General features: G+C 52.9%; 50 protein-coding genes and 1 tRNA gene (1 of these 51 only partly in view). 11 read left to right on the top strand and 40 right to left on the bottom strand.

The features are described from left to right. The 31 genes from LBO03_09735 to LBO03_09585 all read right to left on the bottom strand — a co-directional run. Positions 1-821 carry the 5' portion of a glycosyltransferase gene (locus LBO03_09735; protein ID MDR3349855.1) on the bottom strand. Its footprint begins 2,098 nt before the window's first position, so only the first 821 of its 2,919 coding nucleotides appear in the window; its start codon is at positions 819-821; the stop codon falls past the left edge of the window. A gap of 184 nt (positions 822-1,005) precedes the next feature. Then, positions 1,006-1,749 (bottom strand): ABC transporter ATP-binding protein, encoded by a 744-nt coding sequence (locus tag LBO03_09730; protein ID MDR3349854.1) that lies wholly within the window; start codon positions 1,747-1,749, stop codon positions 1,006-1,008. A 24-nt stretch (positions 1,750-1,773) separates the two neighbouring features. Further along, positions 1,774-2,550 (bottom strand): ABC transporter permease, encoded by a 777-nt coding sequence (locus LBO03_09725; protein MDR3349853.1) that lies wholly within the window; start codon positions 2,548-2,550, stop codon positions 1,774-1,776. A gap of 23 nt (positions 2,551-2,573) precedes the next feature. Continuing rightward, on the bottom strand, positions 2,574-3,596 hold the full coding sequence (gene gmd / locus LBO03_09720) for a GDP-mannose 4,6-dehydratase (GenBank protein MDR3349852.1): 1,023 nt from the start codon (positions 3,594-3,596) through the stop codon (positions 2,574-2,576). An 81-nt stretch (positions 3,597-3,677) separates the two neighbouring features. Continuing rightward, complete coding sequence (locus LBO03_09715) at positions 3,678-5,036, bottom strand: glycosyltransferase (GenBank protein ID MDR3349851.1); 1,359 nt, start codon at positions 5,034-5,036, stop codon at positions 3,678-3,680. Positions 5,037-5,256: 220 nt separating this feature from the next. Next, entirely contained in the window at positions 5,257-6,636 is a 1,380-nt protein-coding gene (locus LBO03_09710; GenBank protein MDR3349850.1) for a mannose-1-phosphate guanylyltransferase/mannose-6-phosphate isomerase, read from the bottom strand. A gap of 46 nt (positions 6,637-6,682) precedes the next feature. Further along, the gene (locus LBO03_09705; protein MDR3349849.1) at positions 6,683-7,312 is read right to left on the bottom strand and encodes a sugar transferase; all 630 of its coding nucleotides are present in this window, start codon (positions 7,310-7,312) and stop codon (positions 6,683-6,685) included. A gap of 423 nt (positions 7,313-7,735) precedes the next feature. Beyond that, positions 7,736-8,647 (bottom strand): bifunctional 5,10-methylenetetrahydrofolate dehydrogenase/5,10-methenyltetrahydrofolate cyclohydrolase, encoded by a 912-nt coding sequence (locus LBO03_09700; GenBank protein ID MDR3349848.1) that lies wholly within the window; start codon positions 8,645-8,647, stop codon positions 7,736-7,738. After that, positions 8,644-9,282 (bottom strand): cyclodeaminase/cyclohydrolase family protein, encoded by a 639-nt coding sequence (locus LBO03_09695; protein MDR3349847.1) that lies wholly within the window; start codon positions 9,280-9,282, stop codon positions 8,644-8,646. The genes LBO03_09700 and LBO03_09695 overlap by 4 nt, the downstream gene beginning before the upstream one ends. A gap of 677 nt (positions 9,283-9,959) precedes the next feature. Continuing rightward, positions 9,960-10,880, bottom strand: a complete 921-nt coding sequence (locus tag LBO03_09690; protein MDR3349846.1) for a carbon-nitrogen hydrolase family protein — start codon at positions 10,878-10,880, stop codon at positions 9,960-9,962. A 475-nt stretch (positions 10,881-11,355) separates the two neighbouring features. Further along, positions 11,356-11,763, bottom strand: coding sequence for a polymer-forming cytoskeletal protein (locus tag LBO03_09685; GenBank protein ID MDR3349845.1), 408 nt, complete (start codon positions 11,761-11,763; stop codon positions 11,356-11,358). Positions 11,764-11,956: 193 nt separating this feature from the next. After that, positions 11,957-12,712, bottom strand: coding sequence for a peptidoglycan DD-metalloendopeptidase family protein (locus tag LBO03_09680; protein ID MDR3349844.1), 756 nt, complete (start codon positions 12,710-12,712; stop codon positions 11,957-11,959). Between the two features lie 375 nt (positions 12,713-13,087). Next, the gene (locus LBO03_09675; GenBank protein MDR3349843.1) at positions 13,088-13,582 is read right to left on the bottom strand and encodes a DUF4446 family protein; all 495 of its coding nucleotides are present in this window, start codon (positions 13,580-13,582) and stop codon (positions 13,088-13,090) included. An 87-nt stretch (positions 13,583-13,669) separates the two neighbouring features. Further along, positions 13,670-14,725, bottom strand: coding sequence for a hypothetical protein (locus LBO03_09670; GenBank protein ID MDR3349842.1), 1,056 nt, complete (start codon positions 14,723-14,725; stop codon positions 13,670-13,672). Between the two features lie 267 nt (positions 14,726-14,992). Further along, complete coding sequence (locus tag LBO03_09665) at positions 14,993-15,679, bottom strand: DUF554 domain-containing protein (protein MDR3349841.1); 687 nt, start codon at positions 15,677-15,679, stop codon at positions 14,993-14,995. Positions 15,680-15,807: 128 nt separating this feature from the next. Then, positions 15,808-16,686, bottom strand: a complete 879-nt coding sequence (locus LBO03_09660) for a ParB/RepB/Spo0J family partition protein (protein MDR3349840.1) — start codon at positions 16,684-16,686, stop codon at positions 15,808-15,810. After that, positions 16,679-17,440 (bottom strand): ParA family protein, encoded by a 762-nt coding sequence (locus LBO03_09655; protein ID MDR3349839.1) that lies wholly within the window; start codon positions 17,438-17,440, stop codon positions 16,679-16,681. The genes LBO03_09660 and LBO03_09655 overlap by 8 nt, the downstream gene beginning before the upstream one ends. A gap of 126 nt (positions 17,441-17,566) precedes the next feature. After that, on the bottom strand, positions 17,567-18,490 hold the full coding sequence (locus tag LBO03_09650) for a ParB/RepB/Spo0J family partition protein (GenBank protein ID MDR3349838.1): 924 nt from the start codon (positions 18,488-18,490) through the stop codon (positions 17,567-17,569). A 123-nt stretch (positions 18,491-18,613) separates the two neighbouring features. Further along, positions 18,614-19,330 carry a 16S rRNA (guanine(527)-N(7))-methyltransferase RsmG gene (gene rsmG / locus LBO03_09645; GenBank protein MDR3349837.1) on the bottom strand — a complete coding sequence of 239 codons (717 nt, stop codon included), beginning with the start codon at positions 19,328-19,330 and terminating at the stop codon, positions 18,614-18,616. Beyond that, a complete protein-coding gene (mnmG, locus tag LBO03_09640) occupies positions 19,323-21,197 on the bottom strand; it encodes a tRNA uridine-5-carboxymethylaminomethyl(34) synthesis enzyme MnmG (GenBank protein ID MDR3349836.1) in 1,875 nt (624 codons plus the stop codon). The genes rsmG and mnmG overlap by 8 nt, the downstream gene beginning before the upstream one ends. 9 nt (positions 21,198-21,206) lie before the next feature. Continuing rightward, positions 21,207-22,589 (bottom strand): tRNA uridine-5-carboxymethylaminomethyl(34) synthesis GTPase MnmE, encoded by a 1,383-nt coding sequence (mnmE, locus tag LBO03_09635; protein MDR3349835.1) that lies wholly within the window; start codon positions 22,587-22,589, stop codon positions 21,207-21,209. Positions 22,590-22,684: 95 nt separating this feature from the next. Continuing rightward, a complete protein-coding gene (locus tag LBO03_09630; protein ID MDR3349834.1) occupies positions 22,685-23,317 on the bottom strand; it encodes a protein jag in 633 nt (210 codons plus the stop codon). Between the two features lie 7 nt (positions 23,318-23,324). Beyond that, the gene (locus LBO03_09625; protein MDR3349833.1) at positions 23,325-24,017 is read right to left on the bottom strand and encodes a YidC/Oxa1 family membrane protein insertase; all 693 of its coding nucleotides are present in this window, start codon (positions 24,015-24,017) and stop codon (positions 23,325-23,327) included. 42 nt (positions 24,018-24,059) lie between these two features. Next, positions 24,060-24,269 (bottom strand): membrane protein insertion efficiency factor YidD, encoded by a 210-nt coding sequence (gene yidD / locus LBO03_09620; protein ID MDR3349832.1) that lies wholly within the window; start codon positions 24,267-24,269, stop codon positions 24,060-24,062. Beyond that, positions 24,254-24,658, bottom strand: a complete 405-nt coding sequence (gene rnpA / locus LBO03_09615; protein MDR3349831.1) for a ribonuclease P protein component — start codon at positions 24,656-24,658, stop codon at positions 24,254-24,256. The genes yidD and rnpA overlap by 16 nt, the downstream gene beginning before the upstream one ends. A gap of 102 nt (positions 24,659-24,760) precedes the next feature. Continuing rightward, on the bottom strand, positions 24,761-24,895 hold the full coding sequence (gene rpmH / locus LBO03_09610; GenBank protein ID MDR3349830.1) for a 50S ribosomal protein L34: 135 nt from the start codon (positions 24,893-24,895) through the stop codon (positions 24,761-24,763). 326 nt (positions 24,896-25,221) lie between these two features. Continuing rightward, positions 25,222-26,703, bottom strand: coding sequence for an ABC-F type ribosomal protection protein (gene abc-f, locus LBO03_09605; GenBank protein MDR3349829.1), 1,482 nt, complete (start codon positions 26,701-26,703; stop codon positions 25,222-25,224). Between the two features lie 780 nt (positions 26,704-27,483). Further along, on the bottom strand, positions 27,484-30,438 hold the full coding sequence (locus LBO03_09600; GenBank protein MDR3349828.1) for a DEAD/DEAH box helicase family protein: 2,955 nt from the start codon (positions 30,436-30,438) through the stop codon (positions 27,484-27,486). Continuing rightward, positions 30,428-31,708: a hypothetical protein gene (locus LBO03_09595; protein ID MDR3349827.1), complete on the bottom strand. Its 1,281-nt coding sequence runs from the start codon at positions 31,706-31,708 to the stop codon at positions 30,428-30,430. Before LBO03_09595 ends, LBO03_09600 begins: the two co-directional genes overlap by 11 nt. Next, complete coding sequence (locus tag LBO03_09590; GenBank protein ID MDR3349826.1) at positions 31,708-33,534, bottom strand: type I restriction-modification system subunit M; 1,827 nt, start codon at positions 33,532-33,534, stop codon at positions 31,708-31,710. The genes LBO03_09595 and LBO03_09590 overlap by 1 nt, the downstream gene beginning before the upstream one ends. 19 nt (positions 33,535-33,553) lie before the next feature. Then, positions 33,554-33,772, bottom strand: a complete 219-nt coding sequence (locus LBO03_09585) for a helix-turn-helix domain-containing protein (protein MDR3349825.1) — start codon at positions 33,770-33,772, stop codon at positions 33,554-33,556. Between the two features lie 764 nt (positions 33,773-34,536). Between LBO03_09585 and LBO03_09580 the strand changes: the two genes are divergently transcribed. From LBO03_09580 to LBO03_09545, 8 genes are all read left to right on the top strand, one after another. After that, positions 34,537-34,791 (top strand): hypothetical protein, encoded by a 255-nt coding sequence (locus LBO03_09580; protein ID MDR3349824.1) that lies wholly within the window; start codon positions 34,537-34,539, stop codon positions 34,789-34,791. A gap of 364 nt (positions 34,792-35,155) precedes the next feature. Further along, the gene (dnaA, locus tag LBO03_09575) at positions 35,156-36,520 is read left to right on the top strand and encodes a chromosomal replication initiator protein DnaA (GenBank protein ID MDR3349823.1); all 1,365 of its coding nucleotides are present in this window, start codon (positions 35,156-35,158) and stop codon (positions 36,518-36,520) included. A gap of 277 nt (positions 36,521-36,797) precedes the next feature. After that, positions 36,798-37,919 carry a DNA polymerase III subunit beta gene (dnaN, locus tag LBO03_09570; protein ID MDR3349822.1) on the top strand — a complete coding sequence of 374 codons (1,122 nt, stop codon included), beginning with the start codon at positions 36,798-36,800 and terminating at the stop codon, positions 37,917-37,919. Positions 37,920-37,987: 68 nt separating this feature from the next. Further along, positions 37,988-39,109 (top strand): DNA replication/repair protein RecF, encoded by a 1,122-nt coding sequence (recF, locus tag LBO03_09565; GenBank protein ID MDR3349821.1) that lies wholly within the window; start codon positions 37,988-37,990, stop codon positions 39,107-39,109. A gap of 1 nt (position 39,110) precedes the next feature. Then, a complete protein-coding gene (locus tag LBO03_09560) occupies positions 39,111-39,443 on the top strand; it encodes a DUF721 domain-containing protein (protein MDR3349820.1) in 333 nt (110 codons plus the stop codon). Between the two features lie 25 nt (positions 39,444-39,468). Further along, a complete protein-coding gene (locus LBO03_09555) occupies positions 39,469-39,684 on the top strand; it encodes a DUF370 domain-containing protein (GenBank protein MDR3349819.1) in 216 nt (71 codons plus the stop codon). Between the two features lie 30 nt (positions 39,685-39,714). Next, a complete protein-coding gene (gene gyrB, locus LBO03_09550; GenBank protein MDR3349818.1) occupies positions 39,715-41,649 on the top strand; it encodes a DNA topoisomerase (ATP-hydrolyzing) subunit B in 1,935 nt (644 codons plus the stop codon). A gap of 56 nt (positions 41,650-41,705) precedes the next feature. Then, positions 41,706-42,161, top strand: a complete 456-nt coding sequence (locus LBO03_09545; GenBank protein ID MDR3349817.1) for a hypothetical protein — start codon at positions 41,706-41,708, stop codon at positions 42,159-42,161. Between the two features lie 105 nt (positions 42,162-42,266). Here the strand turns inward: LBO03_09545 and LBO03_09540 are convergent, their stop codons facing one another. Together LBO03_09540 and trkA are read right to left on the bottom strand one after the other, a co-directional pair. Then, positions 42,267-43,721: a TrkH family potassium uptake protein gene (locus tag LBO03_09540; protein ID MDR3349816.1), complete on the bottom strand. Its 1,455-nt coding sequence runs from the start codon at positions 43,719-43,721 to the stop codon at positions 42,267-42,269. An 18-nt stretch (positions 43,722-43,739) separates the two neighbouring features. Continuing rightward, positions 43,740-45,080 carry a Trk system potassium transporter TrkA gene (gene trkA / locus LBO03_09535; GenBank protein MDR3349815.1) on the bottom strand — a complete coding sequence of 447 codons (1,341 nt, stop codon included), beginning with the start codon at positions 45,078-45,080 and terminating at the stop codon, positions 43,740-43,742. A 180-nt stretch (positions 45,081-45,260) separates the two neighbouring features. On the opposite strand from trkA, the gene LBO03_09530 reads away from it, so the two are divergent. The 3 genes from LBO03_09530 (at position 45,261) to LBO03_09520 (ending at position 48,478) form a co-directional block, all read left to right on the top strand. Then, positions 45,261-45,980: a thiamine diphosphokinase gene (locus LBO03_09530; protein MDR3349814.1), complete on the top strand. Its 720-nt coding sequence runs from the start codon at positions 45,261-45,263 to the stop codon at positions 45,978-45,980. Between the two features lie 277 nt (positions 45,981-46,257). Continuing rightward, positions 46,258-47,145 (top strand): isocitrate lyase/PEP mutase family protein, encoded by an 888-nt coding sequence (locus tag LBO03_09525; GenBank protein ID MDR3349813.1) that lies wholly within the window; start codon positions 46,258-46,260, stop codon positions 47,143-47,145. A 175-nt stretch (positions 47,146-47,320) separates the two neighbouring features. Beyond that, positions 47,321-48,478, top strand: coding sequence for a 3-methylitaconate isomerase (locus tag LBO03_09520; protein ID MDR3349812.1), 1,158 nt, complete (start codon positions 47,321-47,323; stop codon positions 48,476-48,478). Between the two features lie 219 nt (positions 48,479-48,697). Here LBO03_09520 and LBO03_09515 read toward each other — a convergent pair whose 3' ends face one another. From LBO03_09515 to LBO03_09485, 7 genes are all read right to left on the bottom strand, one after another. Then, complete coding sequence (locus LBO03_09515) at positions 48,698-50,833, bottom strand: rod shape-determining protein (protein ID MDR3349811.1); 2,136 nt, start codon at positions 50,831-50,833, stop codon at positions 48,698-48,700. Positions 50,834-51,544: 711 nt separating this feature from the next. Then, positions 51,545-52,822, bottom strand: coding sequence for an AsmA-like C-terminal region-containing protein (locus LBO03_09510; GenBank protein MDR3349810.1), 1,278 nt, complete (start codon positions 52,820-52,822; stop codon positions 51,545-51,547). Positions 52,823-53,148: 326 nt separating this feature from the next. Beyond that, on the bottom strand, positions 53,149-54,090 hold the full coding sequence (dcm, locus tag LBO03_09505) for a DNA (cytosine-5-)-methyltransferase (protein ID MDR3349809.1): 942 nt from the start codon (positions 54,088-54,090) through the stop codon (positions 53,149-53,151). A gap of 368 nt (positions 54,091-54,458) precedes the next feature. Beyond that, entirely contained in the window at positions 54,459-55,457 is a 999-nt protein-coding gene (locus LBO03_09500; protein ID MDR3349808.1) for a site-specific DNA-methyltransferase, read from the bottom strand. 7 nt (positions 55,458-55,464) lie between these two features. Continuing rightward, the gene (locus LBO03_09495) at positions 55,465-56,178 is read right to left on the bottom strand and encodes an SfiI family type II restriction endonuclease (protein MDR3349807.1); all 714 of its coding nucleotides are present in this window, start codon (positions 56,176-56,178) and stop codon (positions 55,465-55,467) included. A gap of 102 nt (positions 56,179-56,280) precedes the next feature. Then, positions 56,281-56,370, bottom strand: a tRNA-Ser gene (locus LBO03_09490). 264 nt (positions 56,371-56,634) lie between these two features. Continuing rightward, positions 56,635-57,441, bottom strand: a complete 807-nt coding sequence (locus tag LBO03_09485; GenBank protein ID MDR3349806.1) for a conjugal transfer protein TraX — start codon at positions 57,439-57,441, stop codon at positions 56,635-56,637. Positions 57,442-57,671 lie beyond the last annotated feature (230 nt).

Genomic DNA, 57,671 nt, shown 5'->3' with positions numbered 1-57,671 from the left:
GCTTGATAGGCGGCGCCGTCGCGGCGCGCCGTTTCGCCGCCGTATATGAGCAGGTCGCAATAACGTGAGGCCCAGGCAAAATAACGCTGAAAAGGCAGCTTTAAATGCTCATCTGGATAAAAATGGCAGACCCCTTCTTTAAGCGCGACAAGGTCGTAAATGAGATATGCTATGCGCAAAGACGGCATATTTTCTTTTATCGCGGCAAACCCTTCTTCTTTGCCGCTGTGCAGCCAGCCGGCGGCAAAAACCACGTCGCCCGGCCCATAGGGATGCTTTATTTCGCCGCCCGGGCCTTTCGCGCCGTCCGCCGGCCTTTGCGCGGCGGCGCCCAAGCCGGCCGGCCGCGTTAATTTGCCCGCGCAAAAAAGGAAAAAGCGCAAAGGGATGTAACCGCCTTTGGCCAATAATCCGGCGAAAGGGCGCACCCTTTCCGGCAATGTTTCCAGCAAAAGCTTGACGCCCCTTACTATGCGCTCCCGCCTGCCCGGCCAGGCAAGGCTCGCCCCGGAAAGCGCGCCGGCATATTTTTCCAGCAGCATGTCCCGCGCGCTTTTGGCCTCTTTGGGCTTGGGCGAAACCGGCGCTTTATCCCTGCCCATTTTCGCAAGATAAGCGCGCGTTGCGCTGTCGGCGGAAAAAAGCCAGTTCAAATCTTCTTTTGCTATTTCCGTAAACCTGCCGTTGGCAAAAACGCTGAACCGGACGGCCGGATGCTCTTTTTTCAAGTTCTGCGCGATTTCCAGCTCCGCCCTTATGATGCCTACAATTTTGCCCTGCCATATCGCCAAACTGTTGGTCATGTCCATCCAAATTGCCATGCCGCCCTCCGTCCGCCGCTGACAAGCAAGCGGCCTTTAACTGTTCTCAGATTGAAACTCTCCTTAAGATTTGCGCGATAATGTGCCGTCCGGCGCGGCGCGAAACGCCGGAGGATCCGTGCGAGGCTTTAGGCAGGGCGGGATTTTGGCCGCAAAGACGGCAGGTTTTTAACTTGAAAGAGCATTACTTGTCCGCCTCCTGCCGCATAGACATTTCATACTGCCGCTTGACGCTTTCCGGCGCCCCTTCGGCGACAATCCCGCCGTCCCCGAGCCAGAAAGCGCAATCGCACAGGCTGCCTATTGCCGGCATAACATGGGAAACTATAACCAGCGTTTTCCCCGCGCGGCGCAATTCTTCTATCTTTGCCGCGCATTTTTCCTGAAAATTCATGTCGCCGACGCCCAACAGCTCGTCAATCAGCAGTATATCCGCGTCCACATGGATAGCCGCGGCAAACCCCAGCCGCGCGTACATGCCGGAGGAATAAGCGCGCACGGGGTTGTCGATAAACGCCCCCAGCTCCGCAAAATCGACAATGGCGGGCAGGCGCTCGCGTATCTCTTTCCCGGTAAGGCCAAAGATGGATGCGTTGATGTAAATGTTCTCCCGGCCGGACAGCTCCGGGTGAAAGCCCGCTCCCAACTCTATCAGGCTGGCGGCGGTGCCGTTTACTTTAACGGTGCCGCCGTCGGGGTACATCGTCCTGTTGATGATTTTCAACAGGGTGCTTTTGCCGCTGCCGTTTTTGCCGACAATCCAGGCGGCACTGCCTTTTTTGACTTTAATGCTGATATTTCGCAGCGCGAAAATTTCTTTGTATTCTTTGCCGCTCCAGCGCACTACGGCCTCTTTCAGCGTCTGCGGCCGGTCATGGCGCAGGCGGAACTTTTTGGATACGTTGACAAGCTCTATGGCGTTTTCCAAGCGCCACCCCCTGTTGCCCCTTATTTACATTATTTCCGTAAAGTTTCTCTGCAGCCTGCCAAAAAGGCAAAAGCCGAAAACAAAAACGCAAGCGGATGCCGCCGCCGGATAAACAAGCGTTTGCCAGTCGGGCGGGTTGCCGTAAAACAATATGTCGCGGTAGGCCAAAACAAGCCCGAACATGGGATTAAAAGACAAAACGGCGCGTATTGTTTCCGGGAGCAGGCTGGCCGGATACATGACGGGCGTCATAAAATAAAGGGCCATGGCCGCTATGCCGATGATTTGTTCCAAATCGCGGAAATAAACATTAACTGCGGACACGATAAAAGAAATGCCGCTGCAAAGGACCGCGTGTATAAGCAGAAGCGCCGGCAGCCACAAAATGTTCCCGGTCAGCGGCACGCCAAAAAAAGCGAGCGTCGGCAAAACGATCGTAAAACCAAAACAAAGGTTCAACAGGCCGCTCAGGGAAAAAGCGAGCGGCAGTATCTCCCTGGGGAAATATACCTTGTCAACCAGGCTGCTGTGGGCGAGAATAACGCCGCAGCCGCCGGTAAGCGTTCCGGTGAAATAGCCCCAGGGGAGAAGCGCCACAAAAAGAAACATAGCGTAATTATCTTCCCGGACGCGCAAAATATAGGGGGAAACTATCGTATAAACCGCCAGCTGCGCAAGCGGGTTGATGAAGGTCCACAAAAAACCCAAAAAGGAGCCCTTATATCTTGTGCGCAGTTCTTTGCGCACAAAACTCTTGACCATCTCTCTGAAACGCAGTATTTCCCTGATTCGCCCGATCATTTTGCCATATTTCCTTTTCTTTGTTAAACGCTGCGCGCGCCCTCTGTCGCCAGGTCATTTTTTACCATGCCTTCCACCAATTCGGCAAAAGTTACCCGCCGCGCCCAACCGAGCCTGCTTTCGGCTTTGGCGGGATTGCCGACGAGCGTGTCCACTTCCGCCGGCCTGAACAATTGCGGGTTGACTTTGACCCGCGTTTTGCCGTTTTGTCTGTCCACGCCTTTTTCCTCCTTGCCTTCGCCCTCCCAAGCTATGCAAATGCCGGCGAACGCAAAGGCCATTTCCGCAAATTCCCTTACCGTATGGGTTTCGTTGGTGGCTATGACGTAGTCGTCGGCCTCGCCTTGCTGAAGCATCAGCCACATGGCGCGCACATAGTCCCGGGCGTGCCCCCAGTCGCGTTTGGCGGAAAGATTGCCCAGTTCCACAAATTCCTGCCGCCCGCACTTAATACGGGCAACGGCTTTGGTAATCTTTCTTGTAACAAATTCTTCGCCCCGCCGCTCGCTTTCATGGTTGAACAATATCCCCGAGGCCGCGTACAGCCCAAAGCTTTCCCGGTAGTTTTTGGTTATCCAATGCCCGTAAAGTTTGGCCACGCCATAAGGGCTGCGCGGATAAAAAGGCGTGTGCTCCGTTTGGGGCGCTTCCTGTGCCAGCCCGAACATCTCGGATGTGGAAGCTTGGTAAAAGCGGGCCTTTGCCCCCGCGTTCCTGACCGCTTCCAACAAATTGGCGACGCCTATGGCGTCAATCTCCGCCGTGGTAATCGGCTGTTCCCAGCTCGTGCCGACAAAAGACTGGGCGGCGAGGTTGTATACCTCGTCCGGCCGCGCGACTTTTAAAACATTGAGCAGGGAAACGATATCTGTAACGTCCGCGTAGACAAACTTTACCTTGGCGTCAAGATGTCCTGCGTTGCCAAGCGCGGGGCTGCTCTTTCTCCTGACCGCGCCAAAGACTTCATAGCCTTTCTCCAATAAAAATTCCGCCAGATAGGAACCGTCTTGTCCCGTTATGCCTGTTATTAGCGCCGTCTTTCCCAAAAAATCACCTTCTTGTCAGGGCGTTTCCATAACGCCGTTTAAAGCCCGTATTTTGCCGCAAGGCTTGCCGCGCTTTGTTGCCTAACCTTGCCCCCTTTGCCTCTTTTGCCTCGCCCCGCCGGGACTTTCACCATAAGGCCTGCCGAAACCATAGCCGGCGGGGGCGCGGGAGGCGTATATTTCGGCGATTCTGTTGTTTATGGCCTTGGCCGCGCCCCCCCGGCTAAATTTGGCGGCAATGTGCGCGTAAGCGTTCTGCCTGATTCTGGCGCGGAAATTTTCGTTTTCATGCAGCTTTCTCATGTATGCCGCTGCCTGGCCTATATCAGGCTCGGCCCAGCGGTCGTTTTTTTTGTACGGCCAGATGTCCCTTCCCACCTTGACCAAAGAAAAATCCACCATACAAGCGACGTCGCTGTCCATAAACTCCGTATTGGCCGACCAGTTGGTAGCGACAACCGGCGTTTTGAGCAGCATGGCCTCGGCCATGACCAAGCCGAAGCCTTCCGACCGGTGCAGCGAAACAAACGCGTCCGAACATTTTATCAGGCTGTTGACCGCTATTTTGGGCAAGGTGCCGGCGATAATATAAACATTGCCATAACCTGCCAGCAGACTTTTTATCTGGGCAAGTTCCGTCGGCTGCGGATGGTTTATCTTGACAACAAGGCCCACGTCCCGCCGCTTACGCCCAAAAGCCTGTTTAAAGGCCGCTATGCCCCCCAGCGGATTTTTCCTGGCCGTAATGCTGAGGCTGTCAAACATCAGGAGAAAAAGCGTCTTGCCTTCCGGCAGGCCGAAATGCTTGCGGCCGTATTTGGCGTCGGTTTCCGGCGCCGGCAAATAATAAGGCATGGTAACGACCGGCAAAGCGGTCTTTTGGCGGATGCTTGCGCTGACAAATTCCGTCGGCGTCCATATCTCATCGAGGAGCCGGAAAGCCGGAAGCCATTCCGCAGGAAAGTCCGCCATTTCCCAAAGCCAGAACGCTATATTGTAGCGTTTGTGCCATTTATCCGCTCCCAGCTTTAAAAAAGCCAGCGGCAACTCATGCGGGTTAATATGCAGCAAATTGATATTGTGCTTTATTGCGTACTGCGCTTTGCCGTCCCATGAACAATCGCTGTTTTTGAGCGCGCCGGCCGGCCGGTAATGATGCGCCAGCGCAGGCCAGGCACATTCGGCCAGCGCCCCGGCCAGCAGCCGGCAGCTTTCGCCGAGGCCGGTCTCGCCTTTAATGTCGCCTATGAGATTCACTCCGTCGGGATAGGCCGCTCTGTCGAAAGGCTGAATCTTTACCTGCTCAAATTTCGCGTAAACGGAAAAAACCAGCCGCCTTTTCAGCGTCCTGAGCAAAGAGGCCGGAAAGGCCGCCCGCAAAAGCGGTTTTAGCGCTTGCGCAATATTGAGGATCCCTTTTTGCCAGGCAAACCCGCTCATTTTTGTCCCCTTACTTTTGTCCGCGATCTTTAGGTAACATATCATGATAAATGTTACTTGATAAAAAGGAAAATATCCGTTCAATTACTGCCTTTTTATTGCGCGCCGGAACAAGCGGCGCTTGTCCGAAAAAAAAAGAACGCGGAAACCCCCGCGTCTGCAGCTTGAATAAAAAAGGGAAGGTAACACTTTTTATAATCTGTTGCTTGCCGTTTGCGCTTTAGCGCCCATAATCGTCGTCAAATCTTACAATATCGTCTTCGCCGAGGTATTCGCCGCTTTGCACTTCCACGATCTCCAAAGGGATGAGGCCGGGATTGTGTATTCGGTGCTTGACGCCGCAAGGCACGAATATGCTCTGGTTTTTGTATACTGTCTGTTCCCGCTCGCCAATCAGCACCCTGGCCGCGCCGCCCGTCACTACCCAATGCTCGCTTCGGTGCCAGTGCATTTGCAGGCTGAGGCTTTCTCCCGGATGCACGACAATGGTTTTTATTTTGTAAGCGCTGCCGCTGTCGTGCACAACAAAATATCCCCATGGGCGGTAAACGGTATTGGCGCTGTCAACTTCCGGCCTCTTGGCCTTTTTCAGATCTTCCACCAGTTTTTTTACCAACTGCGATTCGCCGCGCTTGGCGACCAGGAGCACGTCGTCCGTGTCCACAACCAAAACATCCGCCAGCCCCAGCCCGGCAATCAGCCTTTTATGCCCAACGAACAACGAATTGCCGCAATTTATGGCGACAACGTCCCCTTTCAGCGCGTTGGCGTTTTCGTCTTTTTCCATGACGCCATAGACGCAGTCCCAAGAGCCGACGTCGCTCCAAGCGCAATCCAGCTCGATCATGGAGATTTCCCGGGAAATCTCCGTCAGGGCATAGTCTATGGAAATATTGGGCATTTGATCGAACTTTTGCCAAAGTTCCTCATAAGGCAGTTGAAAAAACGCAAATATCTCAGGCGAGCATTTTTCCAGTTCCCGCGCGAAACTGTCCAAGCGGAAAGCGGCCATGCCGGAATTCCAAAAATAGCCGCCAGCGTTTATATATTCCCGGGCAGCCTCCGCGTCCGGCTTTTCCTTGAACCGTTCCACCTTCCAACCGTTGCCGCGCCTCTCCCCCGCTTTGACGTATCCGTAGCCGGTTTCCGGACTGTCCGGCTTAACTCCGAAAACTACTATTTCCCCGCCGGCCGCCAGGGAAATCCCTTCGCCAACGCCGTGAACGAACTTTTCCAATGGATCAACGAGATGATCGGAAGGAGTTACCAGAACAATCTCCCCGTCAGGGCAACAAAGCTTGTTTTTGCAGAAGTTTACCGCCAGGGCGATGGCGGGCGCCGTGTTGCGCCCCGCTTTTTCCACCAGCACGTGCGCGCCTTTCACGCCGCAAAGAGACAGTTCGTTCTTTACGTGAAACTGGTGTTTCTCCCCCGTTATGATGACAATGTCCTCCGGGTTGGCGATGGCAAGGGCTCTTTCGATGCTTTGCGCCAAGAGGGACGCATCACGGAAAATTTTCAAAAACTGCTTGGGATATTCGCTCCGGGACAGCGGAAACAAGCGCGTGCCGCCGCCGCCCGCCAAAATAATTATTTTCATAAAGCTATTTCCCTCCCGTCGCAAACGCCGCGCTTTGTGTCCGGGGTCAAGACGGGCTTGCCCCGGTTTGATCCGGATTGATCCTGCCGCCGCTTACGCCTTCCACTACCCCGCGGGCGGACAAGACCACCCCAAAAGTCTTAAAAAAGCACTTGGCATCGAGACAAAAAGAAATATTGCGCAGATATTCACCGTCAAGCATGGCCTTGGCTTTTACCGACAAATCGTCGCGGCCGCTCACTTGCGCCAGGCCGCTCAGCCCCGGCAATATGCCGTTCGCTCCGTATTTGTCGCGTTCCGCAATCAGGCTGTATTCATTCCAAAGGGCCGGCCGCGGCCCAATCAAGCTCATTTCTCCCCTTGCCACGTTAAAAAGCTGCGGCAGCTCGTCAAGGCTGAACCGGCGCAAAAAGCGGCCGAACCTTGTTATGTAGCGCTCCGGCCCTAACAGGCAATAGGTCGGTATGTAAGCGGGCGCGTCCGGGCGCATGGTCCGGAATTTGTACATGCGGAAAACTTTCTTGTCTTTGCCCAACCGTTTTTGTTTGAGAAAAACCGGCCCCGCGCTGTCGAATTTCACGCAAAAAGCCAAAAGCAAAAACAAAGGCAGCAAAACAACCAGCCCCGTACCGGCCAAAAAAAAGTCAAGCACCCGTTTCCACAGGCTTTTATACATAAAACCCTTCCTTTGCCGCTTATTCGCGCCGACGAAAAGCCATAAACAATCGCCGCCTTGGTCGGCGGCGGCTCGGGAGGGGTCTGTCCATGTGCCAAGCGAATTTTTTGGACAAGTTGCCGCAAAAAGCGCAAGCCGCCCATAATTTCGCAGGTGATTTTTCTTTTTAAAAGCTGCCTCAGTTATCGGTATGCTTGCCGACAATGCCCAAGCTTACGCGTTTACCCTGTTTTTCATGATATAATAAGCGCCCGGCCCCGTCAAGTAAATTTTGGGTAAATAGGCTCCAAACGCCGCGGCACGGACAATATCCGCCAAACTGCCCGCCGCCCCGCGAAACGCCACGCCTATGCGGGAGCGGAAGGTTCGGCGAGGATCGGTGAAAGCAAAATGGCAAAGCATTGCCGCAAAGACGCCCGGCTTTCAGACGGGAAGCAGTATCAGGCCGCGCCCGGCCTTTGCCGCCCGGCCTTCAGGCCGAAAAGCCGACGGCAGGGCCGAGCGCCGGCGGGCGGCCGCCCTCATGACGTGCTGCGCCAGCACGGCGGTTGTTACCGTCCCCACCCCGTCCGGCACCGGCGTAATAAAAGAAGCTGTTTCCACAACGTCGTCAAAGTCCACGTCGCCGCAAAGATTGCCGGCTTGGTCGGTATTTATCCCCACGTCTATTACCACCGCGCCATCGGCTATGAATCTTTTGTTTATGAGTTTGGCGCGGCCGGCGGCGGCGACGACGATTTCACTGTTTCGGCAGATTTTTTCCATGTCGGCCGTTTGCGTATGGCAAATAGTTATGGTGGCGTCCTGCTGTAAAAGCAGCATGGCCAACGGCCTGCCGACCAGCGCGCTGCGCCCGATGATAACGGCCCTTTTGCCCGCCGGTTCAATGCCGGCGTAGCGCAGTATTTCCATCACCGCTTCGGCGGTGCAGGGCGCAAACCCGCTTTCATCGCCCATGAACACTTTCGCCATGTTTGCCGGGCCCAAGCCGTCCACGTCTTTGCCGGGGTCTATCATGGCGCGCACGGCATTTTCATCAATTTGCGCGGGCAAAGGGCGAAGGAGCAATATGCCGTCTACCTCCGGGTCGCGGTTCAGCGCGGCGAAAGCCGCGCTGAACTCCGCGCCGCCGATGTCGCCGGCAAATGTACAGCGCCTGACTTTCAGCCCGATGGCGCCCAGCCGTTTCATCACGCTGCTTTCATAGGCGAGGCTGCCAGCATCCCCGCCGACCCGGACAACGGCCAATTGCGGGATAGGGCCGTTCAGCGCCCGCAGGCTGTCTTTCAGGCGTTCGTTCGCGGCGGCGATCACTTCCGATCCTTTTATTATCATGGCCGTTTTGCCTCCGTTTCCCGGACAGTAAGGGCCAGCGCCCGTTTATACAAAGCTTCGGCCTTTTCCGCGAAAATTTCCAGTTTTTCGGCTTTTTCGTTGAATGTGTCCGCTTTTTCGCGATCTTTAAACAATTTTGTGTTTGCGCGCAGGTTCAAGGCGGCTCCCAGCAAAGCCGCCCGGCCAAGCAACGCGCTTACGCCGAGGTCGCTCTTTATCCCCGGAACGGCGACTTTCTCTAAACGTTCAAGCAAAGAGACGCTTTCGGCGGCCGCCGCCATGACGCATAGCGGCGGCTCGCTCGCCCCCGCCAGGGCGTCTTCCAAGAGCTTGCCGCGCCGGATTTGCCCTTCGCCGTTCGTCTGCGGCAGTTTACGGATTTCAGACAGCCGTTGAAAAGCGGCGGCGTCAGCTTCCATCAGACTCTCCTGTTCAAGCCGCAGCTGGTTGGCCGCCGCCGCAAGCTCCTTGACTCCTTCTTCGCCCTGTTTTTTGCCCAAAGTCAAATTGGCCGCCATCTCGCAGAGCGCGGCAGCCAAAGCGCCGCAAAGGGCGGCGGCCGCGCCGCCGCCGGGAACCGGCTCGCCCGACGCTAATGCCCGCAGGAAATTGTCTCCGTTGGCAACGATTGCCATAATCTATCCCTCCTTTTCCATGCGAGGAGGCCGGGAAAATAAAAAAACGGCCGCTCCAAGCACTGCCCAGACGGTCGGCTCATATGGTTATACTTCATGTGGTTATCCACTTCCGTCAGTCATATAACCAAATTCATTATAGCGCAGGTCGCGCGCCCTGTCAAGCCGCCGTTGCCACAGTTAATACTTTTGAGCGGCAATCTCTCCCGGCGTGCGCCTTGTTTTCAAAAACTCTTTGCGTTTATGCCGTTCTTTTTCAGAAAATGGCTTTAACTGCCTCCCGCGCGTTACAATTCAATTGTGCCGGTTCAGCCTCCGTCCATTGTGCCGCAGCCTTATACCGTTCTAAGATTAAAATCATACTATACTTTGCGGCCATTTTTCCGCCCCGCTTTGCCCTAAAGCCTCGCCGAAGCTACGGTGCCGCCTGCGTTTTGCGCCGGCCAATCCCTGCGCAAACTCCCCCATGCCACGCCCCGCGGCCGTGATAGCCGCCTGCCGCCGCTTTAAGCGGCAAGTTTGCCTTGGCCCCATGAGAATCCGCTGTTTGTTTTCTGTCCCCAAAAAAGGCGGGTTCCGCTTTTGTTTTGCAAGGCGCCATCGGCCTTGATTTTTTGTTTTTCTCTGCGCGAAAGGCTTCCCTCGCGGCAATTTCCCGCTTTTAGGCGCGGGGATGGTCAGCTTTGAAAATCCACGCCCTTTTTTGCCCGCTCGTCTACCGACAAGGCGAAAACGTCCGGGCGCGCGTAATGGCCCGCCACGTCCAGGTCGTATCTGGCCCTGGCCAGTTCTTCGGTGTCGACGGCGGCCGTGACAAGCCCTGTTTCGTCCTGGAGTGGCCCGCCGATGATCTCCCCGTAAGGGTTGACGATAATGCTGTTTCCGCGCATCAGCGGCTGATCCGGCGGCCAGCCGGGAACTTCCGCCCCGAGGTCGCGGGGGGAAGGCTGCGCCTGGCAAGCGCTGACGAGAAAACAGCGCCCTTCGCAAGCAATATGGCGCATGGACGCCTGCCAGCTTTCCCGGGCGTCTACCGTGGGAGCGCACCAGATTTCCACCCCTTTGGCGTACATCGCCATGCGCAGGAGCGGCATGTAATTTTCCCAGCAAATAGCCGCGCCGAGCTTGCCCGCCTTGCTTTGCACAACCGTCAGGGTGGAACCGTCGCCCTGCCCCCAGATCAGCCTTTCGGTTCCGGTGGGCATGAGTTTGCGGTGTTTTGCCAAAACGCCTTCCGGCGTAAAAAACAGCGCCGAGCAATAAAGAGTGTAACCGTCCCGTTCGATGGCGCCCGTTACCAAGCTCGCCCCCGTCCGTTGGGACAGTCCGGCCAATTCCGCAGTTTCCGGCCCCGGCACGTCTATGGCGTTGCCGTAATAGGCGGCGAACATTTCCCTGCCCGCCGGCAGGCGGTATCCGAGATACGCGCCGAAAAGGCTGCCTTTGGGATAACCGCCGAGCAGCGCTTCCGGCAGCACTACCACCGCCGCCCCGCTCTTTTTGATTTCGTCTTCAAAAGATAAAATTTTCTCCAGCGTCCGGCCCTTGCCCTCCGGCGCGGAACCCATTTGCAGGGCGGCTACCGTGAATTTTGCCATGAAAAATCCTCCTTTGGCGCTTATCGGAAGTTCCCTTCAATCGTTTCGCCGGCACGCGAGCGTGAAAATGCCGTTTAGCATAGCCCCGGCGCCGGCATTTTGCCGCGCAAAGCGCGCGGCAGGGAAACATTTGCTGCGCCGGAAGCCCGCGGGCGCGGCACAAGCTTCTCCCGCGGCCCGGCGGCCGAGTGGCACAGACAAAACAGGCGGCTCTTGCGGCGGATAGAATAGACCGCCGCAAGAGCCGCCTGTTCGCAAGGGGACCGCTAACAATCCATTGCGGCGCGGCGATGAACCTTTTTCCGTTCGGACGCCGCCGGCCGCTCTATCTGCCGCAACCTGCGGAAAAGCCGCCTTGCCCCCATAGAGAACCGGCAATGCGTCTTTGCGCGCCGGCGACTGCCGGGCTGTTGCCGTTATGTCAGAGAAAAAAGCCCCGCCGCGACAAACCATGCAAACAAAAGCAGGGGGGCGCTCATTTTGCCGGCGTGACGGATGCCATCGGTTTGGCGATTTCATTTTTTGTTTCGCTTATGCCTTTAAAGACTGCGCCTTCTTCGATTACCAGTTTTTTCACTTTTATGTCGCCGTTCAATGTAGCGCCCGCCAGCAATTCCAGTTTTTCGTTTACGCTTACATTGCCGGTGACCGTGCCGGAAATGGTTACGTTGCGGCCGTTGATCTCCGCCTTTATCCGGCTGTCGGGCCCGATGAAAATGTCCCCTTTGGCAGTGATCTGCCCCTCAAACATACCCTCTACCCGCACCGAACCGTCAGAATTTAAAACGCCGTTCAATGACGTAGTTTTTCCAATCAATGTTTCAACGTTGCCGGAAGGCCCGGCGGAAGTATTTACAACAGATTTTTTGCTTGAACCGAACACTTGACCACCTCCTGACACTCTTCATTGCTGAACCCAAACTGCCCTGTGCCCCGCGCAAACTCAACCGCGTGCGGCAAAGGCCTTTGCCGAATGTACCAAAGGAGCCTCGCAGAACAGGCGAAACCCCCAACCGGCCGCGCTTTTCACTTTTCAAACAGGCGGCGCGGCCGCCGGGGAAATCTGCCTTTTCCGATCAGAGAAAATTGGCGGGATCCACCTGGACGCCGTTTCGGATTACTTCATAATGCAGGTGGGTGCCGGTACTTACGCCGGAACTGCCCATATAGGCGATAACCTGACCTTTTTTTACTTTTTGGCCTACGCCCACCGCCAGGCCGGAATTGTGCCCGTAGGCCGTCTGCAGCCCGTAACCGTGATTTATCCGCACATAAAGGCCGTATCCGTAATGGTAGGAAGCCATTTCCACTACGCCGTCCGCCGTCGCGACAACCGGCGAACCATAGCCGCCCGCGATGTCGAGCCCTTTGTGCATGCTGCTGCCCATGCCGCTCGGCGAATTTCTCCGGCCAAACCTTGACGTTACCTCGCCGTAAGCCGGCCAGCCGGAAGGGGTTGCCGCCCTCCTGGCATTGCGCTCTTTCAACTGAGCGTCCAGTTGGGCGAGCGCCACCTGTTTTTGCCTGGCAAAAGCGTATATTTCCCTTACCCTTTGGGCAAGTCCGTCTATGTCGGTATGATCAATTTCCGCCGCAGGCCGCGCTGTCATTAAATTTCCGCGTCCGGCGGCCGAACGGGAAACATTGGCGGCGCCTTCCGTGCCCAAAGAACGGCGCACTTCGCTTTCCAGCTGGGTTACTTTATGCATCTCCTCCTGCATTTCCCGTGTCAGGCGGGAGAGATTGCTGACCTTTTCCTCCAAGCTCTCCTTGTTCGAGCGCAGATGCGCCAGTTCCTCCCGCTCCGCCTGCGCCTGCCAGACTGTCAGCATATGTTTGGCCTGCAGCCCCCCGAAAAATAAAAGCGCACAAAAAAGAGCCGCCCCAATACGCTTCACCGTCATTATTGGCAGACTGAAACTACGGGTCTTTGTTCCCCGATGCGGAATGAACATAAAAGTATATGCGCGCTTGTCCAATGTTTTTCGCTGTTTGCCTACCACTTTAATTATCACCTTTGCCAGCCGCAATCGTCGTTTCTTTGCTGGGCAAAAATCTTTGTTTCAAGATTTTTGCCGCCGAACCAAGCTGCCCTGTTAAACCCGCCTCTATGTTGCGCGGCGGATCAGTTGCAACTCGCCGCCATTTGTCGAAAACCCGCTGTTTCGTTAATTTCGCCAAAAATTTTGCAAATCCTTTTTAATCTGTTAATTTTTTTTGCATAATTCAATCGCCCTTTTTTCCTCATCCGACAAAGCATAGGTCGATTGCCCCTGATTGACCGGCTTTGCGTAGCATCGGCCTTCATTGCGGCCGTAGATGCTGGAAAAAACCACCCCGTCATTTTTTCCGTCCAAAAAAGCTATGGCGAAACTCAAGTCGCTGCCGGTGCCGTCAAAGGCGCTAAAACGCACAACGCTGACTTTTTGGACGCATTTGGCTAATTGCTCGCCCATTTGCCAATAGCGGTTGTTCAGCAAAGCCATGTCGTTTTGCACTTTTTGTACTTGCTCCAGGCGCCCGAGTACCATCTCTTCCAGGCTTTTTCCGCCGACGTCGCGCATCAGCGCGTCATAGCGGGCGCTCAACCGCCGGAGAAGAAAAGCCTGGTAGGCGACAGCAACCAACGCTGCGGCCACGACTACGGCCAAAACTGCGGCGGCAGGCTGGGATATGCCTGCCGCGCCAAATAGCGCTTCCATTATTTTCCTTGTTCCTTCTTTCTTAAAAATTTTTGCCCCCGGCGTTGGCAAGGTTAAGGATTTCCCCGAGGCAAAGGGTTTCCACCGTCATTCGTATTTGTCCAGCAGCCGCCCGAACTGCTTTTCCGCTTCCAGCCACAAGTTTTCCGATCTTTTGGCCAAAAGCCAAAGGGAAAGGCCCAGCAAAGCAAAAAACAGCGCCTTGTCCAAAGCGTCCCAAAAATATTCGAAAAACCTGGTGTAAAGATTGATGGCCAAAAACACAAGGCCGTAGCCGCGCAGCATGCGAATGTCCATTTTCAGCCCCAGGCCGAAGGACGCGGCGGCGGCGGCGGCAAAAAGCAGCGACCAGTGAAAAAGTTCTATCTGCCTGACGCGCTGCCAAGCATCGTAGGCATAATTGCCGAAAATGGACAACAGCCAGAGGGAAAGGAAAAGATAAAGCAGGCTGACAGAAAGGGTAACGGGGAAAAATAAGCTGAACTTAGCGTCCCGGCGCAGACAAAGGCTCGTCCCCGTCAGCAGCAGGCCGAGCAGGGTAAAGCGCAAGGGATAGTTCATGCCCAGATAATAAGCGCCCCAGCCTGAAACATAGCCGGTTTCCGCCCCCATCCACGCCCCGAAAGAAAGCAGCGCGAAAATCCAGACCAACCTCGCTTTGCCGAAATAACCGATCAAAGCATAAATAATGCAGGATAAAAGAAAGAGCAAGGAAAAATGGCCGCTGCCCTTGCTGAAAAAAATCCCCGTCTCCCCCACCGCCCAAGCGTTGGCCAGGACAGCCAGAAAAAGCGCCGCCTGGTTTAAATAAACGCGTTCAGGCCGTCTCTGCCGCAGTTTAAAAGCATAAAAATAAAGAACTGCGGAAAGAGATGCGCTCAAGACAAGCCGGCCAAAGTCACTTTGAAAAATTTCCCGCAAAAAGAGGACAAACCAAGGGGCGGCGACGAGCGCGGCCGCCGAGGCGGCGAAGCAGGCTATGGCAAAATAAAATCCCCAGGCAGCCAGCCGTTTCCAATCAAAAGAGGCTATTTGGATGGTTGCGCGCAGCCTGCCGGCGGTTTCTTTGTCCAAGTCGCCGCTTTCTTCCCAACCGTTTATGGCTTCCTGGACGCTGTCCGCTTTGCTTTTGTTCAAATACATAAACTTCTCCTTGGGCGCGGCGGGATGTTTTTTGCGCAACCTCAGACCATAGGGCATTTCTGATAATTGCCGGCGGATGCGGCGTCAAAAGGTTTTTCGCCTGGTCAGGCAGCAGCGTTTTTTTGCAGCCGCAGGCGCGCAAAATTTTACTGCCGGCTGTCCGCTCTGGCGCAAGCGCCTTTTGTCTGCGCAAAGGCCGCTAAGTGGCGAGGTTGCCCCGTAAGGCGCAAATTCGGCGCGGCACCGCAAACCGTTATCAGAAGTTCCTTAATGGCAAATCGCCGCGATAACCGCCGCAAAAAGCAGCGCGGGCAAAAGATTGGCGATCTTTATCTCACAGACGCCCAGCAGGGCAAAGGCTATCCCCATGACCAGCACGCCGCCGGCGGCGTTTACTTCGGCAATTACTTCCTGCGCCAGCACGCCGGACAAAAAACCGGCCATAACGGTTATCGCCCCCTGATACAAAAAGACCGGCAAGGCGGCAAAAAGTACGCCCGCGCCCAAAGTGGAAGCAAAAAAAACGGCGGTTATCCCATCCAGCATGGCCTTGACAAAAAGTATGCCGGCATCGCCCGTCAGCCCATCCTGTATGCTGCCGACAACGCCCATGGAACCCACGCAATATACTAACGTAGCCGTTATGAATCCTTTGCCCAACGCCTGTTTGTCCGTGCCGCCGCAGCTGGGCGCCATTTTTGACAGCCAGCCGGCGGCTGCCGCCAGCCGCCGGTCAAGCGCCAGAAATTCCCCGGCCAGGCCGCCCACGGCCACGCTGCTGAGCATGACGAGCATGTCGCCCTTCAAGGCCATTTGCCCGCCGATAACAATGATCACCAAGCCTATTCCCCGCATTATGGTCTGCTGGCAGCTTTCCGGAATGCCTTTTTTCAAAAACAAACCCAGCATGCCGCCGCCGACGATGCTGGCGGCGTTGATTATCGTCCCCCGCATTAATTCCTCCCGCGCTTGCCGTTGGCTTAACCGGCGCCTTACGCGCTTTTACGCAAATACCGAACTATGAGCTTTCAACGCTTTCGTTGCCGGCCATCCAACTTAGGATCAGCTTCCCGCCCAACAGCCTATACCGCAAACCCGCCTTTGCCGACAACGGCCGGCGGCTGCGGCCGTGAAAATATTTCCAGCAACCGTTCCAGATCCTGGTCGGAATAAAAATCAATCAAAATCTTTCCCTTGCCGCCTTGCCTTTTGACGCGCACCTGCGTCCCCAAAGCCAAAGCGAGCCGATCTTCTATCTCTGCCGTATGTATGTCCGCAGGCGGGGGCTGCGTTGCCCTCTCCGCCGTCTGCGTCAATTTGTTTATGTAACTTTCCGCCGCGCGCGCGCTCATTCCGTCAGCTACGATCTTTTCAGCGGCGGCGGCCTGTTGTTTTCGATCCGACAAGGCCAAAAGCGGACGGGCTTGCCCCATGTTCATAGTTCCACGTGAAACAAATTCCCGCACCTTTTCCGGCAGGTTAAGCAGGCGCAGGGTGTTGGCCACCGCCGGACGGCTGCGGCCTATTTTTTGCGCTATTTCTTCTTGGGTAAGGCCGGCCTCGATAAGTTGCTTGAACGCTTCCGCTTCTTCAATGGGGTTGAGGTCATGCCTTTGAATGTTTTCGATCAAAGCGATTTGCATGATTTGCGCGTCCGTATAATTCCGGACAAGCGCCGGCACTGTTTCCAGCGCCAGTTCGCGCGCCGCCCGCCAGCGCCGTTCGCCCGCGACTATTTCATAGCCGTCGCCCACCGGCCGGACGATGAGCGGCTGAATGATTCCGTGCTGCCGGATGGAGCTTGCCAGCTCCCGCATTTTTTCCGAGTCGAAATTCTTGCGCGGCTGCCGCGGGTTGGGCCTAAGCTTTCCCGTTTCCAAAAGCGTGGGCGCGGAAGAGGAGGATGCGGGCAAAAGCGCGTCCAGCCCTTTTCCCAGCCTGTTCTGCTTGTTGTCATTCATTCCCCAAAACCTCCCGGGCAAAACTCATGTATTCTTCCGCGCCTCTTGATTTGCGGTCATATTGCAGGACGGACCGGCCAAAACTGGGGGCCTCGCTCAACCGTACGTTGCGGGGAATAATGGTTTGATAAACTTTCGCGCCGAAATGCCGCCGCACTTCGTCCTCCACTTGCGCGGAAAGATTGGTGCGGCCATCGTACATGGTCATGATTATGCCTTCTAATTGGAGGGACGGATTAAATGCCTCCCGGATCAAGTTTACGGTGTTCATGAATTGGGCGACCCCTTCCAGCGCGTAAAATTCGCACTGTATAGGAATAAGCACCGAATCGGCCGCCGTCAGCGCGTTTACGGCCAAAAGCCCTAGGGAGGGTGGGCAGTCTATGACGATATAGTCATAGTTGTCTTTGACCGGCCAAAGCAGTTTTTTCAGGCGGAACTCGCGCTCCGGCGCGGCGGCCAGTTCCAATTCCGCGCCTGCCAGCCGGATGGCACTGGGCATGACATCAAGCCCGGCCTCCGGCGCCGGCTGAATGATGCCGACCGCCGCCGCCCAGTTGATTAAGCCGTCGTACACGCAAAGCGGCGCTTTGTCCTTGTCAATCCCCAGCCCGCTGGTCGCGTTGCCCTGCGGGTCCGCGTCCACCAAAAGCGTACGGCGGCCAAAATCCGCCAAGCAGGCGCAAAGATTGATCGCCGTGGTGGTCTTGCCGACGCCGCCTTTTTGATTGGCTATCGCTATGCTTTTGCCCATAATTTCATCCCCTGTGCGAACGCGTTTTCCCCCAGCCGGTTCCGGACGGCCGTTGCCGGATTTTTTTGCGCGTTCTTGTAAAACCAGTCGAAAGATAGATGTCCGCTTTCGGCAATCACCCGCAAGCTACCCGCCGGCCGCAGGGCCAAAATCGGCCCGGACAGGGCAGCCGCCCTTCCCCTCCGCCCGGCGCTTCGTTTTAGAGGGCGGCGGGCTCAAAGGCACTTTCATTGTAAGAATCAGTTCCTTGTCGGTTTCTTGTTTGTCTAATTTGACGTTTATGCCGATTTTTTTAATATCGTCGACGACTTTTTTGATGCTGTTGACAAAAATGCGCACGTCGCGGATAATTCTGGTTCTTTTCCCGCCCAGCTGTTCCGGGGCGGACACCGTCCCTTCCGCGGCATATACGAGCAGGCGCTCCACCAATTCTTCTGTCTGCCGCACGTTCAATTCATTGTCCGCCGCGGCTTGCAGCACCGACAATTGCTGGCTTTCTTCCGGCAGCTTCAAAAGGGCCCTGGCGTGGCGCTCGGTCAGGGAGGCGGCGCGCAGGCCATCCAGCACCGCTTTGCTCAATTTCAGTATCCGCAGTTTGTTGGCGATGGTGGATTGGTTCTTTCCTACCCTCTTCGCCAATTCTTCCTGAGTTATGTCAAATTCGCGCATTAAAAGCTCGTAGCCGCTGGCTTCGTCCAGAAAGTGCAAATCTTCGCGCTGCAGGTTTTCAATCATGGCGATTTCGGCGACTTCCTGGCTGCTATAATTGCCCAGCAGAACGGGTATGGATCCTATTCCCGCCACATAGGCGGCGCGCAAGCGCCGCTCGCCGGCAATTAAAAGATATTGTTCCCCTTCCAGCGGCACGACCAACAGCGGCTGCAATATGCCGTATTCCTTTATTGATTCGGCCAACTCCTGCAACGCGTCGGCATCGAAAAACCGGCGGGGCTGGAAAGGATTGGGAATAATATTGCCGATCGGCACATTGACAACCGCCCTGCCCGTTTGATCCGCTTCCGCCAGCCTGACCGTGTCCTGGATTTCCATAAAGCACCCCCGATAAGTTGCTGATCCGTTCCTTTCTTTGTTTGTCAATTATAACATATTTTTCACTTTGGCCGCCATTCTCCGGGAAAGAAATTATAGATTCCCCCGCCGCCGGAACCGCCGTCACAGCGGCGGGCCTTTGCCCATTCGTCCGGCTTTGCGCGGATAAAGCGGCGGTGTCGGCTTTATTTTGCGCAGGTAGATTATCGCCCGCACGTCCGGACGGCCGGGCAGACGCGCTTCTTTTATGTTTTCCGTCCGCCCGCCCAGCAGCATGGCCGCGTTTTCCGCTTCCGCGCTTTCTTCCCGCGCCCGCCGCGCCCGCATGGCGGCAAACACGCCGCCGACTTTTACCAAGGGCAGGCAATACTCGCAAAGCACTTTAAAGGGGGCGACCGCGCGCGCCGTAACTACATCATAGCGTTCCCGCCAGCGCGGGGAGCGGCCGGCGTCTTCCGCCCGGATATGGCAGGTGCCGACGCCGGTCAATTGCAGAGCCGCTATCAGCCTGTCCAAAAAGGCCAGTTTTTTGGCGGTGGCGTCCAAAAGCGCCACTTTGAGATCCGGCCGGAAGATTTTCAACGGCAGGCCGGGAAACCCGGCGCCGGTGCCAACGTCGCAGACCAGCGCGCCGGCCGGGAAGTATTTGGCATCGTATACTGTCAGCGAGTCGATAAAATGTTTGACGGCAATTTCCTCCGGGCCGGAAATCGCGGTCAGGTTCATCTTTTCGTTGGCTTGCGCGAGCAGCTCCAAATACAGGGAAAATTGCGCCAACTGCCCGGCGTCCAAGGCTATCCCGCTTTGCGCCGCCGCCGCTTCCACGATTTTCTTAAACAATGCCGTCCCCATTCCGATTGGCTTTCAGCCAGATCAGGAGCATGTTTATGTCCGCCGGCGAAACGCCCGGTACGCGCGCGGCCTGTCCGACGGACGCGGGTTTTATCCTGGCAAGTTTTTCCCGCGCTTCCACGGCTATTTCCTTTATGGCGTGATAATCCATGTCTGGCGGCAATTTTCTGCCTTCCAGCCGTCCGTTTTTTTCTACCTGCGCTTTTTGCTTTTGAATGTAGTCGGCGTATTTTATGCGTGTTTCCACTTGTTCCGCTTGTTCGGCCGTCAAGTCTTCCAAATGGAAAAAATCCTTTATGTCCCGGTAACGTATCTCCGGACGCTTCAAAAGCTGTGCCAGGCTCAGCCCGCTGTTTATATCCGCGCTGCCGAGAAGTCGCAGAAAGCGGCTGTTTTCTGCCGCCGGCGTTATCCGGCTCAGGCTCAGTTGCGCCAGCGCCCGCTCAACCGCTGAATGTTTGGCGCGAAACCTTTCATAGCGCAGGCCGTCTACCAGTCCAAGCCGCCGCCCTTTTTCCGTAAGGCGCAAATCGGCGTTGTCGTGTTGCAGCAAAAGCCGGTACTCCGCCCTTGATGTCATCATGCGATAAGGTTCGTCCGTCCCTTTGGTTACCAAGTCGTCAATCAATACGCCGATGTAGGCGTCCGCCCGGGAAAGGAGAAACGGCGGCTGCCCGCGTATCTTGCGCGCGGCGTTTATTCCCGCAACGATCCCCTGGGCGGCGGCTTCTTCGTAGCCGCTGGTGCCATTGGACTGGCCGGCGGAAAACAATCCGGCGATTTCTTTATGTTCCAAAGAAGGATTAAGTTGCAGCGGGTCAAGGCAGTCGTAATCAATCGCGTAACCTGCCCGCATCATTTTCACTTTTTCCAGGCCGGGTATTGTGCGCAGGAAAGCCACCTGCACATCCGCCGGCAAAGAGGTTGACATGCCCTGTACGTACATTTCGTCGGTCGCCGTCCCTTCCGGTTCAACAAAAAGTTGGTGCCGGCTTTTATCCGCGAAACGGACGATTTTCGTCTCGATCGACGGGCAGTAGCGCGGGCCTATCCCCTCCACCTGGCCGTTAAACATGGCCGCGCGGCTGAGGTTGTCTTTTATCACCCGGTGCGTCTGTTCGTTGGTATAGGTAAGCCAGCAGGAAACCTGTTCCCGCGGCAAAGGATCCGTCAAAAAGGAAAAGGCGCGCAGCTCTTCGTCTCCCGGCTGTATTTGCATCCGGCCAAAGTCCAGGGATTTTTTGTCCACCCGCGCCGGGGTGCCGCTTTTAAAGCGCATGGTTTTCAGGCCGAGTTTGTTAAAACAAACGGACAGCCGACGGGCGGAACGCATGCCATTGGGCCCGCCGGCGTAGTTTACCGCGCCGTAAATGATCCGGCTGCGCAGATAGGTGCCGGTGGCGACGACGACCGCGCCGGCGGCGAAAATTTCTCCCGCTTCGTCCCGCACGCCTGCCGCCGCGCCGTTTTCAAGCAGGATTTCATCAATCATCAGTTGTTTTACGTCAAGGTTTTCCTGTGCTTCCACGGCTTGTTTCATCAGGCGCTGATAGAGAGCTTTATCGGCCTGTATGCGCAGCGCTTGGACGGCGGGCCCTTTGCCTTTGTTCAAAACGCGCGTCTGTATGGCGGCTTGGTCGGCAATTATCCCCATTTGCCCGCCCAAAGCGTCCACTTCGCGCACCAAATGCCCTTTGGCCGGGCCGCCGATGGAAGGGTTGCAAGGCATAAACCCAATATTGTCCATGCTGATTGTCGCCATCAGCGTTTTCGCGCCCAGCCGGGCGCTGGCCAGCGCCGCCTCGCAGCCGGCGGGCCCGCCGCCGATGACAACGACGTCATAATTATCGGCCACGTAGCCCTCCTATTTGCCCAAACAAAACCGGGAAAATATTTCCCGCAGTATTTCATCGCTGGCCGTCTCGCCTGTAATTTTCCCCAATTCGCAAAAAGCGTTTTCACAGTCGATCAAGAGGCAGTCCAGCGGCAAATCCGCGCGCGCCGCCGCTTTTGCGTCGCCAAGGCTGGCCGCCGCTTTTGCCAGAAGTTCGGCGTGCCTCTGTTCCTGCACACAGGCCCCTTCCGTCAAAAGAGCGCCCGCGCCGCCGGCCTTTTGCCGCAGGCGCTCTTGCAAAATCGGCCAGCCGCTTTTATCTTTCACGGATATGTTGATAATGTCATCCCCCGCACAGCTTGCGAGAGCTTTTACTTCGGCGCGCGACGCCCTTGCCGGCAGATCGCTTTTGTTGATCAAAACAAGGCAGGGTTTGCCCGGGAAATTGGCCAACAAAAACCGATCGTCCGCCGTCAAAGGTTCCGATCCGTCCAAAACAAACAAAATCAGGTCAGCCCGCCCCATTTTTTCCAGGCTTTTTTCTATGCCGATTTTCTCCACTTTGTCGGCCGTTTCCCTCACTCCCGCCGTATCGACAAGAATCAGCGGCATGTCCCCCAAAATCAGCTCCTGCTCTATGCTGTCCCTAGTCGTACCCGCCACTTCCGTGACGATGGCGGCCTCATACCCGGCCAGGCTATTGAGCAGGCTGGATTTTCCCACATTTGGCCGGCCGGCGATCACCGCCCGCAAGCCGTCTTTGATTATCCGGCCGGCCGGGGCGGTATTCAGCAGCCGGTCCGCCTGATCTTTAAGTTCCGTAAGCAGGGCGAGCTCTTCGGCGGCGGACGGCGGACGCAAATCTTCTTCCGGGTAGTCAAGCGCCGCCCGCGCCCGCGCCAGCAGGTCTTTCAGCTTGGCGCGCATAGCTTTTATTTCGGCGGACAACATCCCCTCCTGCTGATAAACCGCCTGCCGCAAAGCCGACGCGCTGCCAGCGCGGATTATGGACATTACGGCCTCCGCCTGGGCCAAATCTATGCGCCCGTTCAAAAAAGCCCTTTGGGTAAATTCCCCCGGCTCGGCCATGCGCGCCCCGTGCGCGCGGGTCAGCGCCAAGACTTTCCCTAAGGCCGCCCGCCCGCCGTGGCAATGAATCTCCACGACATCTTCCGCCGTATAGGAACGGGGGGCGCGCATGTAGACGCAAAAGGCTTCGTCAATTATATCGCCTTGATCGCAAACGTGCCCGTAAAGCATTTTATGGCTGTCCGCCGCCTCAAGCGAAAGAGCGCTTTTGGCTTTGAATATTTTGCCGGCGATCGGCGCGCTGCCCGGGCCGCTTATCCGCACAATGCCGACCGCGCCTTCGCCGGCGGCTGTGCAAATGGCGCTTATCGTGTCAGGGGACATATTTCCTCCCGCAAAGAAACTTTTTTGGCAAAACCGCGCGCCGGGCGCGCCAAAACCTAAGCGGCCGCCCTTTGGCGCAAGGGCGGCCGCTTAGGTTATTTCTTGGGAATTATCACCACGTGCCGGTAATGGCCTTCGCCTTCGCTGTATGTAGTGATCCGCCGGTCGTCCTGCAGCGCCATATGGATTATCTTGCGCTCGTGCGAATTCATCGGCTCAAGCGCTACGCGCTCGCCGCCGCGCTTGACTTTGTCCGCCAGTCGCAGGGCCAATTTGCTTAGGGTTTCTTCCCGCCGTTTACGGTAGTTTTCAATGTCCAACAGGATTTTTACCCAAGTTTCACGCCCTTTGTTGGCAACCAGATTGGCCAGGTACTGCAACGCTTCCAGCGTCTGTCCGTGTTTGCCGATCAAAAGGCCCATGTCCGAACCGTATATTTCTAAATTCACCGTGTCATCTTCGCCCGCAAACTTTTCGATCAAAACTTCCATCGCCATTTTTTCAAAAATGCCGGCCAAAAATTCTTTCGCCGCGTCCGCCGGGGCGACCGCGCGTACCGATACGCGGACGGTAACCTGCTTTGTGCCAAACAAGCCGAACAAACCTTTTTTTTCTTTTTCTTCCACTACTTCGTATTCTACTTTGTCTTTTTCCACGCCAATTTCGTCCAAAGCGGCTTTAAGCGCCTCTTCCAAAGATTTTCCGGTTTTCTCGACTACGTTGGGCATTTTTTAATTAAGGCCTCCTTTTGCTGGTGGATTTCTGTCCGGTTTTTGCCGCCGCCTCCCGTCTGTCTCCGCGCGCGTGCCAAAATTGCTGCGCGACCTGCAAAATATTGGTTGTTACCCAGTAAAGGACCAGCCCGGCGGCAAACTGCAAACTAATATAGCCGATAAAAAGCGGCATAAAATAAAGCATCATCCGGTTCTGGCCGGAAGACGTGTCGGGCATGGTATAGTAGGACTGCGCTAAAGTGGTCAGCCCGGACAGCACAGGCATTATATAGTAGGGATCAGGCTCCGCCAAGCTGGGCATCCATAAAAAAGACGGCGGGCTGCCGCCGTAGTCAAATCCTTTCAAAGCGAAAAAAATGCCCATCAGGACAGGCATCTGCGCCACCAGCGGCAAACAGCCGGCCAGAGGATTAAAGCCGGTTTCTTTGTATAGTTTCAAGGTCTCTTCCTGAAGCCTTTGTTTGTCGTTTTTATATCTTTCCTGCAGGGCCTTCATCTGCGGCTGTATTTCCTGCATGGCTTTCGTGGATTGTATCTGTTTTCTTGTCAGGGGATACATTGCCAATTTGATTATGAGAGTGAATAAAATAATGGCAAACCCATAATTGGCGAAACCGGCGGCCGCGCCGGCCTGGTAACAAAACTCAATCATTTTTTGGATAAACTCTATAAATAAATCCGCTATGCCTGCCATTTTTATAACATCACCCCTATTTTGTCCCGGCCATCCGATCTTTCAAACAACTGGGTCGTAGCCGCCTTTATGAAAAGGATGGCAGCGCAGTATCCGCTTGATGGCCAAAAAACTGCCTTTGCCCGCGCCATATTTTTCTATGGCCGTTACAGCGTAAGCGGAACAAGTCGGATAAAAACGGCAATTGGCACCCAAAAACGGCGATATGCACAATTGGTAAAAACGAATGAGTAAAATCAGTGCTTTTCGCATTCTTCCCCGCGTTCTTTTTTTACTAAAATGCGCGCCTTTTCCGCTAAATTCAAAAATGTCCTTTCAAACGCCTCCCGCCCGGCCTTCAGCAAAGGCCGGCGGGCGATCCAGATGAAAGCGGCGCCTTCTTTCACTTCATGCTGAAAATGCCGGCAAACTTCCCGCATCATTCTTTTCATTCGGTTGCGCCGCACGGCATTGCCAAGCTTTTTGCCCGCCGCCACGCCGAATCTTTTTTCCTGCGACCCGCGCAAAGGCAATACGCGCAAAATTCCGGCATAATCGCCGAAAGACCTGCCTTTTTCGTAAACTTTCTGGAAATCTTTCTTTTTGCGCAGCCGCAAAGAACGCCCGAATTTATAGCTTAGCCGCCCGCCGTTTTCAGCCATTTAATATTTTCCCCGTCTAACCGCCCGGCCAAAAGCGATCTGTTGCCCCAGCCGCGCGGCAAATTCCGCCAAGCGGCGCGCCACGCGCGAAAACGCCGCGCTTTACGCCGACAGCCTTTTCCGGCCGCGCGCGCGGCGCCGCTTTAAAACAGCGCGCCCGCCGATGGTTTTCATTCGTTCACGAAAGCCGTGCGTCCGTTTGCGCCAAAGATTGTTTGGCTGGTAAGTCCTTTTCATCGCGCAAAATCCTCCCGCCATATCCGCCGTTTGTCAACGGCCATCATTTTTGCAGATAGCTATAGAAATTATATGTTAGATAACCAAGCCTGTCAAGAATTTTGCATTTTCGCCGTACGCGTTGTAAATGGCAAGTCTAAGCATCGCACATTTTCCAGTTAGGCCTTGTCAAAGACAATTCGCCTAACCAAAACAACGATAACCGCGAGAAGCGCTGCCCGTATTGTTTCATTTTGGCATGGCATTGCGGAATTTGTTTTTAAAGACCCATTCTGCATAATTAAACCGCAAAGCGCATTGCGGCCTGGTTTGGCTATTTCTTTAGTTTAACTCAGCATGATTTTCTTTGTCGCTATATTATCGCAGAAAACGCTATCATGCTCCACAAACAAAATAGTGGGAGCATTTTCTATCAGTAAATTTTCAATCTGCATACGTGATATGACATCAATGAAATTGAGGGGTTCATCCCAAACATGCAAATGGGCTTTTTCGCATAGGCTTTGGGCAATCAGCACCTTTTTCTTCTGTCCGCCGCTGAAATCACGCATATCCTTTTCAAATTGTACCTTCGAAAAATTGAGCTTGCGCAAAATGGCTTTGAAAAGGCTCTCGTCAATGCCGCATCTTAAAGCGTAACCGGACAGGCTTCCCGATAAAAAGGAAGTGTCCTGAGAAACATAGGAAACGGCCAACCGGCTGCCTTTGTGAAAAACTCCGGTATATTGCATGTTCTCGCCGCAAATGAGTTTTATGACGCTTGATTTGCCCGACCCGTTTTTGCCGGACAAGGCAACTCTGTCGCCTTGTTCGATCGAAAAACTGACGTTTTGGCAAGCCGTTTTTTCGCCGTAGAAAACAGAAACGCCTTCAAGAGCAATCAAACGGCTTGTATGGTAGCGCATTTGCGTTATTTTTAAGTTGTCCGCGCTCTCAATATTTTTACATAACCCTGATTTATCGTCAATTGCGGACTGCTGCCGTGCTGCAATCGCTTTGGATCGCTTCATCATTTTGGCGGACTTGTGCCCGATGAAGCCTCTGTCGGGGCGCAACCCTGAATTGCGTGTGCCGTGTTTCGTTTTTTCGGCCAGGCAAGACCATGCAGCTGTACGTTTTGCGGCTTCATTCAGTTTTTTGATGTCTTTTTTCAACCGTTCGTTTTCAGCGGTTTCCTGGCTGTCCTGGCACTCCTTGTTGAGAAGCCACGAAGAAAAATTGCCCCGCTGTATTTCGATATTCGTTTTGTTGATGGACAGGATATGGTCAACACAGTTGTCAAGAAAAGCCCTGTCATGCGAGACCAAAATAAAACCTTTCTTTGATTTCAAATAAGCGCTTACAATGGCCCTGCCCGCCATGTCAAGATGATTGGTCGGCTCGTCAATAAGCAAAAAACTGTTTTCTTTGAGAAAAAGCACGGCAAGCAATACTTTTGTCTGTTCGCCGGCAGATAAAGCGTTAAAACGCCGGTTTAAAATATCGTCCGAAACTTCAAGCAGCGAAAGCTCGCGCCTAAGCTCCCAGTCCAAACAATCATGGCCAATGCTATTTATGGCATCGATTGTGTTTATTTGCTTGTCCGGCACATCATACGGAAAATACGCAAAACTGACACTTGCGGAAATGTTGCCGGCATACTCATATTTGTCAAGCAGCAAGTTAAGGAATGTAGTCTTGCCCCTGCCGTTTCTTCCAATAAAGCCCAATTTCCAGTCGGTTTCTATCCGAAAGTTTACGTTTTCAAAGATGTTGTCATAACTGCCCGCGTAGGCAAAGGTTAAATTTGACACGCTTATAAGCGACATGGCCTTGTCCCTCCCCGTAAAATTATGAAAGCTGCAAGAAAGCCAGTTCTTGCAGCCCATAAAACACAGCGAGCCCAACCCATAAGGGCAAGGCAAGGCACAATATTTGAGCGAAAAGAGCATGCGACTTTCTTGCGCAGGCACGACAAAACAGATGAAAACTCTATCTTCATAATTTCGTCATGCTTTAATTATCAGCAAGAAATGCCGCGCACCCTCTATCAACTCCAATCTTTGTTATGTCTATACGTTAGCAGAATTTTTGCTTGCTGTCAAATTGGACAAATCAGGGCGTGTTTGCAAACTAGCACTAAACATCCTTTGGGTCAATAAGCGTTGCCACGGGAGCGTGAACAATTTCTTCGTTTTCGGCGATTTGCCGCAATTCGCTCGTTTGCCAGGGCGATCAAGCTAATATCGCCAAAAATAAATTTCGCAATCCCCCGTTTCAATCGCAGAGAGCATTGGCCGCTTGCTTTTGTGTCCGCTTTTCCGCTTCTGCAATCGTTAGGGTCTCCGCTATTTGCGCAAATATCGTACGCTTTGCCCCTGTTAGAAGCCGAAAATTCCGATTGGATAGTTTGACTGTTTCTTCGTATCTCCTATAATTAGTACATCATATTTTAAGTTGCGCAGGAAGTCTAATAATCGCCGAAGTGAGAAAAACGAAAGAAGCGCAGTAAAATCAAGGCTTTGCGCGAGGTGGCCGTGTTCAGAGCACACGAATGCCCCGCGCAAACGGATTTTTATACTCTGACGAAACCTGCGGGGAAGAGGGAGCTAATCTCTCATTTCCGCAGGTTTCATTCTATCAGAATTGCTGTCGTAAGTCATAGAGAACACCATATCCTGTAACCACTTGCGGAATGGCGGATTGTCGTTGAATTGCTTGAAAAGCTCCATATTGTCGGACATTATGCTCATAACCACTCTTTGCAGGACGCGGTCGCTCTCGGTGCGGGCTTCCTGCTTGTCGGCGTTTTTCATTGCGTTCTGATAGGTTTGGTCTTTCGCAACCATACCCGGAATCTCTGCGATTTGCCGCCTGATATTGTCGGCGTCTTTCCAGTCAATGTTGCCGAATAGGTCATTGAAATTGGAGAGAATGGTCGATAACAAGTCAAGCTCCGGCTCACCCTTTCCCGCAACCTTTCCGGTCGGAACAGGTTCAACGGTTGCATCGGCGTCTTCAAGCTGAATCGCCATCTGTTCTTTGGCTACGGCGCGATAGCTGTCGAGGTCAATAGCGTTTATTATGCCTTGCGAAAGGTCTTCCTCAATGGGCGACGGCAACTTAGGCAGAAGCAGGTTGAGGAATATAGATAGTTTCTCCCATTCGGCATTGCCATGCGGCAGTATTGCGCCCAAGAAACCATAGGTGCGGACAAACGCCTTAGCCGACGACTTGAACTCAACTTGCGCGTTCTCGTCAAGCCGTTTGTATAGGTTCGTGCATACATCAAGTATCGGGTCGAGTTTGTCGCGCTCCGCGCCGTTTAGGTACAGGTCAACGAATGTGTCAATGTGATACTTTGTGTAAACTTGGTGAGCTTCCATAACCGCTATGAGGTCATATAGCTTGTTCGGGTCGGTCTCGCCTGAAAGCATCGTTGTGCGGTAATAGCGCGAGAATGACTCTTGTATGTCGTCAGGGTCATTGGCAAAGTCAAGCACAAAGGTATCTAACTTGCCCTGCATTGCGCGGTTCAACCGAGAAAGGGTTTGCACCGCTTTAATGTCACTTAGAATTTTATCAACATACATCGTGTGCAAAAGCGGTTCGTCATAGCCTGTTTGGAACTTATCCGCGACAATCAAGAAACGGTATGGTCCTTCCTTGAACTTGCCGGGTATGGCGTTACTCGGAAAGCCGTTAAGCGCGGCTTCGTTTATGGTTACGCCACCATATTCCTTATCGCCGCTGAACGCGACTATCGCCTTGTACGGGCTTTTTCGTGCTTCAAGACAACGATTGACGGCGTGGAAATAGTCAATGGCGCGTTCAATCCCCGCCGTCACAATCATAGCGCGGGCTTTGCCCCCAATCTTCTGCGCGACGTGTTCATGGAAGTGTTCCACCATTATGTCGGCTTTCTGATTGATAGCGTAGTCGTTGCTCTCAACAAACTTGCGCAGCTTCTTCTGCGCCTTTTTCTTGTCAAACTTAGGGTCTTCGCTAATGGTCTTAGTGAGTTTGTAATAGCTCTGAATCGGAGTGAAGGAGCGCAGGACGTCGAGTATAAAGCCCTCCTGAATGGCTTGTTTCATCGAGTAGTTGTGGAACGGCTTATGGTGAACCGTGCCGTCGCCCTGCTGCACAGGAACGCCGAACATCTCCAAAGTCTTGTTCTTCGGCGTGGCGGTGAACGCAAAGTAGCTCGCGTTTGTTAGCATTTTACGCCCCTCAACGAGCTTGTTAATCTTGTCCTCCACATCGTCGTTCGGGTCATAGCAGCCGCCGAGCGCGAGGTTCATCTTAGTGGACATGCTGCCGCTTTGACTGCTGTGCGCCTCGTCAATGATAATCGCAAACTTGCGGCGCTTATGCTCCGAGCCTATGTAGTTGAGGATTAGCGGGAACTTGTGAACGGTCGTAATGATAATCTTCTTTCCGCCCGTGATAGCGGCGCGGAGATCGCCGGAGTGTTCCGCCCACGCCACGGTATTCGACACCTGCATAAACTGCTTGATTGTGTCGCGGATTTGCTTGTCGAGGTTCACGCGGTCGGTGACGACAATCACGGAGTCAACAACATTCGCGCCGCTGACCTCAAGCCCGACAAACTGATGCGCGAGCCACGCTATGGAGTTGGACTTTCCGCTACCCGCGCTGTGCTGTATCAGATACCGCTGACCTACGCCGTTTTTGCGGACATCGGAAAGCAACGCCTTGACTACGGCAAGCTGGTGATAGCGCGGGAATATCTGCTTTTCGCTTGTCCTGCCTGTGTCCTCGTTCTTCTCAGAAACCACTTGCGCGTAATTCTCTATAATGTTCGCAAGCTCGCGCTTAGTAAAAATGTCTTTCCACAGGTAATCGGTCATAATGCCGTCGGGATTGGGCGGGTTGCCCGCGCCATCGTTATAGCCCTTGTTAAACGGCAGAAACCACGACGATTTGCCGGAGAGCCGTGTGCAGAACTTCACCCGCGCATCGTCAACGGCGAAGTGTACCATACAGCGTTTGAACTGGAACAATAGCTCTTTCGGGTCGCGGTCGGTCTTGTACTGGTACACCGCATCGTCAACGTCCTGCTTCGTAAGCTGATTTTTGAGTTCGCAGGTGATAACAGGCAAGCCGTTAATGAACAGACAAAGGTCAAGCGCGAGTTTCGTATTGCCCTGCGAATACCGCAACTGCCGCGTCACGCTGAATATGTTCCGCTCAAACTGCTCCGCCGCTTTCGTGTTCTTCTCCGATGGCGTCATATAGAACATCACAAGGCTGGCGGGGTAAATCCTTATCCCGTTGCGGAAAACGTCAACAATGCCGCGCTTGGCGATTTCGCCGCGCAGCCGGTCAAGGAATTGTAGTCGTTTCATCCCCGCGCCGTCAAGCCCAAGTTGCCCGTACTGCTTCGGTTGCGTCGTTTCAAGAAAGCGCAACATGCGCAACTCGTCAACGGCGTACTCGCGGTTATAGTCCGCGCTTACGCCCTGCTCGAAACCGTTATGCACTACGAGCCAGTCAACGATTAGGCTTTCAAGTCCCGATTCCTGTGTGTTAGTCGGCATTTTCAGTATCCTCCTGTACTTCTTCCGCGTCTTCAACCTCGTTCAACGCTTCGACTCGCTCATACTCCGGGACGGCGACGCCGCGAACGTCAATCTTGCCCGTGACGACGTCGCTGATAAGCCGTGTGCGGTACTCGGCGAGGAGGGAGTTTTCATTCTCAATGGCGGATATTGCGCTGTCATACGCCATACATTGCTTATTGAGATTCGCCACAATTTCCTCTTGCTCTGAAATCGGCGGTACAAGCAGTCGTAATTGCCGCAATGCGCTTACAGATATGTGAACGATAATGTCACCCTTTGCGCGTGAAACCCGCTGTTTCAGAATGTAAGGACAGCGCAAAGCGTATGTCAAGAACATAGGCCGTATGCTGTTGTTGCAGGTAAATATAGCCGCGTCTCCGCTCGTCCAAGTGTCTGCGGCAATGTCGTTTACCAATGCTTGCCCGATTTCTTCTTTGGTTTCACCGGACAAAGCAAACAGCAACTCCAACCGTTGAATTCGCGCATAGAAATCCTTTGCGCTATCTTTGATTCTCGTTATCGGCTCGACAAGTATCATTTTGCCAGTCCGATATATGTCACCGTAGCGAATACATGCCACACCGTTTTCGTCATCATCGGTGCGCGAACCGCCAAATCCTTTACGGAAGTTACCGAGATTGCCAAGGCTTATATCTTGCCACCCCTCGTCCCTGCGTGTCACCGCCTCGTTAATCGCCGCTTGCTTCGCCTCGCGCAGGAGCGCAACCTGCCGCTTGCGGGCGTTGATAAGCGTGTTCAGTCGAGAGGTCTGCCAGTCGAGGTATTGCACGATTTGATTCTGCTCGACAAGGGGCGGGAGGGGGAGTTGTATCGTTTTCATCTCGCTGAAACGTGTAGTCCACAAGTCCGCAACTATGCCGCGTCCCATACGATAATATTCCTCTATAAAGTCGTGGCTTTTCAATAGGTGGTGCAGATATTGCAGGTCATAACTGCCGCGCAATACAAGGGCCATGTTTATCAGCGACACAGACCCGTCAAACGTAGAGACGCCGCTACTGCCTTTGCGGTCGGAGCGGCTGTTTATCACGAAGTCGCCAACGCATACACGTTTTCTGTTATCGCCATTGTCTGTCTTTGCGGCGCGAGCAAGTTGCGGTAGTATGCCATTCTTTGTTACAGATAGTGGCGCATACTCTGCATCGCTAACCTTTTCGTTCCGCTCGGTAAACACGCTAGCAAGGCGAGTTGTATCCCAATGCTTGGGCAGTATGCCGAACCACATTATACCCCTACCCCCAAAATCTCACTCAACAGTCCTGCCGTTTCGCGTTCAAGCGCGAGAATGTCGGCGGTGATTTCAGCAAGCGGACGCAGTTCCACAGGCTTGTAGAAATACTTGGTGAAGCTAATTTCATACCCGATTTTCGTCTGCTTCTCGTCCATCCACGCAAGCGGCGCGTAGGGCTTCACTTCGTTCTCGATAAACGCTTCGACACCGCCGGGGTATGCAAACGGGACTTGCTCCGTGTCGGTTTTGTCCTTATCGACGACAAAAGCGCCTTTCTTATCGCGGAGCGGCTTGTCGCTCCCGTCAAGCTGCGGTTGCAGGACGGTCACTTTCCAATAGCCAAACTCGGAGTTGTCAAACACGCGGCTGTGCTCGTTCTCGGTCATATTGAGGAACAGGTCGAGTATGCGTTTGCGGTCGTCCGGCGTAAGCTCGCAGTTGCGCTTGCCGAGATTCTTCTTCAGCGGCGACTTGAACGAAGTTGCGTCAATCAGTTGCAGTTTGCCGCGCCGTTGCGGGGTCTTTCGGTTAGACAGCACCCAAATAAACGTGCCGATTCCGGTGTTGTAGAACATATTTTCAGGAAGGGCGATAATCGCTTCCACGAGGTCGTTTTCAATCATATAGCGGCGAGCGTTGCTCTCGCCTTGCCCAGCGTCGCCCGTAAACAGGCTTGAGCCGTTGTGAACTTCGGCAATGCGCGAGCCAAGCTCGGTGTCGTGCTTCATCTTGCTGATGTTGTTCAACAGGAACATAAGCTGGCCGTCGCTTGTGCGCGGTATCATAGAAAACTCCGGGTCGTCCTTGAACTGCGTAACAAAGCGCGTGTCAAGTATGCCTTTCTTGCCGCCCATTTTTTCCGCGTCTGTTTTCCAGCTCTTGCCGTAAGGTGGGTTGGAGAGCATAAAGTCAAAGCTGCGGCTTGGAAAGCGGTCGTCCGCAAGCGTCGAGCCATAGGCGATGTTGCCAGATTCGCCGCCCTCGCCTTTGAGCAGCATATCGGCGCGGGTGATTGCGAATGTTTCGGGGTTTACCTCCTGCCCGAACAGGTGAATGGACACGCTCTTGCCACTCTTTTGCGCAATGTCGGCAAGCCGTCCCTGCGACACCATGAGCATACCGCCCGTGCCGCTTGCGCCGTCGTAGCAGGAATAGGTCGAGTCTTTGATTTTGTCGGCAATCGGCACAAACACAAGGTCTGCCATAAGCTCCACCACGTCACGCGGCGTGAAGTGTTCCCCGGCTTCCTCGTTGTTTTCCTCGTTGAAGCGGCGTATAAGCTCCTCGAACACCGTCCCCATCGTGTGATTGTCAAGCGCGGGTATCTTTATGCCGCCGATGTCGTCAAGCACAGGGTAAGGGCCAAGATTTACAGTCGGCAACACGAATTTTTCTATCACCGCGCCGAGAATGCCGGCTTCGGACATCGTGTCCACCTGTACGGCAAACTTGAACTTTTTCAGTATCTCCTTAACATTGGGCGAAAAACCGTTAAGGTATACTAAAAAGTCCGCTTTCAGTTTCTGCCGGCCGGCGCGGTTTGCAAGGTCTTTCAGCTTGAACGGCGAAGCGTTGCAAAATGACTGTTTCGCGGCGTTGCAGAGTGCCTCGGTCTGATTGACAATGCCGGAGTCGTCGAGCATCTTCTTCATTTTCAGTACGTCATCTTTAGTCGCTTCAAGCACAGCATCGAGGCGGCGAATGACGGTCATCGGCAAGATAACATCGCGGTACTTGCCGCGCACATAAACATCACGGAGACAGTCGTCGGCGATGCCCCAAATGAAACTCACGATTGAGTTGTAGGTTGCTGTGTCCATAGGTTTATCCCTCCGCATGTTATGTGCGAATACGGTTAAGCTCCGCCACAATCGTATCTGAAACACCACTCTTTGCGGCGTATTCTTTGAGCTTCGACATTGCGAGGCGGCTCGGGTTGGCGCGCCGGTTCTCCCAACGATTGAGCGTTGCGAAGCTAACGGTCAAGTCACGCGCAAGCATTTCCTGTGAAATGCTCAGTTCATTGCGCATTGCTTTGAGAATCTCGGCGATCGTCATGATTATCCACCACCTCAAGAATAGGTTATAACAGATGCTATAATTTATGTCAAGCACCCAAATCGACTTTGTTCGCAGAGTGAACCGCAATCAGTAAAATGCGAAATAAACGCCTCGTCCCACGAAGCTCTTATTGTGCAATGCTACAAACTTTCGGCATTCGCACGAAAGCGTCATTTAATCCCTTGACAAAGCGTTTCGGAAATGCCGCCATCTTGACGAGCCGACGGGCAACAAAGGGGTGATTTTCGCCACGGGAACGCAAATCTACAAAAATCGATCAAACAAAGAAGTCAATCAGAGCTATGCAGACAATAGACTTCCTGCGCAACCAAAAATGTGATATGCTCATTATATGAAATACGAAGAAACAGTCAAACTATCCAGTCAGGATTTTCGGCGTCTGACAGGGGCAAAGCGTACAACATTTGCGAAAATGGTGGAGATCATATCTATTTCATAAGCGGAAAAGCGGCACGATGTGAAACACGGGCCGTAGTCAACAAAGCGGACGGCAAGGTTCTCTGCCTTGCGTTTGCCAACGGCAACCGGGCAGATTTGCGTCTTTTCAAGGAAGGCGGCGCATACGCGAAATCGGGAACCGTACTTGAGGTCGGCACAGGGCATCAAGGACTAGCAAAGATCAACTCCAAATGACATTGAAAAAGCACTGGAACATTCAGGCATGAAATATTTCTTTGAAAAACGCTGTCGTTACTGGGAATAAACCTGCTTGGCGGGCTAAATGAAGGAGGTGTCTGGCAATGACAACAAAGAAGGATGATTTCAAGTACGAGATTGTCAACGAACTTGGTGTCATTTCTGAACGAAGCAAAGGATGGCGCAAGGAGTTCAATCGCGTAAGTTGGAATAGCGGAGAACCTAAGTATGACGTTCGCGATTGGGACGGCGAGCATAAGAAGATGGGCAAAGGCGTAACCTTGACGGAAGCAGAAATGAGGAAACTTTATGAGTTGCTTGGAGCGGAAATAAAGGCATTGGATACATATGTGATCTGACTTAAAAAGTATCAACATCAAAATGCTTGTAAACGGCGCTTGCAGTATCTTCGTTGCCGATAATGCTGTCAATCAGGCTGCATTTCATGTTTGCCCCATCTTTTTCAATTTGAAATCAATCGCCGCCTGCCGATAATCTTTATTATGTGCCATGCCTATATTGCCGTCATATTTTGCAGAAACCTTAACAATTTTTGGGTTGAAGCGCTATATATCACATATATTCAAGCAACCAAGCCTGTCCATAAAAAGTATTGTCAGGCGCTTGTTGCTTAGAGCGCCTATTTTTGTTAAGATACTCTATGACGATGATAAATGTTTTTCTGATGTATTTATGAAGCAAGCTTCATAAAGGAGACCATACATGGAAATAAACGATGTCTGGCAAAAAGTCTTAAACCGGCTGGAAAAGGAAACGCCTGCTCCTGTTTTTAAGACTTTTGTAATGCCCCTTATTCCTTTGGATACGAATGACGGCATCTTTACGCTTGCTTCCCCGTACGATTTTATCAAAGATCAGGTGGAAAGCAATTACGGCGAAAAATTAGCGGCGGCGCTTTGTGCCGTATGCGCCGAAAATGTTAAGGTCCGGATTGTAAACATGGAAGGGGCTGAAGACAAACAGACGGAAAAATTACCCCAAGACAATGGCGACATTGAGACAAAGAAAAGCGATTTTACGACGGAGGAGGAATTTACCAAAACTTTAAACAATAAATATAATTTTGACACTTTTGTCATCGGCAATTCCAACCGTTTCGCGCACGCCGCCGCACTGGCTGTTTCCGAAACGCCGGCCAAAATTTACAATCCCTTGTTCATTTACGGCGGTGTCGGCCTCGGCAAGACACATTTAATGCATGCCATCGGCCATAAAATAAAAGAAAATATAACCGGCAGCAAGGTTATTTATACTTCCAGCGAAAAATTCACGAACGAATTTATAGATTCTATCAGCAACAAAACTTCCGCCGCAGGGTTTCGCAAAAAATACCGGAACATTGATTGCCTGCTGATTGACGATATTCAGTTTTTGGCAAAAAAGGAACAGACCAAAGAAGAGTTCTTTCATACTTTTAACACTCTTTTTGATTCCAACAAACAAATTGTCATTGCCAGCGACCGTCCGCCCAGGGAAATAATGACTTTGGAAGCAAGGCTTGTTTCACGCTTTGAAAGCGGCCTTGTCGCCGACATTCATCCGCCCGACCAAGAAACCCGGATCGCAATACTGAGAAAAAAGGCGCAGTCCGCCGATCTGTCGATTGACAATGAGGTGCTCGCTTTTATCGCCGGGAAAATAAAAAACAACATAAGGGAGTTGGAAGGGGCCTTTAGCAAGGTAATCGCTTTTTCCAAATTCAACAATACGCCGATTAATTTGGATTCTACTATTTCAGCTTTAAGAAACATCATCGGCGAAAACATAAGCCAGCCGGTTACCGCTGATTTGATACTTGATAAAGTTTCCGCGCATTATAAAATCAAAAAAGAAGATATTTTAGCGCAAAGGCGCTCCCGCGACACTGTTTTTCCAAGGCACGTGGCTATGTACCTTTTGCGGGACCTCACGGATTATCCTTTCGCCAAGATCGGGGAAATTTTCGGCGGCAGAAATTATTCCACGATAATCCACGCCGTACAGAAGATTGCCAAGGATATGGAAAGGGACAGGGAATTTGAACAAGAAATCAAAGAAATCGCGCAGAAAATTTTAAATACCGATTGACCTTTGCAAAAATGTTGACAAGGCGTCAAATTTTATGTGCAAATATCCTCAATAACTGATTGGAAATGTTGATAAAAATTTAAATTGCTGTTTGTCTGTTGATAATGTTGATAAAAAGGCCGTTCTAAAAGTTTTAAATCAACGCTTTTTTCACATAGCAGTTTGCCTTGCCCAGAAAGAAAATGGACATTATCACCGAAACGAACAAATACTAATACTAAGACTACGAAAAATTTTATATAATATTAACTAAAAAGCAAAAACGCGGAGGAAAAGTATGAAAGTAATCTGCCAAGCCCAAAAACTCGGCAAAGCGGCTCAAATATTGCAAAAAGCCCTGCCGTCTAAAGCGGTAAGTTCTCAGGTTTATATGTGTGTTTATTTAAAAGCGTTTGAAGATAAAGTTGAACTGCAGGCTACTGATTCGACATTTGGCGTATCGGTAACGCTGGACGCCCAAGTTGTCGAAGAAGGCGAGGCTGTAATCGCCGGGGCGCTTTTTACATCGGTGGTGGAAAAAAGCGAGCGGGAATTTGTGGAAATTTACAAAAATGAAAACGAAGGCAAAGTTGTCATATCTTCAGGCGAAGACCGGGAAGCGGTCATTTTCTGTCTGCCGGTCGAAGAGTATCCTGTAATTAATAAATTGGCCGTAACTAATTTTATAAAGATAAAAGATGATGTACTTAAAGAGATGATCAGAAAAACGGTATTTGCCTGTTCTTCCGAAAAAGAGATGCGGATGGTTTTTACCGGAGTGCTGATGGAAATGAAAGGGCGGGAGCTTGTTTTCGCCGCCACCAATACGCACCGGCTCGTGGTGAAAAAATATGAGTTGGACAACGAGCAGGGAGATTTCTCCATGGTAATACCTGCCAGGATATTGAGGGAAATTGAGAGCATAAATTTAGGCGATTTGCCGGAAGACGTGATTGTCGGCTGGAAAAATCATCAGATAATCTTGCGTTTCGGCGACGTTTATATGGAATCGCGGCTCATCGAAGGCAGTTTCCCTGACTACCGCAAGGTAATACCGGCTTCTTTCGGCAAAACGGCCAAGGTAAAGACAGCGGATCTTTTGGGAGCGGTCAACCGGGCGGCTCCTTTTTCCAAAGAAGGGGAAAACAACGTGTTGAAGCTGAACATTGACAACGGCCGGATGGTCATTTTCGCCAGCAATCCGGAAAAAGGCAAAAGCACGGAGAGGATTGGCTGTGAAAATAAGGGCGGGCAGATTGAAATAGCTTTTAACATGAGATACATCAGCGACATATTAAAGAGAATAGAGAGCGAATATACCATCATAAGCTTGAACAGTTCGGTCAGCCCGGCGCAGGTGGCGGGAGAAAACGACGAAAATTATCTTTATGTCATGACTCCTATCAGGTTGGGCGCTTAAATGAAAGTTATTGGAGGGAAAAGGCGTTTTGACCGTTGTCTGCGCATAGGCGGCGGACAAAATGGAAAATGAAGGTAAAAAGGTTGCTTGTCGACAATTTCCGCAATTGCCAAAAGGGCGATTGGTCTTTTTCCGGCGGGATAAATGTTTTGTATGGACAAAACGGCGAGGGAAAAACTAATATTATAGAATCTTTGTATTTTTCCGCTTTAGGTTGTTCGCACAGAACTTTTCAGGAGGACGATCTTATAAACTACGCGGCATCCGGCATGGGCGTCTGCGTCGTAGCGGAAAGGGAAACCGGCGGGGAAACGAAGATTGTTATTAAAAAAAGCGCCCGGCGGAAAAACAAGGAAATAAAGGTTGACAATAATAATGTTAAACCGCGTGAATTGATTGGGCAGATAAAAGCGGCTATTTTTTCGCCGGAAGACATGAAATTGGCCAAAGGCGAGCCGGCGTTAAGGCGCCGGTTCGTTGACATTCAAATAGCGCAGGTAAATAGCGCTTATTGTTTTTCTTTGGCGCGGTATAACAAGATTTTGCAGCAAAGGAACCAATTGCTTGCCGCGATAAAGGAAAAGAGGATGTCTATTGGTTTGCTGGAAATGTGGGACGAGCAACTGGCAAAAGAGGCCAGCATAATCTTGCCGGCTCGTCTTAAAACTTTGGCAAAAATATCCCGTTTGGCGGCCGAGGTATACGGCGAGCTGTCAGAAGGCCGGGAAAAAGCCGGTATGGTTTACCGCCGCCGGGAAGGCGACAAAGATGGGTTTTTAGAGGAAAATGGCGAAAATAGTTATCTTTGGTACAGAGAAGGGTTGGCGGCGCGGGTAAAAAAGGATACCGAAAGCGCTTCCACCGGTTTAGGGCCGCATCGCGACGATATATTTTTTACTTTGGACGGCCTGCCGCTTAAAGGGTTCGCTTCCCAAGGGCAGCAACGCAGTTTCGTGCTGGCGCTGAAAATAGCGGAAACTATGATTATAAGGGAAGAGTGCGGGGAGTATCCTGTTCTTTTGCTTGATGACGCGCTGAGTGAATTGGACGGCCGCCGCCGGCAAAAACTAATAGATTTTCTCAGCGGCCGCATACAGACTTTCATTACTCTGACGGAAAAGGATTTGTTTCGGAATCCGCAGCAGGCGGTTTTTTATCGGGTGGAAAAAGGCGGGATCAGCGAGGGTTGAGATGGATGGCGTATATAACGTCCTGCGAAAGCTTTTGGGCGGCAAGGAAAACCGGGAAAAATATTTTTGCGCCTGGCTTAGGGCCAATTGGCGCGATATCGCGGGAGAAGGAGCGGCCGCGAAGAGTTTTCCTGCCGCCCTGCGCGGAGACATTCTTTTTTTGCGCGTGGAAGGTTCAAGCCGGGCTCATGATCTTTTAATGCGGAAAAAAGAAATTATAGATAGAATAAACCTAAAATTAAATGCTATAATAATAACAGACATAAAATTTTCTATCGGCGCGCTTCCGGAAGAAGTAAAAAACGCTGGCTGCCCCGGTGGGCGGCTTGATTAAGGGCAAGCGAAAGAGGTTTGTATCCGTGTATTTGCACATAGGTTCCGGCATTATGGTGGAAACGCAAAAAATAATCGGCGTGTTTGATTCAAAGGGCGCGGCGAAAGACCTTTGTTGCGAAAGAAAGTTCCGGCGGGAACGAGACTACAGTTGTGTGCTTACGGATGACGGCGCGGTTTTTTCCGAGCTTTCGGCCGCAACTTTAAAAAAACGCGCGGAAGGCGCGTTTGACGAATATTGATAAATTCTGCGGAAAGTTTGTGGTAAAAGCATGACAGAAGAAAAAAATAACGATGCCGGCGCCGGCAAGGGAAATGTAGATTACGGCGCGCAGGACATACAAGTCCTGGAAGGGATAGAACACGTCCGCCTTCGCCCGTCCATGTATATAGGCAGCGTTGGCAGCCGCGGGCTGCATCATTTGGTATATGAAGTGGTGGACAACAGCATAGATGAGGCGCTGGCCGGCTACTGCGACAAAATCGAGGTATTTATCGGCAAAGACGAAAGCGTGACGGTCGTCGACAACGGCCGCGGCATACCGGTGGACATGCACGCGACCGGCAAACCGGCGGTGGAGGTCGTCATGACCAAGCTCAACGCCGGCGGCAAGTTCGGCGGCGACGGCTACAAAGTTTCCGGCGGCTTGCACGGCGTTGGCGTTTCGGCGGTAAACGCGCTCAGCGAGGTCATGGAAGTCGAGATAAAACGCGGCGGCAGGATTTACGCCATCAAGTTTTCCCAAGGACAGACGGTGGAAGAATTAAAAGAGGTCGGCGTATCCGACGAGAACGGCACCAAGGTAAGGTTTTTGCCGGACAGGGGTATTTTCGAGGAAACGGTATTCAATTACGATATTTTACGGCATCGGCTGCGCGAGCTGGCTTTTTTGAACAAGGACGTAACTATAATATTGACCGATTTGCGCACGGAGGAAACAGAAACTTTTCATTACGAAGGCGGGATAAACTCTTTCGTACGATATATCAACAAAAATAAAGACGTCCTGTTCGATCCGCCGATCTACACCGTCGGCAGCCAGGAACATACTATGGTGGAAATTTCCATGCAGTATAACGATGGCTATGCGGAGAACATTTTCAGTTTCGTCAACAACATCAATACCGAAGAGGGCGGGGCGCATCTTAGCGGCTTCAAAGTGGCCCTTACCAAATTGGTGAATGACTTCGCACGCAAAGGCAACATGCTTAAAGAAGGCGACGAGAACCTTAGCGGCGACGATGTGCGCGAGGGGCTGACGGCGATTATCAGCCTGAAAATGCGCAACCCGCAGTTTGAAGGGCAGACCAAGACCAAGCTCAACAACGGCGAAGCGCAGGGGATTGTCAGCAAGGTGCTTTCCGAAGGGTTGAACGAATTTTTTGATCAGCATCCGGCCGTTACGAAAAAAGTCATTGAAAAGTGCATATTGGCGGCGCGGGCGCGGGCGGCCGCCCGCAAGGCCCGCGAGCTTACCCGGCGCAAGACCGCCTTTGACGGGGGGGCGCTGCCGGGGAAATTGGCCGATTGCTCCAGCAAGGATAACGTGGATACGGAGATTTTCATCGTGGAGGGCGATTCCGCCGGCGGGTCGGCCAAGCAGGGGCGAGACCGCCAATTTCAGGCCATACTGCCCTTGCGCGGCAAGATCCTCAATGTGGAAAAGGCGCGTTTGGACAAAATACTCGGCAACGAGGAAATCAGGGCGATGGTTACGGCCTTCGGCAACGGCATAGGCGAGGAATTTGAGATAGAGAAGAGCCGTTACGGCCGGATTATCATCATGACCGACGCGGACGTGGACGGCGCACATATCAGGACGCTGCTCTTGACTTTCTTTTATCGGCACATGAAAGGACTTATCGAGTCGGAGCGCGTCTATATCGCGCAGCCGCCGCTCTATCAACTGAAAAAGGGCCGGGAACAATGGTATTTGTACAACGATGAGGAATTGGACGCTTTATTGGATAGTATCGGCCGCGACGGCAACGCCGTTATACAGCGCTACAAAGGCCTGGGCGAGATGAATGCCGAACAATTGTGGGACACGACCATGAACCCTAAGACGCGTACCATTTTAAAGGTAACGCTGGAGGACGCGATCGAGGCGGACGAGATATTTTCCGTCTTGATGGGGGACAAGGTAGAACCGCGCCGGCAATTTATCGAAGAACACGCGAGCGAAGTGCGCAACCTTGATTTGTGATAAAAACAGGGGAAATTTTCAGTCCGCGCAAAAGCAGCAAAAAGAGGTGGGAAAGCATGGGAAAGGCAGAAGAGGAAAAAAAGGCTTTTTTGGAAGAAATGAAGGAGAAAATGAAAAATCCGTTTTTTCGCGCCGCCAACGAGCAACTGTTCAAAAAATTGGAACGGGAAATAAAAGAGCAGGAAGCGGAAGATAAAATAAGAAAATATCTCCGCGATGAAAATCCCGGCGCGAGTTTTGCCCGGGTAGTGCTTGACACGCAGGTTGACATGAAGATCATCGAACAGCTCATCGCCGACGGGCGCATAAACATAAGGGTGGCCGACCAGGACTACAAGGAACTGGAAGCGGAGCAAAAAGAGCTCGTCAACAGGCTTTCCCAGATCGGCGGTTCGCTCGACAACAAGAGCAAAGCGGAACAAAAGAAGCGGGAAAGCGAAGAAATCAAGACTTCCGGCATGTACAGCAAAAAAGATAAATTGTTTTTCCCCAACCAGAAAAAAGATCGATAAAACAGGCAAAGCGGCCAGTGCCATGGCGTTGGCCGCTTTGCGGCGCAATGTGGCTCGCCGCGCCGGATATCCCTGCGCCCCCAAAGGAACAGCAGCCCGCCGCTTTTACCAGTTGCGCGTCTTGCGCCAGAATTCCGGCCGCAGCAGCACCAAGACGGTGAAAAATTCCAGCCGCGCCAGCAGCATGCAGAAAGTAATAGCCACTTTGCTTATTTCATCCAAGTCGATTAAACTTTTTGCGCTGGGCAAAAGGGCGAAAGGGACATCCGTGCCCGCCGTGCCGATGATGGAGGCCATGAGCAGTATGCTTTCGTAAAAGTCGACGCCGCGGAAGGTCAAGACGGCGACGGCGCAAAAATAAACAAAAATGAAAACGAACACATAGCGGGCGGCGGACGACGTCAAAGTGCTGTTTACGGTTTGGCCGTTTATGGAAAGATTGAAAATTACTTTAGGGTGCAGTATGCGCTTGAGTTCGATATAAATAAGCTCGCAGATGATGATCAAGCGGGCGATTTTGAGACCGCCGGCGGTGGATGCGGTGCAGCCGCCGATGAACATGAAAGCGAAGACAAGGAATTTGCTGAAAGGCGGCCAGGGGTTAAGGTCGGCAAGGACTAGGCCGGAAGTGGACAGGACGGAAGAGACGTGAAAGAAGGCGTTGTGCAGCGAACCGCCCAAAGAATAAATGCCGGCGCGGTACAGGTCGTAGGCGATTAGCAAGGAGCCGGCGGCGATCAGGGCGATAAAAACGCGAAATTCCAGATCGGCGGCAAATTTTCGCCAGCCGCGGACGAAAACTTGATGGTACAGGGAAAAGTTGACCGCCGCGCAAATGGTAACGATCGCGGTGAGAAATTCCACCAAAGGGCTGTTAAAATAGCGGATGCTTTCGTTATGGACGGAAAAACCGCCAGTCGAGACGGAGGCCATGCTGTGCGTGATCGCGTCAAAAGCGTCCAGCCCGGCGAAAAAAAGGATAAGCGCGAAAATCGCCGTCATGCCCGTATAGATCTTCCAGAGCATAAAAGCCGCGTCGCTAAGGCGCGGCAGCACCCTTTCCCGGGAAGCGCCCGTCTCGGCTTTAACAAGGCTGATGGCCCCTGCCCCGTACTGCGGCAGGAAAGAAACGAAAAGGACGATTATGCCCATGCCGCCGAGCCATTGCGTCATGCTGCGCCAAAAGAGGATGCTTTTGGGGACGGGCGAAATGTCCCGGATCAGGGTCGAGCCTACGGTAGTAAAACCGGACGTGCTTTCCAAAACGGCGTAAAAGGGCGAAAGCACGCCGGAGAACATGTAAGGCAAAGCGCCGCAAACAGACAGCATTGCCCAGCCGCCGCAAACGGACAGGATCGCCTCGCGCGTGGACATGTCGGCGCCCCGGCGGCCGCAGATGGTCATGGAATAGCCGACTATGGCAGTTACGGCCGCAGAAAGCATGAGCGCGAGAACATCATGTTCCCAAAAAAGAAAGGACATGAGGACGGACAAGAGCATACAGGCGGAACAGACCAAAAGGAGCTGCCCGACGATAAATTCGATCAATAAAAAATTCATCTCTTGCGCTCCCGCCGACTATTTGCCCTTGAGGCTTGCCAGCACTTCGTTTACGGCGTCGAATTCGACAAACAGGATGGCCCGGTCGCCCGGATAAAGGACGGTGTTGCCATGTGGTATGAGGGCGGTTTTCTCGTGCACGACCGCGCAGACGAGGCAGCGGCTGGACAGGTTGGCGTTGCGCAGGGGTATGCCGGCCAGGGGGCTGAGGGCGTCTATTACCATTTCGATCGCCTCCGCTTTCGCGCCTTCAAAAATGGATACCCCGAGCACGTCGCCGCGGCGGATAAAGCGCAGGACTTCGCCAACGCTCAAAAGCCTGGTGGACACTACGGTGCCCGCCCCTACTTCTTCCATCAGGCCGGCGTATTCCGTGTAAGCGGTTTTCACTACGGTCTTTTTCGCGCCCAAGTGTTTGGCCAAAAGCGCGAGCAGGAGGTTGAGCTTGTCGTCTTCGGTCAGGCAGATGACGATGTCGGCTTCGGCGACCCCTTCTTGCGTGAGCAGTTCAATGTTGGTGCCGTCGCCGCAGATGACCAGGCCGTTTTTTAAAAGGGCGGTGATTTGTTCGCATCTTTCCATGTTTTTATCAATGATTTTTACGGATATCCCCTGGTTTTCCAAAAGAGGCGCCAAATAGCGCCCGACCCGGCCGGCGCCGATGAGCAGGACGCGGTCGATTTTGCTTAAAGATACGCCCAGGAATTTTTCAAAATCTTCGACGACGCCGAGCAGCCCGATACAGAAAATCAAGTCGCCGGGCAGGATTGCATCGCCGCCGCGCGGTATGGTAAGCTTGTTCTTGCGCAATATGCCCGTTACCAAAATTCCTTTGGGCAGGCCAAGTTCCCGTAGCTGCTTGTTGGCCAAGGGCGAATTTTCCGAAATCCGGCACTCGAAAATTTTTACCTGCCCATCGGCGAAGTTGCCCACGTCAATGGTAAAAGGGGTGAGCAGGAGGCGGAGTATTTCCAGCGCGATAATGCGCTCCGGGTTGAGCACTAGGTCAATGTCCGTCACGTCGCGGATGAAATTGTCCGCCTCCCCGGTATATTCATTGCTTCTTATACGGGCGACGGTCTGCTTGACGCCGACTTTTTTCGCCATCATGCAAATAATCATGTTCACTTCGTCGCTGTAGGTGCAGGCAATCAGGACATCGGCGCCCTTGACGTCCGGGTCGGTAAGCACGCTGGGGCTGGCGCCGTTGCCGGCGATGGTAAGTATGTCAAGATTGTTTTTTATTATTTCGCGATGGGATTCGTCGGATTCCACCACTACCACTTCGTGCTGTTCCTTGGTCAAGTATTCCGCCAGGCTGTAGCCTAATTTTCCCGCGCCGACAATTACCACGCGCATTTTTTCACCAACCAGGCCGGCGCTTTCCGGCTTGCCGCAGAAAGGCCGAAACTTTTTGTATAAGGGGGATCTAAATTAATAATAACACTTTTTCCGCCGGTTGCAAGCGGACAATTTGTTTTCCGGGCGCGCAAAATTTCCGGGCGCGTGATATAATTGTCTGAAAAAGCGGGTGAGAAAATGCGCTTGACTCTTCCCCAATACGAAATTACAATGGGCGCGGAAAGCGCGGGGGAAAAGAAAAGGGGCTATATTTTGGTCGCAGGCGGGCGCGCGCCCGCGACCGCCTGGCTTTCAGCCGCGGCTGCGGGAAGGGCGGCCGTCTGCGCCGACCGGGGAGTTTCCTATTGCCGGCGCGCCGGGCTTGTGCCCGAGGCCGTCATAGGGGACGCCGACAGCGCGGGCGAGGATTGGCAATGGGCGCGCGGGGAAGGGGCGCGGACGTTGCGGTATCCGGCCGACAAAGACCGGACGGACTTGGCCTTGGCACTCATTTATTTGAAAAAACAAAAAGACTGCGGGTCGCTGGTCGCAAGCGGCGTCTTGGGCGGGCGGTTTGATCACGCCTTCAGCGCGCTTTTCACTTTGTCCGCTTACAGGCAGGGCCTCGGCTGCCCATTGATAGCGGCGGATCAATATGAAACGCTGATTTTTGCCGGCCGGGCGGAAAAAATCAGCGTCAGGTTTTTCCAAAGGCCTGAAGTTATATCGCTTTTGCCGCTTTCCGGCAGGGGGCGGGCAACCTTGACCGGCTGCCGCTGGGAACTGCAGGACGGCCTTTTGTGCCAAAGCCGCCCCTACGCCGTCAGCAACCGGCTGAAAGAAGGAAGGGACGGACTGAGTTTTGAAGCGGCGGGCAAGGCGGGGATCTATTGCTGTTTTGCGGAGGGCGCTCTTTAGCGGCATAGCCTGCCCCGGTGGTTTAGAGCGAAGAAAAAGGATCATGTCCGCCTTGCGACGGGCCAGAGGGCAGCGGCGGGTTTGGAGCCTGCTGGCAATGCCGCTCAACGCCCATGATGGCGGATTTTCCGCCATGCTTTGCCCTAAAGCCGCGCTGAACATAAGGTTTCGCCTGCGTTTTGCGCCGCGCCTGACGAAAAAATCGCTCAAAGCTTGAACATTTTCGGATAGCGCGGACAGGCTCTAATTTAAAAATAAGGCTAAAGGAGAGACGCCAATGAAAGCGACAACACAACTGCGGAAACTTTTGGAAAAGGGGCAGCGGGGGGAAATTCTGGTTGCGCCGGGCGCGCACGATGCGCTGAGCGCCCGTTTGGTGGAAGCGGCCGGCTTTAACGCCGTCTACCTTACCGGATACGGCGCCGCGGCCAGTTTGCTGGGGCAACCCGATGTCGGCTTGCTGACCTTGAGCGAAATGGCTTATCAAGCGCGCCGTTTTGCCGGCGCGGTAAATATCCCGGTGATTGCCGACGGCGACACCGGCTTCGGCAATGCGGTCAATGTCCAGCGGGCAGTGCGCGAGTATGAGGCGGCCGGGGTTGCGGCCATTCAGCTTGAAGACCAGGTTGCGCCCAAAAAGTGCGGGCACATGCTGGGGCGCGAAGTGGTTCCGGCCGAGGAAATGGCCGGCAAAATTCAGGCGGCCGCCGATGCGCGCAAGGACAAGGATTTTGTCATTGTTGCCCGTACCGACGCCAGGACCGACCACGGCATTGAAGAAGCCATCCGCCGCGGAAAGCTTTACGAAAAGGCCGGCGCGGACGTGTTGTTCATCGAATCGCCCGAGAGCGAGGAGGAGATGAAGCAAATCACGGATAGCTTTGACGCGCCGGTATTGGCCAACATGCTGGAAAAAGGGCGCACGCCGCTCAAAAGCGCGCGGGAGTTGCAGGCCATCGGTTATGCGATAGTGATTTTCTGCGTCGCTTCCACTTATGTTTGCGCAAAAGCGGTGATGGATTATCTTCAGGAACTCAAAAAGGCGGGCACGACCGAGCGCCTTATAGAGAGCAAGATGCTGCCCTTCCCCGAATTTAACCGCTTTATCGGGCTGGACGGGATTCGCGCCATTGAAGAAAAATACGGCGGCGCCAAAAGCAAATAACGGGCACGCCCCGCCAGCCTTAAGCGCGGCGCTGCCGCAACCGTTGGCCGCGCTTGTTGCCCGATGACAAATTAAAACCGGCCGATTGAAAAAAGGCGTGAAAAAGAAAAAAGGCGGCGGCCTCCGAGCGGGACAAAGCGACGATGGCCGCGCCAACGCAAAGGAGGACGCGCGAATGTACCAAGATATGGAAATGCTGCGCTGCGCGCTGGTTCGGGGCGGAACCAGCAAAGGGGTGTTCATTAAGAAAAATGAGCTGCCGCAGGATCCGGCGAAACGGGACGCGGTTATCAGGGCGATTTTCGGAAGCCCCGACGTGCGCCAGATTGACGGGCTGGGCGGCGCGGACGTCCTGACCAGCAAATTGGCGATCATTTCGCCCTCCACGCGGGAAGGCGCCGATGTGGACTACACCTTCGGGCAGGTGAGCTTTGACACCGATGCCGTTGACTATGGCGGCAACTGCGGCAATATCTCTTCGGCGGTCGGGCCGTTTGCCATCGACGAAGGGATGGTGGCGCCGGTGGAACCGATTACAACGGTGCGTATCCATCTGACCAACAGCGACAACATCCTGGTGGCGGAAGTTCCGGTCAAAGGCGGCAAGGCGATGGTGGAAGGCGATTTCGCAATCGACGGCGTCCCGGGAACCGGCGCGAAGATTACGCTTGACTGGGCCGACACGGCGGGAGCCTTTACCGGCAAGCTGCTCCCGACCGGCCACGCGCAGGATGTTTTCCATATTGATGGGAAACAGTACGCGGTGTCAATTGTGGATGCGGGCACCACCACGGTGTTTGTTGAGGCGGGGAGCTTGGGGCTGAAGGGAACCGAATCGCCGCAGGAGATTGAGGGAAACAAGCCGCTGATGGCCGCCATAGAGAGAATTCGCGCCGAGGCGGCACTGCGCGTGGGGTTTATTGGCAAGCTGGAGGACTCGGTTGCCCAAAGCCCCTACAATCCGTTTGTGGCCATTGTCAGCCCCGGCGCCGATTATATGAGCATCAGCGGCCGGGCGGTAAAGGCGTCCGAAGTGGACTTGGTGGCGCGCCTGGTGTTCATGCAGCGGATGCATAAGACCTATCCGGTAACGGGCACGGTATGTACCGGAGCCGCGGCGCGCGTTCCGGGCAGCATTGCGTGGCAGGTATTGGCCGATGGCGCCAAAGGGCGCGTTACCGTCAACATCGGGCATCCGGGCGGCGTCATCGCGGTAGAGTCGGACGCCGACATTTCAGGCGGGCAGCCCCGGATGAAACGCATCGGCGTTTATCGCACGGCTCGCCGGATTATGGACGGGATTGTCTATGTGAAAAAGAGCGTTTATAAATAGTCGCTCCCATTTACCAATAATCAGCGGCAAGTTAAAATGCGGGGCTGCAACACGGAACGGACCGCGCCGGTTGCGGCGCGGATATCGTAGAGGCAAGCATCGGCCAAAGACAGAAAAGGCTGGACTGGAAAACAAGTCCAGCATCCCAGCTTTTGGGGCTTCGCTGCCGCCCAGCAGCATAGGCGGCTATGGGAAAAACAAAGGAACCGTTTTTGGCGGTCAGCGGACGGTAACGGTTATTTTGTCGCCGTTTTTTACCGGCGCGGTGAATTCGGTTTTTTCGCCGTTTAGGAGGATTTCAATGTTTTTGCGTTCTTTGGCTATTTTTTGCGGGTCAAATTCGCCGGCCAAAAGCACGTCGCTAATCATCGGGGTTTTTTTGCCCAGCCGGAAAGCGATCGCGTCGGTTTCTTTGGGGACGTAAGAGGGCTTGGCCGATTTGCCGTTGACGGTAAATTCTTTAAAGGAGCGGGCGATCCTGACCGGGGCGTCATTAAAGAATACTTCGATGGTATCCACGGTTACGACATCCAGCGCGAGCAATTGTTCCAATGTCGGGCGCTCGCCTTTTTCCACGCCGATGACGTCCCCCGGTTTTACCGGCGACAAAAGGCTGGCTTTCTGCCCGTTCAGGGTTATCGGCCGCGGGCATTTGTAGCCGATGATGTTTTTGTTCACCGCGTATTCAAATTCATCGTCTTCATAATCCACGCCTGCCTGGTCAAGCAGGCGGCCGATGTTGTCCGGCGGCAGGACTTCTATTTTGTCCCGGTCGGACAGGCGCGAGGACGGGCCGGCCGGTTCGCCGTTCAAGAGGATGACCGGGATCAGGGGGTATTTTTTGCCGTTGACGTAGACGTTGCCCATGTTGGAACAGTCAACGATGTCGAGGACATGGCTTTTCGGCGGTTTGCCGGCAACGCCTTTTACTACTTTTAATTTGTCGCCGTCTTTAAGTTTGTCGTCTAAGGCCGCCGGTTTGCCGTTCAGCTCAAGCGAGCCGGGCGTGCCGTAAGTGCCGGGGATAAATTTGGTCTGGCCGTTTACTTCCACCGTTATGCCAAGCCCCGGGCGCCCTTTTATGCTGTTGATGTCAATGTTGCTCGACAGCAGGGCATCGGATATTTTCAGGCTGCCGAGGTTGAACAGGCGGTGCACTTGCTTGTTCATCCTGATAGTTATGAAATTAAGGTGGTCGCTGTTGCTGAGGCAAAGTATGCCGAGCGGGGTTATCGCCTCGGGCGAATAAAGCTCGTCCGGTATGCTGGGCAGGAGAAGGGTGGGCGCAGGCAGGCGGATGGCGACTTTTTCCGGCGGCATGCCGATGGTCTCGGCGATCAGTTCCTGCAGCATGGGCGTGAGCGCGCCGCCGCCGATGAGCAGTATGGCCTGCGGGTTGTTGTTGTTGTTGAGGGAAAGTATTTCTTTGACAATCAGATCGGCCAATTCTTGGACGGTCGGGCGGATGCTGTCCAATATTTCCTTGGGGGTGGAGTGTATGACGCCGCCGAGGACGTCGTGCATTTCGATTTTTTTGGGCTTTTCGTTGAGCTGCCTTTTTATCTTTTCCGCCACATTAAAATCCAGAAGATATTTTTGCGACAGGGCTTCGGTTACTTCGTCGCCGGCGCAGGGCACCATGCCGAAGCCTATGACCGATCCGCCCGAAGTTATGGCAACGTCGGAAGTGCCGGCGCCTATGTCCACCAAGGTCAGGTTCAGGTGGCGCATGGTGGGCGGTATGAGGACATTTATGGCGGCGATCGGCTCCAGGGTGATGGTGCCTATTTCCAAATCCAGGCTGGACAAGGCGGATTGCATGGAGTCTATGACCGGCCGCGGCAGAAAGGTCGCTATGATGGTTACCGAAGCCGTCCGCCCCCTTTGTCCGATAAGGGTTGACAGGCGCGAACCGTCCAATTTGAATTCTATGACCGAATAGCCCACGCAATAGTAGCCGGTGGGATCGTTCGCCCGGCAGTCGGCCGCCAGGCCGCGCTGAGCCGACTGCACGGCGGAAAGGACCAGCATTTGTTCAGTTTCCGCGTCCAGCGAAAGGATGTTGGCGGTATCAAGCTCGGATGAGGCGGTTATGGTGATCAGGGCGCGCCCGGCTGCCGCAACCGAGGCTTTGGTCAGGGCATGGCCGGTCTTTTTGGCCAGGCGGTCGCGCACTTCGCCGATGGTATGCGCCACCTGCGGCACGTCGTGTATCTGTCCGTCCAGCATGGCGCGGGTAACGTGTTCTTGGCGGTCGACGGCGATGATGTTGATGGTTTTGTCCTCTTTTTCGGCGACGATGCCGACCACGCTGCGCGTCCCTATATCAAGAGCAAAAAGCATCTCCTTTTCCATGAAGAGCCTCCTTTGCGGACATACCCAAATATTGCCATATTCGCCGCATAGCCGCCGTATCCCTTTTTTTGCCGGAGAAATAATGGGCAGGCTTTTTTGCCGGAAGCGGGAAAGCCATGCGGCCAAATTGCCGTAAATTATAATCAGGCAAAAAGTGCCGCCGATTGAAAGCGCAACTGCCCCATCCGAAGGGGGAAAAGCTTGGCGGAGAGCCGTCCTGTAATTTGTCGGCGGACATATTGGCAAGCACAGACAAACCGATAAGCCGATTGGAAAACGCCTGAAGGCAAAAAAAGAAGCGCCGCCGGGCGCATGCTGCCGGCCGGAGCCGGCAAAGCAAGAATCGCCCGGGCGCCCTTGTTGTTCAATGCGTCATTTTTCCAATTCGTTTTGGTATGGCCAAGAGCGCAAAGATAGTATGGTTTTAATCTGCGAACAGTATCCATGTCGTTGTTTTAAACAACGCGTTTTCCAAGTGCTGCATGGCCGTAGCCGCAGGGGGGCTTTTGGGGCGATTCCGCCGCGCAAGCCCGTACGCAAAGGGCTTGCGGAGATAATCTCTTGGGCGCGGGCTGTCGTTGATTTGCTCCGCCATAGGCCGCGCCGCCTTTTTCGGCAAAGGGCCGGGAGGGGGAATATCCGGCTTAGCGCCGCAAACAGCCATCAGGGATTTCCCGGCAGATGTTTTTTGGATTGTTTGCGCCCGGATGCTTAAAATTTTAAACCCTTTTTTATAGAATCCAATGTTTTGTTGATCCCTTTTCGGGTCGCCGCGTCCGCTTGCTTTTTCAGCGCGGCGTTGGCGTCATCCAAAAGATTGCTGAAGTCCACCGAAATTTTATTGTTTTCATTTACAAAGACCCGCTTGATTTTTAAGTTGCCCACAGCGGTTGACACGTTTAAGTTGCTGAAGGTCATGTTGCCGCCGCGTTTGTAAAAATTGCCGGTTATGGAAGTGAACGGGACGCCTTTGGCTTGTCCCGCGCCAACGGCAAAGGGGCCGGACGCAACAAGCGAATTGAAATCGCTTGTCCCGCTGATGTGCGCGTTGAAAGAAACAGGCGCGTCCAATGAATCGCTCAATTCTCCGCTGTTGATGCCGGAACCGGCGGCGTCAAATTCAAAGGATCTGTCCGCCCATCTGATGTTGCCGCCGCCTTTTACGGAACCGCCGTATACATTGGCGGAAGCGTCGGAAACTTTGATGTTCCCATCGCTGAAAGCAAAGTGGCCTTTCAAGTTTGTCAAAGCCAGCTGGGCCGCATTTAACTTAGGCATGGATATTTCCCCTTCTGCTTGCGGTTTGTCCAGCGTGCCTTTGGCGTCAATGGTGAAAAGCAATTCGTCGTATATGCCAAGCCCCGGCAGCAAAGCGTCTATTTTAATCTTGTTTGAGTCAATTTTTAAATTTAAGTCCTCTTTTTCGTCGCTGAACACGATTTCGCCATTGATGTTTATCCGCTGATTGTTTATGAGCGTGAAGCCGTTGTCGATTTCAAGCGTCGTCTGATATTTGGCCGCCTTTTGCTTTTGCCCGTTTTCGGAAGGACTTGATTTTTTTTCGCCGCTTGCAGGGGCGGGCGTGCTTGTTTTCAGCAGACGGAATATATTCAGCCCGTCTTTTTCGTCGTATTTAAGATATATCTCCGGCTCGGACAGCTCGACCCGGCGGAGGGAATTGGCGCCGAAATTGCCGAACAATATGTCCCGCAGGCGCACATACGCTTTTGCCCTCGGTATTTTGACGACAGGGTTTCCCTCCGGGTCTTTCCATAAAATGTCCCTTATTACGACGTCGCCGCTGAACACGCCGCTGACTTCGCCGAAATCAAATTCCCCGGCTAAAAATTCGGAGGCTATATATTCTTTGACGAGCCCTCTGGCTTTCATGCCCCCATATAATACAAAGCTGGTGAAAACAACAATGATGGTTCCCAATATTGTTCCGGCGATAATTTTCCGTTGGCGCGGGAATCGGTTGTTTGCCATTTGCCGCCCTCCCCGTGTTCATGGTTTTGCTTTTTGGGTTTTTTCGCCCCGCGCAATCGCCGCTTGCGGCCGATGGCGCGGGGCGAAAAAACCAATATTTTTGATTGGATTCGGGGCGAATGCTCGCGTGTTTACAATATGGGCAACCATGCCAAACATCGGCAAGCCCAAGCGGAGCGCCAAGATGTTCTCCGCCTATTGCTCTTGCAAAGATATCGCCCCAGTCGCCGCCGTCAATGTCGGATTGCCCTACGGCATGCCTATATGTTATCCATTTGCCTATTCCAACTATAATCTCGTCTGGCACTTGGCCAAGGGGATAAAGCTCAAATGGCTCTCTCCTTTGATTGTCTCTTAACCTCGGCCTGGGCATAAAGGGCATCCTTTAGCACAGCTTTTATAACATTTACAGGAACTGCATTGCCTGCTTGCTTGCGAGTCTGGCTGTCATTACAAACGATTTTGAACGTATTCGGGAAACCCTGCAACCGCAACATTTCGCGCGGAGTCAAACGCCGTTTGCCATTCACCAACAAATAGTTATAAGACGCGCCAGCCCGCAAAGCGCAGGAGTACGGATAACTCGTAATGTTGCCACTTTTGTTTTCGTGCCAAATGCTAGGGCAATGCTCGCTCCTGTGTTTTGTCAATCTTTTTTCTATAATCCGTTCACTGGCAAAAAATTTAGAATCGACCGTTTCATTCGGTTCCAAGACATCTTCAAGCTTGCCCAATGTCTTCTCCGCGGGAAAAGCGAACGAAACATTTTGGTCTAGGAATCCCACGATAATCGTTCTTTCGCGTTTTTGAGGCAACCCAAAATCTAAAGCATTGAGAATGTCATGTTTAACTTTATATCCGAGTTGCTCCAATGTTTCAATTATGGTTTGTAAGGTCTTTCCCTTATTATGGCGGCTCAATTGTTTAACATTTTCCAATATGAACAATTGCGGCTTATTTTTTTTTCCTTCAAGTATGCGGGCGATTTCAAAAAACAGAGTTCCCCGAATATCGTCGAAACCGCGCCTGCTCCCAATAATGCTAAATGGTTGACAAGGGAACCCAGCAAATAGCACATCGTGGTCAGGTATATCGTCTGCAATAATTTTCGTGATGTCTCCATGCGGCGCAAGGCCATAGTTCGCTTCATATGCTCTCTTAGCTTCTGCATCAATTTCGCTTGCAAAAACACACTCGCCGCCAAGAGCATCGGCCGCCTGATGGAAGCCGCCAATGCCCGCAAATAAATCTATATATGTAAACCCCACCAAGCACACCTCCTGCGCTTTCGATACGTTATCATCCAATGCCTAATTCATTTTATCATGCACAAGGTATAAGGGCAACGTAAAAGACACAAGGGCGCAAGCGCTTAGGCAAGATTAAAAACAAAAGCGAACGACTTCCCGGCGATAAACGCGCGGGCCGGGTTCGCGGTTGTCCATAGTGGCAGGGCATTGCCGTCCAAATGCGAACAGCGAAAATCGCTGATATGGAGCGCTCTTACGGCTGCCGCTTCATCTTCTCCGTTCGCTCCTGCACCCGCTTAAAAACATCCTGTGGCACAATCGCGGGCATACCATCGGGAATAAGGGCGAATCCTAACACCCTCTGAAAACTCATTTTGAGTTTTCCGTTAAGTCCGCTTCGCGGCCTGCTTGTTAAAATGGTTTTCGCCTTCCATTCGAGCGTTTTCTATCGTAACTTTATTTGCAAATGCATCTTTGCACGCTAAATTAGTTAAATGCACAGATTTAGGCTCTTTGTCAATGCCGATATAATTTCTATCTTCAATTATTGCGGCAACAGCACTTGTGCCGCTTCCAATAAAACAATCAAGAACTGTTTCGCCTGGAACAGTTAGTAATTGAATCAAACGTCGAGGCAGTTCAATCGGATATTTTGACTCGTGATTATCATTCGCCCTTACAGATGCAATATTCCAAACTGCGCGAGACCCCCAGTTTATCCACTCATCCTTGCTAAGTCTGGAACGATCTATAGTGGTAATGCCTGGCTTCCAGAAAATATAGACGTATTCAAATTCGTCAATGGCCCGATAAGATATAGTATGCCACCTACTATTCTCCCAAGCGGGATCTTTTACCCAAATACGACGATCATAAAGATATAATGAACTCTTGTATGCTGCATCTTCAAGAATATTGCCAGCAAGTTTCACTCTAGTTTGCGGAGAATATTTGCCGCCACGGACATTGTTGCCGTTTATTCTTCTATCAATTGTCTGTTCGCTGCACCCCATCAATTCAGCAATTTGCTTTCGTGAATAAGTCGCGTGTTGTGACCATGCTTCAAGAATCTGTTCTTTAGTAATCGAAACTTTACGCCTACTCACATTCTCGGCCATAATTTGAGGCATAGATCCGTCTTTATAGCATAATATATCTGCGATATTTATCGCTAAAAATCCGCCTGGTTTTAAAATGTTAAAATGCAACTCTATTACGATAGACAATAAATTGACCCACTCACCATAGGTCATCGTTTTTTCATAGTCTTTACCCACATGATAAGGTGGCGACCAAACGCTCAGTGAAATTGAGTTTGGATAAATTTTTGGCAGTAAGTCTCTCGCGTCACCGCAATATACCCGATTTACATCAAGATATTTCATAGCCCCCCTACTCCTGCCAAGAATGCGATAATTTTGTTTCCTCGCGAATGATATTTATTCGTTGAACCCTCCAAGGAGTTAGCGCAATTAAGCGCGCAAAACTAATCCTTGTGCGAAACTCCTCTCCTAACGAAGGTGCGTTTCGACCGGCAACCCAAAAAGTTCTTTCTGGTGTTGGATTATAACGTTCCTGTAACAAACCATTTGGCACGCAGCATACTGTAATATCTTTGAGAAAATGTCGATTCTCAATATCTTCGTAACAGTAGTGCAGAAGAAGAGTCGTACTTAAATAATTGTTATTGTCATGGGGATAAATTGCTGGCAATCTGCCTTGTACGTTCACAATTGAGCCACTCCGCATCTGACGAATTTCGAGAGATGTTTGTGAAATTTGAAGTGTTGCTGTTTGATTCGTTTTCTCAGCTTTAGAGTCAACAAAGAGAGCCTGCCTTACAATTTGGTTGGGCAAGATTATGTAGCGAGCTTTTTTATAATCCACAGTGCCGAATATTCGTTGTGTAGTATTGTACCCTGGAAGTCGGTCAACAATTTCACGGGTAATGTCTTCTGCAACATCCTTGACGCTATCGGGTGAATAATAGAAAATATCGTAGGCATCAAAGCCAAAATCCATTGTTGCTTGGACAAGCCAACGAAGAGTCAGTTTTTCAATGTTTTCTATCTCATCAAGGGAAAGGTCTCTTGCGTCGACAAACATTAAAAATATACTTCCCTATCATTTATTAAAGTCTAATTGAAACACTACCGCGAACGACTTCCCGGCGATAAACGCGCGAGCCGGGTTCGCATTTGTCCATAGTGGCGGAGAGAGAGGGATTCGAACCCTCGGTAGCCTTTCGACTACACACGCTTTCCAGGCGTGCTCCTTCAACCACTCAGACATCTCTCCGTGGCCGCCAAGGCGGATATTAAATTGCGCTACGGTACGCTTAAGCCGTGGCACATAACAGTATAATGAAAAGACGCTGGTTTGTCAACAAGCCGCGCCGCTTCTTTCCCGGCCGTGGCCTGAGCGTTGCCGCGTTTTTTCTGTTCGGCGCCCATTCTCGCGGGCGATTTCACGGAATGTGTTTTCGTTTGCGGCGGCGACAGCGACATGGCCGCGTTTTTGCGCGGACGGCGAAAACATAAGCTTTTGCCGTGGCCGGAGGCTTCATTTGGCATACCAGGCGGCCAAATAGAAAAGGTAGATGTGCGCCGGATAGAAAATGTAGAAAAAGTATTTGCCGGCCTTGCCCCGTTCGCCGTTATACAAAAGCATGAAAACCGCGGCGAAGGACATGAGGGCCTGCGCCTCCGCGCCTAAGCAAAAACAGAGGGCGCCGGTCAAAAGGAGCGTCAATATTTGCCAAGGGCGGTGTGCGCGGAAAAGGTAAAAAAGTACGGTCATTAGTACGAAAACAAATCCTCCCTCGGTAACCGCCAGGTTGGGGATCGCCCGGAGCAAGAGTATTTTCAGCCAAAGCGGCACGGACGGCAGGGCGGCCGGATCCAATAGCAGATTGAAGGCGGCGATGCCCGCCGCCGCGGCCAGGAGCATGAGCAGGGCAGAAAGGAACGCTTTGCGGTAATTTTTTTCCGCAATTTCCCGGCGCAGTTTGTCCGTGAGCCACATATAAACAACAGCGAGCAGAAAGGTTTCAAAAATGTTGTTGAGCAAAACAACGCTGTGGCTTGGGAAAGCGCGGGCGAGCAGGTTGGAGGCCGCGTTCATGAATTCAAAGCCGATCAGCAAGCGCAGCGTGTATTTGCCCCGGCTATGCGTATGGGCAAAGCCTTCCGCGCATAAAAAGGCAAAGAGCGGCGCGGCCGGCCGGCCAAGCCAGTAAAACCATTCGGGGGCGCCGTGCGCCGAAAACATTTGGCGCAAATGGTCAAATACCATCAGGGCGGCGCCGATAAGCTTCAACTGTCCGCCGGTAAAAATTTCCCAACGGCGCTTCCCATAGTCGGCAGCCATCGCGCAATGCACCCCCTGCATAGGCCGCGCGAACACGGCCGAAAGATAAAAATCCCCTGTGGCGGAGGGGATTTTTGCGTGTCGGGTTCTTCCATTTTTGCAATTTTATTGTAACACGGCGGCCGCCGGGCGTCAATTGCCTTTGGTTGCCGCCGTGGCGTTTTTGTGCTATAATGCCGTTATCGGAAGCGGCGGATCCGGGGCTCTCCGGCGCGCGAAGCGCTGGCCGG

The sequence above is a fragment of the Acidaminococcales bacterium genome, assembly GCA_031290885.1.
Taxonomy (GTDB): Bacteria; Bacillota; Negativicutes; order Acidaminococcales; family JAISLQ01; genus JAISLQ01.
Note: the sequence above shows the minus strand (reverse complement) of the source record. Positions and strands in the feature narration are given on the sequence as shown.

Bases quoted from the DNA above. Each gene is read 5' to 3' on its own strand.
- LBO03_09725 (MDR3349853.1), bottom strand. From the start codon at position 2,550: ATGATCGGGCGAATCAGGGAAATACTGCGTTTCAGAGAGATGGTCAAG.
- LBO03_09715 (MDR3349851.1), bottom strand. From the start codon at position 5,036: ATGAGCGGGTTTGCCTGGCAAAAAGGGATCCTCAATATTGCGCAAGCG.
- LBO03_09710 (MDR3349850.1), bottom strand. From the start codon at position 6,636: ATGAAAATAATTATTTTGGCGGGCGGCGGCGGCACGCGCTTGTTTCCG.
- LBO03_09705 (MDR3349849.1), bottom strand. From the start codon at position 7,312: ATGTATAAAAGCCTGTGGAAACGGGTGCTTGACTTTTTTTTGGCCGGT.
- LBO03_09700 (MDR3349848.1), bottom strand. From the start codon at position 8,647: ATGATAATAAAAGGATCGGAAGTGATCGCCGCCGCGAACGAACGCCTG.
- LBO03_09695 (MDR3349847.1), bottom strand. From the start codon at position 9,282: ATGGCAATCGTTGCCAACGGAGACAATTTCCTGCGGGCATTAGCGTCG.
- LBO03_09690 (MDR3349846.1), bottom strand. From the start codon at position 10,880: ATGGCAAAATTCACGGTAGCCGCCCTGCAAATGGGTTCCGCGCCGGAG.
- LBO03_09680 (MDR3349844.1), bottom strand. From the start codon at position 12,712: ATGCTGACAGTCTGGCAGGCGCAGGCGGAGCGGGAGGAACTGGCGCAT.
- LBO03_09675 (MDR3349843.1), bottom strand. From the start codon at position 13,582: ATGGAAGCGCTATTTGGCGCGGCAGGCATATCCCAGCCTGCCGCCGCA.
- LBO03_09670 (MDR3349842.1), bottom strand. From the start codon at position 14,725: ATGTATTTGAACAAAAGCAAAGCGGACAGCGTCCAGGAAGCCATAAAC.
- LBO03_09665 (MDR3349841.1), bottom strand. From the start codon at position 15,679: ATGCGGGGGACGATAATCAACGCCGCCAGCATCGTCGGCGGCGGCATG.
- LBO03_09660 (MDR3349840.1), bottom strand. From the start codon at position 16,686: ATGAATGACAACAAGCAGAACAGGCTGGGAAAAGGGCTGGACGCGCTT.
- LBO03_09655 (MDR3349839.1), bottom strand. From the start codon at position 17,440: ATGGGCAAAAGCATAGCGATAGCCAATCAAAAAGGCGGCGTCGGCAAG.
- LBO03_09650 (MDR3349838.1), bottom strand. From the start codon at position 18,490: ATGGAAATCCAGGACACGGTCAGGCTGGCGGAAGCGGATCAAACGGGC.
- mnmE (MDR3349835.1), bottom strand. From the start codon at position 22,589: ATGTCCCCTGACACGATAAGCGCCATTTGCACAGCCGCCGGCGAAGGC.
- LBO03_09630 (MDR3349834.1), bottom strand. From the start codon at position 23,317: ATGCCCAACGTAGTCGAGAAAACCGGAAAATCTTTGGAAGAGGCGCTT.
- LBO03_09625 (MDR3349833.1), bottom strand. From the start codon at position 24,017: ATGGCAGGCATAGCGGATTTATTTATAGAGTTTATCCAAAAAATGATT.
- yidD (MDR3349832.1), bottom strand. From the start codon at position 24,269: ATGCGAAAAGCACTGATTTTACTCATTCGTTTTTACCAATTGTGCATA.
- rnpA (MDR3349831.1), bottom strand. From the start codon at position 24,658: ATGGCTGAAAACGGCGGGCGGCTAAGCTATAAATTCGGGCGTTCTTTG.
- rpmH (MDR3349830.1), bottom strand. From the start codon at position 24,895: ATGAAAAGGACTTACCAGCCAAACAATCTTTGGCGCAAACGGACGCAC.
- abc-f (MDR3349829.1), bottom strand. From the start codon at position 26,703: ATGTCGCTTATAAGCGTGTCAAATTTAACCTTTGCCTACGCGGGCAGT.
- LBO03_09600 (MDR3349828.1), bottom strand. From the start codon at position 30,438: ATGCCGACTAACACACAGGAATCGGGACTTGAAAGCCTAATCGTTGAC.
- LBO03_09595 (MDR3349827.1), bottom strand. From the start codon at position 31,708: ATGTGGTTCGGCATACTGCCCAAGCATTGGGATACAACTCGCCTTGCT.
- LBO03_09590 (MDR3349826.1), bottom strand. From the start codon at position 33,534: ATGGACACAGCAACCTACAACTCAATCGTGAGTTTCATTTGGGGCATC.
- LBO03_09585 (MDR3349825.1), bottom strand. From the start codon at position 33,772: ATGACGATCGCCGAGATTCTCAAAGCAATGCGCAATGAACTGAGCATT.
- LBO03_09580 (MDR3349824.1), top strand. From the start codon at position 34,537: ATGACAACAAAGAAGGATGATTTCAAGTACGAGATTGTCAACGAACTT.
- dnaA (MDR3349823.1), top strand. From the start codon at position 35,156: ATGGAAATAAACGATGTCTGGCAAAAAGTCTTAAACCGGCTGGAAAAG.
- dnaN (MDR3349822.1), top strand. From the start codon at position 36,798: ATGAAAGTAATCTGCCAAGCCCAAAAACTCGGCAAAGCGGCTCAAATA.
- recF (MDR3349821.1), top strand. From the start codon at position 37,988: ATGAAGGTAAAAAGGTTGCTTGTCGACAATTTCCGCAATTGCCAAAAG.
- LBO03_09560 (MDR3349820.1), top strand. From the start codon at position 39,111: ATGGATGGCGTATATAACGTCCTGCGAAAGCTTTTGGGCGGCAAGGAA.
- gyrB (MDR3349818.1), top strand. From the start codon at position 39,715: ATGACAGAAGAAAAAAATAACGATGCCGGCGCCGGCAAGGGAAATGTA.
- LBO03_09545 (MDR3349817.1), top strand. From the start codon at position 41,706: ATGGGAAAGGCAGAAGAGGAAAAAAAGGCTTTTTTGGAAGAAATGAAG.
- LBO03_09540 (MDR3349816.1), bottom strand. From the start codon at position 43,721: ATGAATTTTTTATTGATCGAATTTATCGTCGGGCAGCTCCTTTTGGTC.
- trkA (MDR3349815.1), bottom strand. From the start codon at position 45,080: ATGCGCGTGGTAATTGTCGGCGCGGGAAAATTAGGCTACAGCCTGGCG.
- LBO03_09530 (MDR3349814.1), top strand. From the start codon at position 45,261: ATGCGCTTGACTCTTCCCCAATACGAAATTACAATGGGCGCGGAAAGC.
- LBO03_09525 (MDR3349813.1), top strand. From the start codon at position 46,258: ATGAAAGCGACAACACAACTGCGGAAACTTTTGGAAAAGGGGCAGCGG.
- LBO03_09520 (MDR3349812.1), top strand. From the start codon at position 47,321: ATGTACCAAGATATGGAAATGCTGCGCTGCGCGCTGGTTCGGGGCGGA.
- LBO03_09515 (MDR3349811.1), bottom strand. From the start codon at position 50,833: ATGGAAAAGGAGATGCTTTTTGCTCTTGATATAGGGACGCGCAGCGTG.
- LBO03_09510 (MDR3349810.1), bottom strand. From the start codon at position 52,822: ATGGCAAACAACCGATTCCCGCGCCAACGGAAAATTATCGCCGGAACA.
- LBO03_09500 (MDR3349808.1), bottom strand. From the start codon at position 55,457: ATGAAATATCTTGATGTAAATCGGGTATATTGCGGTGACGCGAGAGAC.
- LBO03_09495 (MDR3349807.1), bottom strand. From the start codon at position 56,178: ATGTTTGTCGACGCAAGAGACCTTTCCCTTGATGAGATAGAAAACATT.
- LBO03_09485 (MDR3349806.1), bottom strand. From the start codon at position 57,441: ATGGCTGCCGACTATGGGAAGCGCCGTTGGGAAATTTTTACCGGCGGA.